A 48,981-nucleotide genomic window follows, 5' to 3' on the forward strand; every position below is an offset into this window, starting at 1 on the left:
TTCCCGCACGCCAACACGCCCGCGCCGTTCCGGGACGTCGCGGCGCTGATGCGGACCCTGCGCGCGCACGCGGCCGAGTGGCTGCCCGACTACATGGTCCCCTCGGCGTTCGTGCCGCTGGACCGCCTCCCGGTCACGCCGAGCGGCAAGCTCGACGCCGCGGCGCTCCCGGTGCCCGACCACGCGTCGCTCAGCTCCGGCCGCGCTCCCCGCGATCCCCGCGAAGAGCTGTTGTGCACCCTGTACGCCGAGGTGCTCGGACTGCGGTCGGTCTCGATCGACGACGACTTCTTCGCGCTGGGCGGGGACAGCATCGTCGCCATCCAGTTGCTCGGCCGCGCCCGGCAGTCCGGTTTGCGGCTCACTCCGCGGGACGTCTTCCGGTACCGCACGGTCGCCGCCCTCGCCGACAACCACGCCGCGCCGCCCGACCACCCGGACCCGATCGGCACAGGTGACGGCGGCGACGCACGCTCACCGGCCGTGCCGCTGGTACGGCTGGACGAGGCCGACCTGGCCGAACTCCAGCGCGAGCACCCGGTCACAGTGGAGGAGGCGCTGCCGCTCGGCCCCCTGCAGGAGGGCTTCTACTTCCACGCGCTCGTGGACGGCTCCGACCGCGACGCCTACGTCGTCCAGCAGGTGATCGAGCTGTCCGGCCCGGTCGACGGCCCCACCCTGCGCCGCGCGGCACAGCGTCTGCTCGACAGGCACGCGCCGCTGCGCGCCTGCTTCCGCCGGCTCGAGGACGGCCGGCCGGTGCAGATCATCGCGACGGGCCTCGACCTGCCCTGGCGCGAGGTCGACCTGTCGGCCCACGACCCTCAGGCGCGTCAGGAGGAGGCGGAGTCCGTCGCGGCCGCCGAACGCGCCGCCCGCTTCGACCTGGCCCGGCCGCCGCTGCTGAGGTGCGCGCTGGTGCGCCTCACCGGCGAGCGCAGCCACCTCGTGCTGACCTTCCACCACATCGTGGCCGACGGCTGGTCGCTGCCGGTGCTGCACCGGGAGCTGATGGCCTTCTACGGCGACGACCCCGCGCCGCTGCCCGGTCCCGCCCCGTACCGGGAATACCTCCGGCAGCTGTCCACGGCCGACCGCGACGCCGCCCGCGACGCGTGGCGCTTCGCGCTCGCCGGGCTCGACGAGCCGACGCGCCTGGTCGACGCCCCCGCGGCAGACGCTCCGCTGTTGCCGGGTCAGGTGCGCGTCGAGCTCCCCGAGCACGTGACCGCCCGGCTCTCCGCCCGGGCGAGGGAGCAGGGCGTCACGCTGAGCGCGGCCGTGCAGACCGCCTGGGGGCTGCTCCTCGGACGGCTGACCGGCCGCCAGGACGTGGTCTTCGGCACGACCGTCTCCGGACGCGACGTGCGGCTCGACGGCATCGAGTCGATGGCCGGGCTGTTCATCAACACGCTGCCGACGCGCTTCCAGTGGACCCCGTCGGACACCCTCGCCGGGCTCATGGGCCGGTTCCAGGACGAGCAGGCCCAGTTGCTCGGGCATCAGCACCTCGGCCTCGCGGAGATCCAGCGGATCGCCGGGCTCTCAGGCGTCGGCGAGCTCTTCGACACCCTGCTCGTCTTCGAGAACTATCCCGCGGGCGACGGCCTGACCGACCCCACCGGCACGGTGGAGATCGTCGGCCACGAGTTCCACGACGCCGTCCATTACCCGCTCGCCCTCATCGTGAAGCCGGGACGCCGGCTCGATCTGCGGCTGAAGCATCACGCGCAGCGGCTGGACGGCCAGGCCGTCCGGCGGATCGCCGCCAGGCTCACCCGGATCCTCGTCGCCATGGCCGACGACCCCGCCCTGCCCGCCGCCCGCATCGAACTGCTCTCCTCCGGCGAGCAGGCCCGCGCCCGGATCACGGGGGAGGTCAGGGACGTCCCCGCGACCACACTGGCCGCGGCCTTCGAGGCGCAGGCCGCCCGCACGCCCCAGGCGACCGCCGTCGTCTACGAAGGCGCGAGCCTCACCTACGAGGAGCTGGACGCGCGCGCCGGGGAGCTGGCCCGGCGTCTTCGCGCGCGCGGCGCGGGCCCGGAGAAGGTCGTCGCCGTCGCCGTCCCCCGCTCGGCCGAGCTGATGGTGGCGCTGCTCGGCGTGCTCAAGTCCGGCGCCGCCTACCTGCCGGTCGACGTCGACTACCCGGCCGACCGCGTCGCGTACATGCTCGCCGACTCGGGGGCCTCGACGGTGGTGACCACGGCCGCGACGGCTCCGCGCCTGCCCGCGGCCGATGGGCTCACCCCGCTGGTCCTCGACGCGCCGCCCGGCCGGGACGGCGACACGGGCGACCCGGGGGCCTTCGGTGAGGGCGTGGGCGCGGGGCCGGACGACGCGGCGTACCTGATCTACACCTCCGGCTCGACCGGGCGGCCGAAGGGCGTGGTCGTCACCCACCGGGCGATCGTCAACCGGCTGGCCTGGATGCAGGGCGCGTACGGCCTGCGGGCCGACGACCGGGTGCTGCAGAAGACGCCGTCCAGCTTCGACGTGAGCGTCTGGGAGTTCTTCTGGGCGTTGTGCGAGGGCGCGGCCGTCGTCCTCGCCCGGCCGGACGGGCACCGCGATCCCGCCTACCTCGCGGACCTCATCCGCGAGCAGCGGATCACCACGATGCACTTCGTCCCGTCGATGCTCGAGGCCTTCCTCCAGGCCGAGGAGATCACCGGCGACACCTCCTGGGCCGCCACCCTGCGCCGCGTCTTCAGCAGCGGCGAGGCGCTGTCCACTGCCGCGGCCGCGCGGTGGCGGGAGCTGACCGGCGCGCCGCTGCACAATCTGTACGGTCCCACCGAGGCCGCCGTCGACGTCACCTTCCACGCCTGCGACGAGTCCGCGCCCGGCGACGGCCCCGGCGTCCCGATCGGCCGCCCGGTGTGGAACACCGGACTGCTCGTGCTGGACGCGTGTCTGCGCCCGGTCCCCGCCGGAGTCCCCGGTGAGCTCTATCTGACCGGGGTGCAGCTCGCCCGGGGTTACCACGCCCGGTCCGGTCTCACGGCGGAGCGGTTCGTCGCCGACCCGTACGGGCCGCCCGGCACGCGGATGTACCGCACGGGAGACCTGGTGCGGCGGGACGAGGACGGTGTCGTCACCTATCTGGGCCGCACCGACCGGCAGGTGAAGCTGCGCGGCAACCGCATCGAGCTCGGCGAGATCGAGGCCGCGCTGGTCCGTCTGCCCGCCGTCGCCCAGGCGGCGGTGGCCGTCCTCGGCTCCCGGCTCGTCGCCTACGTCGTGGCCGCCCCGGGTTCTCCTGACGCGGCGTCCGCCGAGCCGGCCTCGTTGCGTGCGGCCCTCACGGGCGCGCTGCCCGCCCCGATGGTGCCCGAGGCGTACGTCGTGCTCGAGGCGCTTCCGCTGACGCCGAGCGGCAAGCTGGACCGCGCGGCCCTTCCCGCGCCGGAGACGGCGCGCGTGCCGTCGCGCGGCCCGCGCGACGAGCGCGAGCGGACCCTCACGGAGATCTTCGCCGCCGTCCTGCGGCTGGAGGCCGGCGCGGACGACGACTTCTTCCTGCTGGGCGGCGACAGCATCAGCTCGATCGGCGTCTCGAGCAGGGCACGCCGCGCGGGCCTCGACCTGAGCCCCCGCGACGTCTTCGAACACCGTACGCCCGCGGCGCTCGCGGCCGCGGCCCTGGAGTCCGCCTCCGCCACCGGTCCGGGTGTGGCGCCGGGCGGGCGGGTCCCGGCCCTGTCGCTCACGGACGAGGAGACGCGCCGCGTCCACCGGCTCAGTCCCGGCGGGGCCGAGGCCGTGTGGCCGCTCGCCCCGCTGCAGGAAGGCCTGTTCTTCCACTCGACATACGACGACGGCGCGCTCGACGTCTACACCGTCCACGAGTCCTTCGACTTCGCGCGCCGCGTCGACGCGGAACGGCTGCGCACCGCGACGCGGGCGCTGCTGGCCCGCAACCCCGGCCTGCGCGCCGGATTCACCAGCGACGGGCTACGCCAGCCGGTGCAGTTCATCGTCCGCGATCCGGAGATCCCGCTCGAGGAGGCCGACCTGACCGGTCTGCCGGCCGGCGAACAGGACGCGCGGCTGCGCGACCTCATGGACGCCGAGCGGACCCGCAGGTTCGACCTCGCCCGGCCGCTGTTGTTCCGCATGCTGCTCGTCCGCCTCGGCGACCGCGGCGACCGTCTCATCATCGGCAGGCACCTGCTGCTCTGGGACGGCTGGTCGGCCTGGGTGTTCCTCGACCAGCTCTTCCGGTTGTACGAGACGGGCGGCGACGACACCGGGCTGCCGGACCCCGGTTCGTACCGCGACTACCTGACGTGGCTGGACGACCAGGACACCGCGGTCGCCGCGCGGGCCTGGCGGGCCGCCCTGGCAGGCCTGGACGAGCCCACCCTGCTCGCCGCCGCCGACCAGGGGCTGGAACCGGTCGTCCCCGAGAGCCTCGACGTCGTCCTGCCCGCCGACGTCACCGGGCGCCTGCGGGACACCGCCCGCCGGCACGGCCTGACCATGAACACGGTCCTGACGACCGCCTGGGGACTGACCCTCGCGAGCGCCACCGGCCGCACGGACGTCGTCTTCGGCACGACCGTCGCCGGGCGGCCCAGCGAGGTGCCGTACGTCGAGAACGTCATCGGCATGTTCCTCAACACCGTCCCCGCCCGCATCGCGTACGACCCCGCGGAACGGGTGCCCGACCTGCTGCGACGCGTGCAGGACGAGCGCCTGGCCCTGATGCCGTACGAATACCTGGGCCTCGGCGTCGTGCAGGCGGAGACCGGGCGCCGGCGGCTGTTCGACACCCTCTTCGTGCTCCGCAACAGCGACACCGAGGAACGGCTCGCTGAGCTGTCCGAGCGCCACGGCGCCACCGCCGTCGCGAACGTCGACGCCACGCACTATCCGGTCAACCTCGTCGTCACGCCGGGGGAGCGCATCCGGGTCACCCTCGCGCACCGTCCCGACATCGTGGGCGGGCCCCGCGCGCAGGCGCTGCTCGACCGCTTCACGCTCCTGCTCGAGCGGCTCGCCGCCGGCCTGGACGCGCCCGCCGGCCGCCTCGACCCGCTGCTCCCCGCCGAGCACGCGGCCCTGGAGGAGGAACGCGCCTCCGGGCGCGTCGCCGCACCCGAGGAGACGATCGCCGACCTGCTCGCCGGGCAGGCGGCCCGCACGCCCGGGGCCACCGCGCTCGTCTTCGGCGAGCGGAGCGTCACCTACGCCGAACTCGACGCGCGCATCAACCGCATGACCCGGCTGCTGCTCGCACGCGGGGCCGGGCCGGAGCAGGTCGTCGCGCTCGGCCTGCCCCGTTCGATCGACATGGTCGTCGCGCTGTTCGCGGTGCTGCGCGCGGGGGCCGCCTACCTTCCGCTGGAGCTGGACCACCCCGACGACCGGCTCGCCGGAATGCTCGACGACGCACGTCCGCTGCTGCTGGTGTCCACCGCGGCCGTCTCCACGCGGTTCGCGGACGCCGTGCCCGGCGTGCCGCGCGTCCTGCTCGACGACGCGGCCCTGGCGGGCGAACTCGACGCCCTTCCCTCCGGCCCGGTGACCGAGGCGGACCGGCCGCGCTTCAGCCTGGAGCACCCCGCGTACGTCATCTACACGTCCGGGTCGACGGGACGGCCGAAGGGCGTCGTCACGCCCTACCGCGGCCTGACCAACATGCACCTCAACCATCAGAAGGAGATCTTCGCCCCGGCCGTCGCGTCGGCCGGCGGCCGCAGGCTGCGCATCGCGCACACGGTCTCCTTCGCGTTCGACATGTCGTGGGAGGAGCTGCTCTGGCTGGTCGAGGGGCACGAGGTGCACGTCTGCGACGAGGAACTGCGGCGTGACGCCGAAGCGCTGGTCGCCTACTGCGAGGCCAACCGCGTCGACGTCGTCAACGTCACCCCGACCTACGCCCACCTGCTGATCGAGGAGGGCCTGCTGGAGGGGCACCGCCCGCCGCTGGTGCTGCTCGGCGGCGAGGCGGTCTCCGAGACGGTCTGGAGCCGGCTCCGCGACACCGAGGGCACTTACGGCTACAACCTGTACGGCCCGACCGAGTACACCATCAACACGCTCGGCGGCGGCACCGGCGACAGCGAGACGCCCACGGTCGGCCGCGCCATCCGCGGCACCCGGGCGCACATCCTGGACGCGTGGCTGCGCCCGGTGCCCGAGGGGGTCCCCGGCGAGCTGTACATCGCGGGGATCGGCCTGGCCCGGGGCTACCTGCGCAGGCCCGCCCTGACGGCCGAGCGGTTCGTCGCCGACCCGTACGGCGAGCCGGGGGAGCGCATGTACCGCACCGGAGACCTGGTGCGGCGGCGTGCCGACGGCAACCTGGACTTCCTCGGCCGCACCGACGACCAGATGAAGATCCGCGGATACCGCGTCGAGCTGGGCGAGATCGAGACCGCGCTCTCCCAGCACCCCCAGGTCGCGCAGGCGGCCGTCATCGCCCGCCCCGACCCGTCCGTGCCCGGCACGCAGCGCCTCGTCGGCTACGTCGTGCCCGCCGAGGCGAGCGCGGAGGAGCGGTCGGCCGCCGAGCGGGACCAGATCGGGGAGTGGCGGGAGATCTACTCCGACGAGTACGAGCAGATCGGCACCGCGGTCTTCACCGAGGACTTCGCGGGCTGGGACAGCAGCTACGACGGGCGCCCGATCCCCGTCGAGCACATGCGGGAGTGGCGCGAGCAGACCGTCGCCCGCATCCAGGAGCTGCGCCCGCGCCGCATCCTCGAGATCGGAGTCGGCTCCGGGCTGCTGCTGTCCCGGCTGGCGCCCGGCGCGGAGGCGTACTGGGCGACGGACTTCGCAGAACCCGTCATCCGCAAGATCGGCGAGGACCTGCGCCGCGATCCCGAGCTGGCCGCCAAGGTCGAGTTGAGGTGCCTGCCCGCCCACGTGACGGACGGCCTGCCCGCGGGATGGTTCGACACGATCGTCATCAACTCCGTCATCCAGTACTTCCCGAGCGCCGACCACCTCACCGAGGTCGTCCGCGGCGCCATGGAACTGCTCGCGCCGGACGGTGTGCTCTTCGTCGGCGACGTGCGCGACCTGCGGCGGGCGCGGGCGTTCCACACCGCGGTCAGGCTCACACAGGACGGCGACCAGGCGGACGCGGCGGCCGTCCGCCGTGCCGTCGAGCGCGGCATGCGGCTGGACAAGGAGCTTCTCGTCGATCCCGGCTACTTCGCCTCCCTCGGGTTCGGCGTCGACCTGCGGACCAAGCGGGGGCGCCACCACAACGAGCTGACGCGGCACCGCTACGACGCCGTGCTGTACCGCGAGGACGCCCGGCCGCTCGACCTCGGCGGCGCGCCCGCGGTGGCCTGGCCGGACCTGCCGGACGGCGGTCATGCCGGGCAGCCGGGGCGGACCGGTGGGCTGGCCGACCGCCTCCGCCAGGAGCGGCCGGAGTCGCTGCGCGTGACCGGCGTCCCCGACGCGCGCGTCGCGGGCGAGTTCGCCGCCGTGCGCGCACTCGACGAGGGCGGCGTCCGCCGCGCCCGCGAGGTCCTCGGCGAGACCGTGTACGGCGACGCCGTGGAGCCCGAGGACCTGCACGCGCTCGGGGCGTCGCTCGGCTACCGCGTGCTGACCACGTGGTCGCGCGATCCCGGGGCCTACGACGCCGTGTTCGTGCGCGGCGACGTGCGGCCGGACGCACGTGTGTCGGCCGGGCTGTACGTCCCCGTCGACGGCGCGGCGCCGTACGCCAGCACGCCGTCGACGGCGCGCGGGGCGAGCGGGCTGGTGCGCAGGCTGCGGGAGGACCTGGGCAGGCGGCTGCCCGACTACATGGTCCCTGCCGCCTTCGTGACGCTCGACCGGCTGCCCATGAACGACAACGGCAAGCTGGACGTCAGGGCCCTGCCCGACGCGGAGCCCTCGGTGGCGCTCGGCGGCGGGCGAGGGCCGCGCACCCCGCAGGAGGAGGTGCTCTGCCGGCTGTTCGCCGAGGTGCTCGGCCTGCCGTCCGTCGGCGCGGAGGACGGCTTCTTCGCCCTCGGCGGCCACTCATTGCTTGCCACCCGGCTCGTCAGCCGGGCCAGGACCGAGCTCGGCGCCGAACTGGCGATCCGCGACCTCTTCGAGGCGCCCACGCCCGCCCTGCTGGCCGAGAGGGCGGGAGCGGGCAGGCCCGCCAGGGCCGCCGTCGTTCCGGTGCGGGATCGGCCGGAGCGCGTCCCGCTGTCTGCCGCGCAGCGCCGGTTGTGGCTGGCCGAGCGCATCAGCGGCGGCGACGCGTACCACTTCCCGCTGGTGTTCCGGCCGGCCGGCCCGCTCGACACCGCCGCCCTGCGTGCGGCGCTGCGCGACGTGGCGGCCCGCCACGAGGCGCTGCGCACGGTGTTCGCCGAGGACGACGGCGAGCCGTACCAGCGGATCGTGCCCGCGGACGAGGCGGAGCCCGGTTTCGCCGTCAGCGAGTGCGCGGAAGACGAGCTGGAGGCCCGGATCCGCGACGCGGTGCGGCGCCCGTTCGACCTGGGCGCCGAGCCGCCGCTGCGGGCCGACGTACTCAGGGTCGCGCCCGAGGACCACGTGGTGGCGATCACGCTGCACCACATCACCACCGACGAGTGGTCGGACCGGCCGTTCCTCGCCGACCTGACCGGTGCCTACCTGGCCAGGTCCGCCGGCCTGGCGCCGGAGTGGACGCCGCTGCCTGTGCAGTACGCCGACTACACCCTCTGGCAGCGCCGCCTGCTCAGCGGCCCTGAGGGCCCTGAGGACATGGAACAGCAGGGCGAGAGCGGTGAGGGTGGGCGGCAGCTGGCCTTCTGGACCGGCGCGCTGGACGGGCTGCCGGAGGAGATCCCGCTCCCGCTCGACCGGCCGCGCCCCGCCGAGCCCACCGGCCGGGGCGGGACCGTCCGCGCCGAACTGCCCCCCGAGACCGCCCGCGCGCTGCGCGCGATGTCGGCGGAGACGGGGACCAGCATGTTCATGCTGCTCCAGGCCGCGGTCGCCACGCTGCTGCACCGGATGGGGGCGGGCGACGACATCCCGATCGGCGCCCCCATCGCGGGGCGCACCGACAGCGCGCTCGACGACCTCGTCGGCTTCTTCGTGAACACCCTCGTCCTGCGAGCCGACCTGTCCGGCGGCCCGACGTTCAGGGAGCTGGCCGAACGGGTCAGGAACGCCGACCTCGCGGCCTTCGAGAACCAGGACCTGCCGTTCGAGCGGGTGGTGGAGGCGCTGGGCCCCGTGCGCGTCCCAGGACGCAACCCGTTGTTCCAGGTCATGCTGGGCTACCACTACCGGCCCGACGGAGACCCTGACATGCTCGGGCTGCCGACCGAGTGGCTGCCTGCGCGGATCGAGACCACCAAGTTCGACCTGGACTTCACCTTCGTCGACCACGTGCGGGGCGACCGGATCACCCTCCTGCTGGAGTACGCCGCCGACCGCGCCGACGAGGCGACGGCCCTCGCACTGGTGGAACGCACGATCGCCCTGCTCGGCTTCGTGACCGCCGACCCGGACCTTCCGGTCGGCCGTGTCCCGGTGCTGACGGACGCCGAACGGCGGGCGTCCCTCGGCGCCTGGAACGACACCGCGCGTCCCCTGGAGCGGCGCACGGTCCCCGAACTGTTCGCAGAGGCCGCCCGCGCCCGGCCAGATCAGGTCGCGCTGGTCACCGAGGCGGGCCGGACGACGTTCGCCGAACTGGCGGCGCGGGCCGACGGCCTCGCGCGCCTGCTGCTGCGGCGCGGGGTGACCGCGGAGAGCGTCGTGGGACTGGCCCTTCCCCGATCGGAGATGGTCCCGGCCATCCTCGGCGTGCTCGCGGCGGGCGCGGCCTACCTTCCGCTCGACCCGGCCCACCCGGCCGAGCGGCTCGGCCACATGCTGGCCGACGCCGCTCCGGCGTGCGTGCTCGCCACCGCCGCCACGGCCGCCGCGCTGCCGCACGGCCACGCGCCGATGGTGCTCCTCGACGACCCGTCGTACGCCGCGGAGACCGCGGCACGTCCGGGTGACCGCCCGGCCGCGCCCCCCGGGCCGGACGCCGCCGCCTACGTCATCTACACGTCCGGCTCGACAGGGAGGCCGAAGGGCGTGGTCGGCACCCACCGCGGGCTGAGCAACCTCTACGGCTCCCAGCTTGAGGACCTCATCGAGCCGGCCCGCCGGGCGGCGGGCCGCGACGTGCTGTGTGCCGTGCACTCGGCGTCGTTCAGCTTCGACGCCTCGTGGGAGCCGATGCTCTGGCTGCTGGCCGGGCACGAGCTGCACGTCCTCGGCGAGGCCACGATGACCGACCCGGCCGCGTTGCAGGCCCACCTGGCCGCCGAGCGGGTCGACTTCCTCGACCTCACCCCGACCTACCTGCAGGAGCTGGCCCACCACGGCTTCCTCGACCCGGACCGGTACCGCCCGGGCGTGATGACGATCGGCGGCGAGGCCATGCCGTCCGCCATGTGGCGCACGTTGTGCGAACTGCCCGGCGTCGCTGTCCACGACATGTACGGCCCGACGGAGTTCGCGGTCGACGCGTACGGCCGGCACGGCTCGGATGCGCAGGACGGGCCCGGCCGTCGGGGCGGGAGTGGGACCTGGGCCGCGCCGCTGGCCAACGTCCGCGTCCACGTGCTCGACTCCGCGCTGCGTCCGGTCCCGGCCGGCGTCCCCGGAGAGCTGTACCTGTCCGGCGCCGGCCTCGCCCGCGGCTACCTAGGCCGTCCCACGCTGACCGCCGAGCGGTTCGTCGCCGACCCGTACGGCGGGCCGGGCGAGCGCATGTACCGCACCGGAGACCTGGCACGGCGCCGCGCCGACGGCACCCTGGAATTCCTCGGCCGCGCCGACGACCAGGTCAAACTACGGGGATTCCGGATCGAGCCCGGCGAGATCGAGTCGGTCCTGCGGGCCCATCCCGCCGTGGCCCAGGCGGCCGTGGTGGTCCGTGAGGACACGCCGGGGGCGCAGCGGCTGGTGGCCTACGTCGTCCCGGCGGAGCCGGTGGACCCGGCGTCGCTGCGGGCGCACGCCGCGGCCGCGCTGCCGGAGTACATGGTTCCCGCGGCGTTCGTCGAGCTCGCGGCGCTGCCCCGGTCGATCGGCGGCAAGCTGGACCGCCGGGCCCTTCCCGCGCCGGACCCGGCGGGCGCGCGGGCCGGTCGGCGGCCCCGCGACGCCCGCGAGGAGATCCTGTGCGAGCTGTTCGCCGCCGTGCTCGGGGTGGAGCGCGTCGGGGTCGACGACGACTTCTTCGCGCTCGGCGGCCACTCGCTGCTCGCGATGCGGCTGGTCAGCCGCGTCCGCACGGCGCTGGACGCGGAGATCACCCTGCGCGCGGTGTTCGAGGCGCCCACCGCGGCCCGGCTCGCGGAGCGGCTGCGCGCCGGCGCCGTCCGGTCCGCGGGAGAGCAGACCGGCCCTCGCGCCGGCAGGCCGGCGCCGGCACGGAGGCCGGAGCTCGTGCCGTTGTCGTCCGCCCAGCGGCGGTTGTGGGTGCTGCACCGGCTGGAGGGCCCGGGCGCCACCTACAACATCCCGATGGCGTGGCGGCTGACCGGCCCGCTGGACGTGGACGCCCTGCGGGCCGCGCTCACCGACCTGGTGGCCAGGCACGAGAGCCTGCGGACGGTCATCCGCGAGCGGGACGGCCACGCCCACCAGCACATCCTGGACGCGGCCGAGGCCGGCGTCGTCCCCCTCGTCCGGCACGTGACTGACGAGGACCTCGGGGAGCTGCTGGCCGACGCCGCCGGTCAGGGCTTCGAGCTCGACCGGGAGGCGCCCCTGCGCGCCCACGTGTTCCGGCTCGCCCCGGACGAGCACGTCCTGCTCCTGGTGGTCCACCACATCGCGGGCGACGAGTGGTCGGACCGTCCCCTGTGGCACGACCTCACCACCGCCTACCGGGCCCGGCTCCGCGGCGGGGCGCCGGAATGGCCGCCGCTGCAGCTGCAGTACGCCGACTACGCCCTGTGGCACCGCGACCTGCTCGGAGACGGGGACGACCCGGCGAGCCCGACGGCCCGTCAGCTCTCCTACTGGCTGCGTCAGCTGGACGGCCTGCCGGAGGAGCTCGCGCTCCCCGCCGACCGGCCGCGTCCGCTGGAGGGCGGCCACCGGGGCGGCGCCGTCGCCGTGCCGCTCGGCCAGGAACTCGAGCGCGCCCTGCGCGGGCTGGCTCGCGACCGGGGCGTCAGCATGTTCATGGTCGCCCAGGCGGCCGTCGCGGCACTCCTGCACCGGCTGGGGGCGGGGGACGACGTCCCCCTCGGCTCACCGATCTCCGGGCGCGCCGACGAGAGCCTGGAGAACCTGGTCGGGTTCTTCGTCAACTCGCTGGTCCTCCGTACGGACCTGTCGGGGGCGCCGTCGTTCGGCGACCTGCTGCGGCGGGTGCGGGAGACCGACCTGGCCGCCTACGAGAACCAGGACCTGCCGTTCGAGCGGCTGGTCGAGGCGGTCAACCCGGCCCGTTCGCTGGCCAGGCACCCGCTTTTCCAGGTGATGGTCGTCTACATCGCCGGCGGGGCGCGGACCCCCGACTTCTCCGGGCTCGCCGCCGCTCCCGAACCGCTCGGCCAGGACACCGCGAAGTTCGACCTCAGCTTCGACTTCGTCGAGCGCGGCGACGGCGCGGGGATCGACGGCTGGATCGAATACAGCGCGGACCTGTTCGACCGGGACACGGCCGAGTCGCTCGCGCGGCGCCTCGTCCGCGTGCTGGAGCAGGTCGTGGACGACCCGGACCGCCCGGTGAGCCTGCTGGACGTCCTCGAGGAGGACGAGCGGCAGGCGGTCGTCGAGGAGTGGAACGACACGGCGAACCCGGTCGAGCCGGTCACCCTGCCGGAGCTGTTCCGCGCTCAGGCCGCGCGAACCCCCGGCGCGCTCGCGGTGGTCTTCGAGGACGACCGGCTGACCTACGCGGAGCTGGACGAACGCGTCGAGCGCCTCGCCCGGACCCTCGCGGGCATGGGCGCGGGGCCGGAAGGCGTCGTGGCCGTGGCGCTGCCGCGCTCGGCCGACCTGGTGACGGCCCTGCTCGCCGTGCACCGGGCCGGCGCGGCGTACCTGCCGCTCGACGCGGGCTACCCGCCGGAGCGGGTCGCGCTGATGCTCCAGGACGCCCGGCCGGTCCACGTGATCGACGGACAGCTGCCCGACGGACCGGCGGGCGACCTGCCGGACCGGTACGACCCCCGCCACCCGGCGTACGTGATCTACACCTCGGGCTCGACCGGCCGCCCGAAGGGTGTGGTCGTGCCGCACGAGGGCATCGTCAACCGGCTTGTGTGGATGCAGGAGGCGTACGGGCTGACCCCCGGCGACCGGGTGCTGCAGAAGACGCCGTCGAGCTTCGACGTGTCGGTCTGGGAGTTCTTCTGGCCGCTGATCACCGGAGCCGCGCTGGTGGTGGCCAGGCCCGAGGGGCACCGCGACCCGGCGTACCTGGCCGGGCTGATGCAGGACGAGGAGGTCACCACGGCCCACTTCGTGCCCTCGATGCTCCACGCGTTCCTCGACGAGCCGCGCGCGGCCGGATGCTCCTCGCTCCGGCAGGTCATGTGCAGCGGCGAGGCGCTGCCCGCGGAGCTCGCCGCCCGCTTCCACACGGTGCTCGGGGCCGAACTGCACAATCTGTACGGCCCGACCGAGGCATCCGTGGACGTCACGGCGGTCCGGGTCGAGCCGGGAGCGCGGACCGTGCCGATCGGGCGCCCGGTCTGGAACACCCGGGCCTACGTCCTGGACGCCGCGCTGCGCCCGGTGCCGCCGGGAACCCCCGGAGAGCTGTACCTGGCGGGCGTCCAGCTCGCACGGGGCTACCTGGACCGTCCCGGGCTGACCGCCGAGCGCTTCGTCGCCGACCCGCACGCCCGCGTGCCCGGCGCACGGATGTACCGGACGGGCGACCTCGCGCGGTGGACCCGTGACGGGTCGCTGGAGTTCCTCGGCCGCGCGGACGACCAGGTGAAGATCCGTGGATTCCGGATCGAGCCCGGGGAGATCGAGGCCGTGCTTTCCCGGCACGAGGCGGTGGGACAGGTGTCGGTGATCGCCCACGACCGGCGGCTGATCGCCTACGTGGTCCCCGCCCCCGGCCACGATGCCGCGGCCGTCCTGCGCGACCACGCCGCGGCGGCGCTGCCCGAGTACATGGTTCCCGCGGCCTTCGTCACGATCGGAGCCCTGCCGCTCACCCCGAACGGCAAGCTCGACCGCAAGGCACTGCCCGCGCCCGACTTCGCCGCCGAGGTGACGGAGACCCGCGCGCGCACTCCGCGAGAGGAAACGGTGTCCACGCTGTTCGCCGCCGTCCTGGGGCTCGAGAGGGTCGGCGTCGATGACGACTTCTTCACCCTCGGCGGGGACAGCATCGTGGCCATGCAGTTCGTCGGCCGCGTCCGCGCCGCCGGGCTGGACATCAGCCCGCGCGACGTGTTCCGGCACAAGACCGCCGCCGCGCTGGCGGCGGTCGCGGGCGACCTCTCCGCGGAATCCGGGCCGTCCGGCGCGGCCGTGCCCGGCCTGAGCGACGAGGAACGGGCGGAACTTCTGTCCACGGGCGTCGCCGAGATCCTTCCGGTGACCCCCCTGCAGGCGGGCCTGCTCTTCCACGCGTCCTTCGACCCCGCGGGCGCGTCGGCGGAGTCCGGCGCCCCACCCGCACCCGACGTCTACACCGTGCAGGTGTCCTACGACATCGAGGGCCCGCTCGACGCCGCCAGGCTGCGCGCGGCCGCGCAGGCGCTGCTCGACCGGCACGGTCACCTGCGCGCCGGCTTCAGGTACCTGTCGAGCGGACGGCCCGTCGCGGTCGTGCCGCGCACCGCGGAGCTGCCGTGGCGGCAGGTCGACCTGCCGGGGCCGGACGGGGCGGACAAGGAGGAGCGCTGGGCCGGCTACCTGGAGCAGGAGCGGCGGCGGTTCGACCCCGCCCGTCCTCCGCTGCTGCGGCTGCTGCTGGCGAGCGAAGGCCCCGGACGTCACCGGCTGCTCCTGTCGCACCAGCACCTCCTGCTGGACGGCTGGTCGGTGCCCCTGCTGATGGCGGAGCTTTCGGCGTTCTACGCCACGGGCGGCGACGCCTCCGGGCTGCCCGCGCCGGTGCCGTACGGCGCGTACCTGTCCTGGCTGGCACGGCAGGACGCCGACGCGTCCGCCGCGGCCTGGGACCGGGCGCTTGAGGGGCTGGGGGAGCCGACGCACCTCGTGCCCGCCGACCCCGACCGCGCCCCGGCCCTGCCGAGGACGCACACCGTCCGCCTGCCCGGCGGGCTCACCGGGGAGCTGACGGCGCTGGCCCGTTCGCGTGGCCTGACCGTCAACACCCTGGTGCAGGGCGCGTGGGGCATCCTGCTGTCGCGGCTCACCGGCCGCGGCGACGTGGTCTTCGGCGCCACCGTCTCCGGACGTCCTCCGGAGCTGGACGGCGTCGAGTCGATGATCGGCCTGTTCATCAACACGATCCCGGTCCGCGTGCGGATCGACGAGCGGGAGCCGCTGTCGGCGTTCCTCTCCCGGCTGCAGGCCGAGCAGGCCGAGCTCATCGCCCACCAGCACCGGGGTCTGGCCGACATCCAGCGCCGGGCCGGGATGGGCGACCTGTTCGACACCCTCGTCGTGTTCGAGTCGTACCCGGTGGCCGACGACGGGGGGCTCGGCGCGGGGGAGGGCCTGCGCACCGCCGTCCGGGACCATCAGGACTCCACCCACTACCCGTTCGCGTGGGCGGTCGAGCCCGACGGCGACCTCGTCCTCACCGCCGAGTACCGGCCCGACCTGTTCGACGACCGCGCGGCCGAGCGGATGGCCGCGTCGATGGTGCGCGTGCTCGCGACGATGGCCGCCGACCCCGGGCTGCCGGTCGGGCGGGTGGACGTGCTGTCCGAGCGGGACCGCCACGACGTCCTGCACGGATGGAACGACACCGCGCTCCCCGCGACCCCGGGCGAGCCGGACACCGTCACCGGCCTGTTCGAGGCTCAGGCCGCCGCCTCTCCGGACGTCGTCGCCGTGGTGTCGGGCGTGGTGTCGGGCGTGGTGTCGGGCGCGGTGTCCGGCACCGGGACCGGTGCGGTGAGCTGGACGTTCGCCGAGCTGAACGACCGGGTCAACCGGCTGGCCCGGCTGCTTGCCGCGAGCGGCGCGGGACCTGAGCGGATCGTCGCGCTCGCCCTCCCGAGGTCGGCCGACTTCCTGATGGCGATCCTCGCCGTGCAGAAGGCCGGCGCCGCGTACCTGCCCGTCGAGACCGGCCAGCCCGCCGAGCGGACGCGCGACATGCTCGAGGACGCCGGGCCCGTCCTGGTCGTGACCACCTCGGACCTCGCCGGCGACCTGCCGGACGGGGAGGCGCCGCGGCTCCTCCTCGACGATCCCGGGACCGTCGCGACCCTCGCCGTCCTTCCCGGAGGCGATCTGCGCACCGGCCCCCACCCCGACGACCCGGCGTACGTGATCTACACGTCGGGCTCGACCGGCCGGCCCAAGGGCGTGGTGGTCTGCCACCGCAGCGTGGTCAACCTCTTCCGCAGCCACCGGGCGACGTTGCACGACCCCGCGAAGCGGGCGGCGGGCCGGCGTCATCTGCGGGTCGGGCACGCGTGGTCGTTCGCCTTCGACGCCTCATGGCAGCCGCAGCTGTGGCTGCTCGACGGGCACACGCTGTACATCGCCGACGACGAGACGCGGCGCGACCCCGAGCTGCTCGGCGCGGCCATCCGCGCCGACGCGCTGGACTTCATCGAGGTCACGCCGTCGTTCCTGGCGCAGATGGCCGACGCCGGGCTGATCAGGGACGGTGAGTGCCCGCTGACGGTCGTCGGGGTCGGCGGCGAGGCCGTGCCCGACTCGCTCTGGGCCGAACTGGCCGCGCTGCGCTCCACCGAGGCGTACAACCTCTACGGGCCGACCGAGGCCACCGTGGACGCCCTCGTGGCCCGCGTGCGCGACAGCGACCGGCCGCTGGTCGGCCGCCCGGTCGGCAACTCCCGGGCGTACGTGCTGGACTCCGCGCTGTGCCCGGTGGCGCCCGGCGTCACGGGCGAGCTCTACCTCGCGGGCGCGGGACTGGCCAGGGGCTACCTCGGACGGCCCGGCCTGACGGCGGAGCGGTTCGTCGCCGATCCGTACGGCCACGCCTTCGGCGACGCGGGCGGCCGCATGTACCGCACCGGCGACCTGGCGCGCTGGACGGCCGACGGCAGGCTCGACTACGCCGGCCGGGCCGACGACCAGGTGAAGATCCGCGGTTACCGCGTGGAGCTCGCAGAGATCGAGGCGGTGCTGGCGCGTCACCCGGCGGTCGCGCAGGTCGTGGTCGCCGTCCGCGAGGACGGCCCGCGGGCCAGGCGGCTGGTCGGCTACGTGGTACCGGACGGGTCCGCCGTCTCCGCGCAGGATCCGGCGGTCGCCGTCACCGGCCCGGCCGAGCTGCGCGCCCACGTGGCGGCCGCGCTGCCGGAGTACATGGTCCCCGCCGCGGTCGTACTGCTCGACGAACTGCCGCTGCTGCCCAACGGCAAGCTGGACCGCAGGGCGCTGCCCGCGCCCGACTTCGCCCAGATGACGACCGGCGGGCGCCCGGCAGGCGCGGCCGAGGAGGCCCTCGGCGCGGTCGTCGCCGAAGTGCTCGGGCTGGCGGAGGTCGGCGCCGACGACGACTTCTTCACCCTGGGCGGGGACAGCATCCTCGCCATGCAGGTCGTCGGCCGGGCACGCGCGGCGGGCCTGCGGGTCACACCGCGGCAGGTGTTCCAGCACCGGACCGTCGCGGCCCTGGCATCCGTGGCCAGGCCGATCGGACAGGACGGGCGGCAGGCCGTCCACGACGACGACGGCAGGGGCATGGTCCCCCTGACGCCGATCATGCACGCGCTGCGCGAACGGGGCGGGCCGATCAACGCCTATCACCAGGCGGCCCTGCTCCAGACGCCCGCCGGGCTGGACGCGGCGGGACTCACCGCCGTGCTCCAGGCGGTCGCGGACCGGCACGACATGCTGCGCGCCCGGCTGGTCCGTGGCCGGGACCTTCCCGGCGCGGGGGAGCAGGCGCGGGACGCCCGGCAGTGGTCCCTCGAGGTTCCCCCACGGGGTGCGGCCGACGTGGCCCGCTGGCTGAAAACGGTCGACCTGACCGGCGCCGGCACAGGTGGGGCGGCAGCGGAAGGCGAGCGGCTCCGCGCGGCCATCGCCGAGCACGCGAGGCGGGCCCACGCGGGGCTCGACCCCGACGCGGGCGACATGGTGCGCGCCGTCTGGTTCGACCGCGGCGCCGAGCCGGGGCGGCTCCTGCTGCTGATCCACCACCTCGTCGTCGACGGCGTCTCCTGGCGGGTCCTCCTGCCGGATCTGGCCGCCGCCTGGCGGGACGTCGCGCGCGGCGCCCCGGTGGCGCTGCCCCCCGTGGACCTGTCGTTCCTGCGCTGGTCGCGGTTGCTCGCCGAACGGGCGCACGATCCGGCCCGCACGGACGAGCTGTCCCTGTGGAACAGGGTGCTCGCGGGCGCGGCGCCGTTGCCGGCGGCGCGGCCGCTCGACCCCGAGCGGGACGTCGTCGAGACCGAACGGCACCTGGCGTTCACGCTCCCGGCCGACCGGACCGGGCCGTTGCTCGGCCGGGTGCCCGCCGCCTTCGGCGCCACCGTCAACGACGTGCTGCTCACCGCGCTCGCGCTGGCCGTGGCCGACTGGCGCCGCCGCCGCGACGACCGCGGCGAGGGTGCCGCGGGCGACGCCGTGCTGGTCGACCTGGAGGGCCACGGCCGGGAGGAGGAGCTCGCGGGCGGAGCCGACCTGTCACGGACCGTCGGCTGGTTCACCAGCGTCATCCCGGTCCTGCTCGATCCGGGCGTCGCGGACGGCGTGGACCTCGCCGACGCGCTCGCCGGCGGTCCCGCGGTCGACGAGGCGGTGGCCCGGATCGGCACGGCCCTCGCGGCCCTGCCGCACGCCGGGATCGGGCACGGCCTGCTGCGCCACCTCAACCCGGAGACGGCGCCCGGCCTGGCGCGGCTTCCCGAGCCGCAGATCGAGTTCAACTACATGGGCCGGTTCGAGCACCCGGACGCCACCGACTGGTCCTACGCCGCCGAGAGCGACGCCGCGGACCTCGACGCCGACCCCGGCATGCCCCTGTCCCACGCGCTGACCGTCAACGCGCTGACCGAGGACCGCCCCGGCGGTCCCGAGCTGACCGCGCACTGGTCGTACGCGTCGCGGATCCTCACCGAGGAGGCCGTGGCCGACCTGGCGGAGACCTGGCTGCGTGCCCTGGCGGCGATCGTGGACCGCGCCGCGGAACTGGAGGCCGGCCGTCGCCAGAGCCGGCGTAACCCATGAGCCGACCCTCCGTCCGCAGACCCCCACCGTCCCGATGACCGTGAACGACCCGAATAGAACAAGGAGAACCACTCCCGTGAGCAGCAACCCCTTCGAGAACCCCGACGGCGTCTACTCGGTGCTGGTGAACGACGAGGGACAGCACAGCCTCTGGCCCGACTTCGTCGAGGTGCCCGCGGGCTGGACCGTCGCCCACGGGCCCGCCGGCCGGCAGGAGTGCCTGGACCACATCGAGGCCACCTGGACCGACATGCGCCCCACGAGCCTGATCGAGGAGCAGCGCGGCTGACCACGCCGATGCCGGCGAGCGGCCGGCGCACGCCAGGCAGACATGCAGAGGGGCCGGGCCGCGATCGCGGCCCGGCCCCTCTCGGTTTCCCTGCGCCGGAGGCGAGGCTCAGGGAGACCGGCTCATGGGGGTGGGTCAGGAGGCGGCCTGCTCCACCGGCGTCGCGGGGTCGCCGTCCACGGCCGCCGCGAGTTGCGGCACCAGCTTGTCGAGCGTGTACGGCAGGCTCAGCACCGACACGAACGAGATGGCGTTGCCGTAGTCACCGGTTTCCTGGATGTAGACCTCGCGGCCCTGCTTGACCACGTTCAGGTCGCCGTACAGCTTGTCCGCGTGGAGGGTGGCGGAGTCCTTGGCGGGGTCGGAGACGATCCACACGATCGCGCCGGTGTCGAGCAGGTCGGTGCGCTCCTTGCTGATGTTGGCGCCGAACTCGTCCCCGACGACGGCGTCCAGGTCGGAGGGCAGCGTGAAGCCGAGCGAGGTGAGCACCCGCGACCGGTTGTCCTGGCTGCCGTAGACGAAGATCCCCTCGTACGGCGTGGCCATCACGGCCGTGGCCTTCGCGAACTCGGGGTGCTCCTGCTGCGCGGCGCTGAAACGGGCCTCGACGTCGGCGACGAGCTTGCCCGCCTCGGCCTTCTTGCCGAGCGCGGTGCCGATGGTCTCGGTCTGCTGCTGCCACGGGACGCCGTAGTCGGCGAACTGCCCGGGCTGCGCCACCACCGGGGCGATCTTCGTGAGCAGGTCGTACTGGTCCTTCGTCAGCCCGGAGTAGAGGGCGAGGATCAGGTCGGGCCGCAGGGCGGCGATCTTCTCGACCTGGGGTCCGGTGCCGGTGTCCTTGAGCACGGTCGGGGCGGGCGACGTGCCCAGCTTGTCCGCGGCCCACGGCCCGACGGCGCCCTTGTAGCCGCCGATCCACTCGGTCGTCCCGACCGGGACCTTGCCGAGGGCCAGCACGGCGTCCTGGTCGGTCAGGCCCACGGTGACGATCCGCTGGGGCTCGGCCGGGATGGTGGTGGACCCGAACTTGTGCTGGATCGTCACCGGGAAGGCGCCGGTCTGCGGCGCGGACGCCGAGGGCTGCCCGGAGGCGGCGCCGGTGGTGCCGGTGCCCGAACCGCACGCGGCGGCGCCGAGCAGGAGCAGGCCGGAGGCGAGTGCCGCCACGAGCCGGGTGCCTCTCAGGGAGCGGAACATCACAAAGCCCTTCATGTCGGTTACGGATTGGTCGTGTTGTGCTGGGGGTCGTGGTTCGCGGGGCGGGAGGCGCCGGGCAGGTGGCGGGCGCGGGTGTCCGACCATGCCTCCCAGAGCGCGGCGTATCGTCCGCCCGCGGCCCGCAGTTCGTCGTGTGCGCCGATCTCGACGATCCGGCCGGCGTCCATGACGACGACGCGGTCGGCGGTCGCCGCCTGGGTCAGGCGGTGCGCGACGACCAGGGCGGTGCGGCCCTCGATCGCCCGTCCCGCGGCCGTCTCCAGGGCGCGCGCGCCCGTGCTGCCCGCCTCGGCCGTCGCCTCGTCGAGGACCGCGACCGGCGGGTCGGCCAGGATGAGGCGGGCGAGCGCGATCTGCTGGACCTGCGTGGGAGTGAGACGGTGACCGCCTTCGCCCACCACGGTCCCGATGCCGTCGGGCAGCGCCTCGGCCCAGTCGAGCGCGTCCACCCGGGTGAGCGCCGCACGCAGGTCGTCGTCGGTGGCGCCGGGCCTGGCCAGCCGCAGGTCGTCGGCGAGGGGGCCCGCGAAGACGTGCACCTCCTGGGTGACCAGGGCGACCGGGCGGCCGTCGTCGGAGGCGACCGCCAGCCGTACCGTTCCGGTGGCCGGGCGGTGCACTCCCGCGACGAGCTTGGCGAGCGTGGTCTTGCCCGCGCCGCTCGCCCCGACCAGGGCGACGCGTTCGCCGGCTCTCAGGACGAGGTCGACGTCGTGGAGCACGGGCCGGTCCGGTTCGTAGGCGTGCCCGAGGCCGGACACCGTCACGGCCGCCTCGCCGTCCGGGTGCGGAGCCGTGTCCTGTTCTGCGGACCCGTCCGCGCGGCCGGGCTCGTGCGCTTCGGCGGGCGCGGCGGTCACGCCGACCAGCCGCGCGAGGCTCGCACCCGCCGACTGGGCGTCGTCGATCAGGACGAGCGCGGAGTTGATCGGGCCGAAGAGACCGTGGAAGTACAGCGCGGCGGCCGTCGCCGTCCCGATGGACGCGGACCCGTCGCGGACCAGCAGGAAACCGGCGACCAGCACGGCCGCCAGGCCGATGTACTCGGCCACGTGCAGGCGGCTGTAGAACCGGAGCACCAGCCGCACGCCCCGCATCGTCAGCTCGACCGCCGACCAGGAGCGCCGGGTGACCTGCTCGACGTGCTCGGCCTCCAGCCGGAACGCCCGGACCGTGGCGGCGCCGCCGATGGTGTCCAGCAACTGCTGCTGCTGGGCGCCGGCGGCCACGCGCTGCCGGGCGTAGAGGGGGACGGCGTTGCGCACGTACCAGCGGGCCGTGTGCGCCTGGACCGGCACCGCGAGCAGCGCCGCGACGAGGAAGCGCCAGTCGAGCACGGCCAGGGCCACCAGCGTGAGGGCGATGGACAGCACCGAACGGGCCAGTTCGGGCAGCGCGGTCCGCACCGCATCGGCGACCTGCGAGACGTCGGCGGTCACCCGTGCGGTGAGGTCGCCGGAACCGGCCTTCTCGACCCGTTCGAGCGGCAGCCGCAGCGCCCGGTCGACGAAACGTTCACGCAGGCGCGCGAGCACGGTCTCGCCGAGTCTCGAGACCAGCGACAGTCCCAGTGCGGTGGTGACCCCCTGCGCGACCGCGACGAGAGCCAGGAGCACCACGGGAAGCGTCAGCGCGCCGGCGGGGTGCCGCTCCGCGACGAGGTCCACGATGCGCCCGAGCAGCGGCTGTGTGACCAGCCCCACGGCGGTCGCCCCGACCATCACGGCGAATCCGGCGGCGGCCAGCCTCCGGTGCGGGCGCAGCAGGTCGCGTACGGCGGCGCGCGTCTCGGCCGGGGTCGCGGTCGGCAGCAGTTCGCGGGACGGCTCGTCCGCCGGCTTGTCCGTCTGTTCGTCTGTCGGCTTGTCCGTCGGCGCCGTCATGCGAGCACCGCCGTCCGGTAGGCGGCGTGCCGTTCGACGAGGTCGGCGTGCGGGCCGGTGTCGGCGATCCTGCCGCCGTCGAGGAGCGCCACCCGGTCGGCGACCGCGAGCAGAGCGGGGCTGGTGGTGACGAGGATCGTGGTCCGCCCGCGCCGCAGCTCGCGGACCCCGGCCGCGATCCGCGCCTCCGTGACCGCGTCGACCGCGGTGGTCGGGTCGTGCACCACGAGCACCGGCCGGTCGGCGGCCAGGGCCCGGGCGAGGGCGACGCGCTGGCGCTGGCCGCCGGACAGGGACCGTCCCCGCTCGCTGACCGCCGCGTCAACGCCCCGTGGCACGGCCAGCGCGACCTCGTCGGCCCCGGCGGCGGCCATGGCCGCCAGGACGGCCTCAGGATCGGCAGCGGAGGCCGCGGAGGCGACGTTGCCGTGCAGGGTGCCCTCGAAGAGGTCGGCGTCGTGCTCGGCCACCAGCATCGCCGTACGGACGTCCGCCGGGTCGAGGTCGCGCAGCGGCACGCCGTCGAGCTCGATCACTCCCGTGTCGGGGTCGGTCTGCCTGCTCAGACAGCGAAGCAGGGCGGCGGCGTCCGCCGGGTCGGTCGCGGCCACGCCGAGCACCTCGCCGGGGGCGACGTCGAGGTCGAGGTCGCGCAGCGGGCCGTGGCCGACGCCGCGCAGGCGTAGCGCGCCGCGCAACCGCTCGGGCAGTCTCGCCCCGCCGGGCTCGACGCCTGGCGGCGCGGCGAGAACTCCGGCGATGCGCGCGGCGGACGCCCTGGCCTGCGCGAAGTCGGCGTTGACCCAGGAGAACACCTCCAGCGGGCCGAGCAGGAAGAGCGCGAGTCCCACCGCGGACACAAGCTGGCCCAGGCTGATGTCGCCGTCGACGGCGAGCCGGCCGCCCACCAGCGCGACCACGGCGATGAAGACGCCGGTCAGGGTGAGGACCATGCCGTTCTGCACGGCTTCCGCGCGGGCCGCCCGCAACGTCGCGACCAGCGAGTCGCGGCTGGTGCGCCGGTAGCGGGCGACGGCGGCGGACTCCGCGCCGATCCCCTTGAGCACGCGCAGGCCGGTCACCAGGTCGGCGGCGACGCCGGACGCGTGTGCGGCGCGCTCCTGCTCGGCCTCGCTGCGGCGTTCCAGGGGCTTGCTCAGCAGGTGCCCGGCCCACAGGAGGACGGGGGTGCCGAGGAGCACGACCAGGCCGAGCGGGATCGAGATCCGCAGCAGGACCACGGCTGCGACGAGCAGGCCCATGAGCGCCGAGAATCCGAACATCACGGCCATGGCCACCGTGCCGACCCGCTTGGCGTCCTCGGTCGCGATGCTGGTCAGGGCGCCGGGCAGCCGTCCCTCCTCCGCGCCGCCGCGCGGGTCGACGACCCGGGTCACGAGCCGCACGCGGAGGAGGTGCGCGGCCTGTTCCGCGGCGCGTTCCCCGGCCCGGGTGCCGAACCGGAAGCTGAACGACAGCCCCACGTAGACGACGGCGAGCACGGCCAGCCAGACGAGGAGCGACACCGCGTCGCCGCCGGCGACCGCCTGGTCGATCACGACGCCGATGAGGACGGGGACGAGCGCCTCGCCGGCCTGATGTCCGGCTCCCAGCAGCGATCCCAGGGCGACGTCGCGCCGTTGTCCCTTGATCGCCTGTCTCAGGACGTCACGTCCCGAGGGACCTGAACCACCCACCCGCACTCCTCCAGGTCCGGCAAAATTTAGGTAAGGCTATTCTAAGTAAGGGTTACCTGACCAGCCGGGTCTCGCCGCGTCTCGCCGTGGTCGGATCCCGCGTACGGCAGCGGCTTTGAGCGGAAATTGAGGATCGTCAGGTAGACCCTGAGACATGGATCGGGCCGCCAAGGTTCTCGTCGTCGACGACGAGCCGAACATCCGCACCCTGCTGTCCCAGACGCTCCGACTGGTGTCCTTCGAGGTGAGAACGGCCGAGAGTGGTTCGCAGGCGCTGACCGCTGTCAGGGAGTTCGAGCCCGACATCGTGGTCCTCGACGTGATGCTGCCCGACTTCGACGGGTTCGAGGTGGCGCGGCGGCTGGGCGAGGTCCCCGTGTTGTTCCTGACCGCGCGGGACACGGTGGAGGACCGGGTCCAGGGGCTGAGCATCGGCGCGGACGACTACGTCGCCAAGCCGTTCAGCCTGGAGGAGGTCGTCCTGCGGATCCGTGCGATCCTGCGCAGGAGCCGCGTGGCCGAGCCCGCCCGGGGCAACGTCCTGTCCTACGCCGACCTGGAGCTGGACCCGGACGCCCACGAGGTCCGGCGGGCCGGGACGCTCGTCGACCTGTCGCCCACCGAGTTCAACCTGCTGGCCTACCTGCTCGCCAACGCGGGACGCGTGGTGAGCAAGGCACAGATCCTCGACCGGGTCTGGCGCTACGACTTCGACGGCGACTCCAGCATCGTCGAGTCGTACGTCTACTACCTGCGCAAAAAGATTGACAAATGGGATCCGCCGCTGATCCAGACCGTGCGCGGGGTCGGCTACACGCTCAAGCTGCCGCGGAAGGGCGACTCGTGAGGGGCCCGGGCCGCTGGGCGGTGCGCACCCGGCTTGTGGTGGCCGCCGTGGCGCTGACCGGCGTCGCGCTCGTGCTGGCGAACACGGCGGGGCTGGCCCTGCTGCGCGGTTATCTCATGGACCGGCTGGACGACCAGCTGAGCGCCACCACGAACGTCGCCTCCTCGGGCATGGTCGCCCTGGCCAAGCGTCCGCCCGCCGGGTTCCCGGCTCCCGGAGACCCGGGGGAGATCGTCCTCCCGGTGGAGAAGAAGATCGTCGCGCGGATCGTCGGCGACCGGGCGATCTACTTTTTCTCCACGGACGGAAAGCTGACCGGCGGGTTCCCCTCCCAGCCGGTCAGCGGGCCGGACCTCGGCTCCTTCGCGGATCTCCGCAGGGGCGAGCCGTACACGGTGCCCGGCACGGACGGGCCGTCCTGGCGGGTGCTGGCGGTGGACGTCCCCGGCGGGGGGACCATGGTGACGGCCTCGTCGATGGCCGAGATCGAGGCCATCCAGAAGTGGCTGCTGGCCATCGACGCCGTGGTCATGGCGGTGGTGCTGCTCCTGCTCGGCCTGGCGGCGGCCGCGCTGGTACGGCTCGGCCTGCGCCCGCTGACCAGGATGGAGGAGACGGCCGGGCAGATCGCCGCGGGCGACTTCGGCCGGCGGGTCCCGGAGGACGACCCGCACACGGAGCCGGGCCGCCTCGGCATCGCGATGAACGTGATGCTGGACCGCGTCGAGAGGGAGATCGCCGCGCGGGCGCAGTCGGAGGCGCGCATGCGCAGATTCCTCGCCGACGCCTCGCACGAACTGCGCACGCCGCTGACCTCCGTGCGGGGCTTCGCCGAGCTGTACCGCAGGGGAGGCACCCCGCCGGGGCCGCCGCTCGACGAGGCCATGCGCAGGATCGAGGACGAGGCCGGCCGGATGGGCGTCCTGGTCGACGATCTGCTCACCCTGGCCCGCCTGGACGAGTTACGTCCCATGGACAGCCATCCCGTCGACCTGCTGGAGATCGCCGCCGACACGATCCGCGACGCTCGTGCCCGGGTGCCCGACCGGCAGGTACGGCTGGCCGGCCTCGGCTCGTCGCTGGCCCCGGTCGTGGTGGTGGGGGACGAGGCGCGGCTCAGGCAGGTGTCGGCCAACCTCGTGGTCAACGCCCTCGCACACACGCCGCCCGACGCGAAGATCACGGTCCGGGTGGGCGTCGCCGAGGCCGCGTCCGCTCCGGCGGTCGCCGTGGGCACGGTGCGACCGGGGCTGATGGGGGTCGTCGAGGTGTCGGACACCGGTCCGGGGATCCCGCCGGACCATGTGCCGCACATCTTCGAGCGCCTCTACCGCGTCAGCCAGAGCCGTTCCCGAGCCGAAGGCGGGGCCGGGCTCGGGCTCGCCATCGTGGCCGCGATCGTCCGGGCGCACGGCGGCCGCGTCGAACTGGCGGCACCCTCGGGCGCGAAGACAGGCGTGGCGGCAGGCGGGGGAACGGTCGCGGAGACGGGCTCGACGACGGGCGCGCCGGCGGGGCCGGGCGCGGTGTTCCGCGTCCTGCTGCCGCTCCACACCTCGCCGGGGGAGCGGGAAGAGCCGGTCTTTGATGATCCTCCGAGGTAGCTCCGGGCCGGCTCCGATGGGGGTCGCGCACCATCGGGCGCATGCGAAGAACACTTGTGGCGGCGGCGCTCCTCGCGTTCGCCGTCGGATGCGGACAGAACGGCGCCTCGCCCAGCGTCGCCTCGGTGAGGGGCACCGAACCGGCGGCGCAGGCGAGCGCCACCCCGACGGCCTCGGTCGATCCCGCTGAGCAGGGCAGGAAGTTCGCCCAGTGCATGCGCGACCACGGCGTGGACATGCCCGATCCGGAGGTTGACGGCAAGGGCGGCATGAGGATGCGCATCGACGCGAAGGGCGGCGGAGCGAAGGTCGAAAAGGCGATGGAGGCGTGCCGGAGCCTGAACCCGATGGGTGAGAAGGGCCGCGAGATCTCCCCCGAACAGCAGGAACAGGCCCTCGCGTTCACCAAATGCATGCGGGACCACGGCGTGGACATGCCCGATCCGGACTTCAGCGGCGGCGGCGTGAAGATCACCGGAAGAGGTCCCGGGTTCAGCCCCGACGACCCGAAGTTCCAGGAGGCCTCGGAGGCGTGCCGGGACAAGCTGGGCCCGATCGGAGGCCGGAAGTGACCGAAACACAGGAGGACGCCGCCCGGCACGCGGCGGACACGCCGCACGACGAGACCGGACCCCTGGGCCGCCAGGTCCGCCCGCGACGGCGCAGAGCGGTCAGGACCGCGGCGGCGACCGGCGGAGCCGCCCTGCTCGCGGCGGCCGTGGCCGCCACCGCGATCGGCGTGGGAGGCGAGGGCGGCACGGCCGTCGCCGAGCGGACGCCCCCCGCCACCGCCACGGTCGAGCGGACGACGCTGACCGAGACCAAGGAGGTCGACGGCACGCTCGGGTACGGTGACCCGGCCACGGTCGACGGCCGCGGGCAGGGCACGATCACCTGGCTTCCGGCTCCGGGCGCGACGATCACCAGGGGACGCGCGGTCTACAGCGCCGACGCCGACCGGGTCCCGCTCCTCTACGGCGTCACCCCTCTCTACCGCGTCCTCCAGAACGGGGTCGAGGGGCGGGACGTCAGGATGCTCGAGCAGAATCTGGCCAAGCTCGGATACGACGGCTTCACCGTTGACGACGAGTTCACCTGGGCTACCCGCGAGGCAGTCGAGGAGTGGCAGGACGACCTGGGCCTGAAGGTCACGGGGCAGATCGCGCCGGGCGACGTCGTCGTCCACGACGGCCCGCTGCGGATCGCCGAGCTCAAGGCCGCGCTCGGCGGCCAGGCGGCCGGGCCGGTCCTCACCTACACCGGCACCACGCGCGAGGTCACGGTGCCGCTCGACGTGGCCGACCGGCACCTGGTGCGCAAGGGGATCGAGGCGGCCGTCGAGTTGCCGGACGGAGCCACCGTGCAGGGCACCGTGACGAGCGTCGGCAAGGTGGCGACGGAGACGACGAGCCAGGACGAGACCACCACCACGGTCGACGTGGTCGTCTCGGTGCGCGACGGCGACGCGCTCAAGACCTACGACACCGCGCCCGTGGACGTCACCATCGTCTCGGAGGAGCGTGCGGACGTGCTCGTCGTCCCGGTCGGCGCCCTGGTCGCCCTGTCCGAGGGCGGATACGGCGTGCAGGTCGTGGAGGGCCCCGCCACCCGCTACGTGGCGGTCGAGACCGGGATGTTCGCCGACGGCAAGGTGGAGGTCACCGGGGTGGACGAGGCGGCGACCGTGGTGGTGCCGTCGTGAGCGGATCCGGGACCGGCACGGCCGGCGGGCCGTACATCGTGGAGCTGTCGGGAGTCGACAAGATCTACGCGGGCGGGGTCGCCGCGCTGAGCAGGGCCGGGATGAGCATCCGGTACGGCGAGCTCGTCGGGATCATCGGGCCGTCAGGCTCGGGGAAGTCGACCATGCTGAACATGATCGGCACTCTCGACCGGCCCACGGACGGTACGGTGCGGATCGCCGGCCACGACATCGCGGAACTGTCCGACCGGGAGCTGTCCGCCCTGCGCGCCGGCGTGATCGGCTTCGTCTTCCAGCACTTCCATCTCGCGGCGGGCGTCCCCTCCATCGACAACGTCGCCGACGGGCTGCTCTACTCGGGGGTCGCGCTCGGCGAACGGCGCCGGCGTGCCGCGGAGACCCTGCGCAGGGTCGGCCTCGGGCACCGGCTCGACCACCGGCCGCACGAGCTGTCCGGCGGCGAGCGGCAACGGGTGGCGATCGCCCGCGCCGTCGTCGGCGACCCCTTGCTGCTCCTCGCCGACGAGCCCACCGGCAACCTCGACTCCTCGTCGGGGGCGGGCGTGATGGAGCTGCTCCTGGAACTCCACCGGGGCGGCACCACCGTGCTGATCATCACGCATGACCGGGACATCGCCGCCGGGCTGCCCCGTCGCGTCGAGATGCTCGACGGCCGCGTGGTGGAGGACTCGCGGGTGGGGCGGGTGTCGGCATGCTGACCACGACGCCGAACACCGCGCGGCCGAATCCCGGAGGCCTGCCCGGCCGGCCGTCTCCTGCACGGCTCCGCCCCCGCGACGTGATCAGGGTCGGCGGCGCCGGACTGCGGGCCCGGCCGTTGCGGGTCTTCCTGTCGGCGCTCGGCATCGCGATCGGCATCGCCGCGATGATCGGCGTGGTCGGCATCTCGGCCTCCAGTCAGGAGAAGCTGAACCGGCAGCTCGCCGCGCTCGGCACCAACCTGCTCACGGTCTCGCCCGGTCAGACCTTCTTCGGGGAGGACTCCCACCTGCCGGCGGAGGCGGAGGGGATGATCGGCCAGATCGCCCCGGTCACCTCAGTGACCGCGACCGGCGCGACGGGCGCCCGGGTCTACCGGAACGACCACATCGGGGAGGGGCAGACCGGAGGCATCTCTGTTCTGGCGGCCAGGCTCGACCTGCCGGCGGAGGTCGGCGCGACGGTCGTCAGCGGCACCTGGCTCAACGGGGCCACCCAGGGCCTTCCGGCCGTGGTCCTCGGCGGCAAGGCGGCCGACCGGCTCGGGGTGGTCGCGGCGGGTCCCGACCAGAGGGTCTGGCTGGGCGGCCAGTGGTTCACCGTCGTCGGCGTGCTCGCGCCGGTGCCGCTCGCCCCCGAGCTGGACGCCTCCGCCCTCGTCGGCTGGCCGGTCGCCGAGGGGCGGCTCGACTTCGACGGTTACCCCACGACGGTCTACACCCGGGCGGAGGAAGAACACGTGGTCGCGGTCAGGGACGTGCTGGCGGCCACAGCCAACCCGGAGAACCCCAATGAGGTCGAGGTCTCCCGGCCATCCGACGCGCTGGCCGCCAAGCAGGCGACCGACGCGACGCTCAACGCGCTGCTGCTCGGGCTCGGCGGGGTCGCCCTGATCGTCGGCGGGGTCGGCGTGGCCAACACCATGGTCATCTCCGTGCTGGAGCGCCGCGCCGAGATCGGCCTGCGCCGCTCCCTGGGCGCCACCCGGGGACAGATCCGGTCGCAGTTCCTCGTCGAGTCACTGCTGCTTTCGCTGATCGGCGGGGTCGGGGGAGTGCTGCTCGGCATCGGGGTGACCGCGGCCTACGCCACGTCCCAGGGCTGGCCGTCCATCGTGCCCGTCTGGGCGATGGCGGGCGGCGTGGTGGCGACGCTGGCGATCGGCGGCGCCGCCGGGTTCTATCCCGCGGTCCGCGCGGCCCGGATGTCGCCGACGGAGGCGCTCGCGGCGCCCTGAGAGCCGCTCGACGCCTGGCACTCCCGCCCTCTCCCGGCAGGTGTGCCAGGCCCCGGACGCGGGGTGATCTCCCCGCAAATGACGCCGAATTCCCTTCTCTTTGCTTTTATATAAATAAAAATCTACTTTACTGCAGATTTTAAAATGGGTGAGATACACCCACCCTTAATTCGGCTTCCGGATTTAACGTGGTGTGGTGGACAGTGGAAAACTTCTTGGTGAGTTCCTACAGGCGCGGCGCAAGCTGGTGACGCCCGATGAGATCGGGTTGAAGCATTCCGGCCGCCGCAGGACCCCCGGTTTACGCCGGGAAGAGATGGCGTTTCTCGCCGGTGTCAGCACCGACTACTACAGCCGTCTGGAACAGGGCCGCGAGCGCAATCCTTCGGACCAGGTCCTCGCGGCGCTCGCCCGTGCGCTCGACCTCGACTCCGAGAGCGCGCAGCACCTCTACGCGCTCGCACACCCCCGTACCCGCCGCGACACCCCGGTCAGCAGGATGGAATCCGTGAGCCCGATGCTGCTGCGGCTGCTCCGGGGCTGGAATCACACACCGGCGATGGTGCTCGGCCGATGGATGGACGTCCTGGCGGCGAACCCGATAGCCGAGGCGCTCTATGACGGGCTGCAGCACAACGACAACCTGATCCGGATGGTCTTCCTGAATCCCGCATCCCAGGAGTTCTACGCGGACTGGGAGAAGATCGCGTATCACAAGGCGGCGCATCTGCGCGCGGTGGCGGGCACGGACCCGGACGATCCGTTCCTGCCCGAGCTCGTGGAGGAGTTGTCAGAGGCGAGCGAGGAGTTCCGGCGTCTGTGGGCGCGGCACGACGTGCATTTCAAGACGGCCGACTTCAAGCAGTTCCATCATCGCGGCGTCGGCGAGCTGCACCTCTTCTATGAGTCCTTCACCGTCAACAGCGCGCCGGGCCAGCAGCTCATGATCTTCCAGGCGGAGCCGGGCAGCCAGACGGAGAAGGCGCTGGCGGTGCTGGGCGGCCTCAGCTCGGTCACCGCCGTCGTGAGCGACGCGATCGTTCCGGCGCCGGCGTTGACGCCCGCGCCCGCCAGGACGCCCGTGAAGGCGTCCGTCACGGCGCGTGGATCCGGCGGACGTGATCTGGTCGAGTCCGAGGCGAAGGAGATCAGCGCCCGGCGCGCGATGTGGCAGAGCGCCTGGTGACGGACCCTCGTCACAGGCCGGATGACGGGCCGGCCCGTGACGCGGCCCCTGCTGATCACGCGGTGCCGGTGCGGCCCCGCGTGCGCTCCCCGGTTTCCGGGGCACGCCTCAGCAGGTAGGTGTCCATGATCCAGCCTTTGCGCGCACGTGCCTGCTCGCGTGCCTCGCGGATCCTTTCCGCGACGTCATGGACGCGGCCGGATATGAGGATCTCGTCGGGCGTGCCGAGGTAGGCGCCCCAGTAGATGTCCACGTCGTCGGCGTCGGGAAGGTCCGCGAAGGCGCAGTGCGCGTCCAGCATGACGACGACGTCCCCGAATTCGTCCGGCCCGCCCGCCGGGCCGGTGCCGGTGCCGATCGCCCGGGCGAGACGGCGTCCGGTGGTGACGTGCAGAGGACGGGCGACGCGGGTCAGGCTGATCCGGTGCCGCGCCGCCATGGCGGACACGCTGCTGACGCCGGGGATGACGACGTGGTGGAAGCGCGCCGAGCCCCGGGCGAGCACCTCCTCGACGACGGCGAGCGTGCTGTCGTACAGCGCGGGGTCTCCCCAGACGAGGATCGCCCCGGTCTGGTCGTCGCCGAGTTCGTCGAGGACGAGCCGTTCGCAGACGTCCGCGCGCCGTGACCTCCAGTCCACGACGGCCTCGGCGTAGGCGTCGCCGGTGCGGTCGCGTTCGGGGTCGCGGGCCTCGACGACGCGGTACGGCTCCCGCGCGTGCGCGCTGATGATGTCCCTTCGCAGCCGGACCAGGTCGTGCGCCGTCGTTTCGCCGGACCCGTCGGCGGGCCCCTTGCCGAGGACGAAGAACACGTCGGCCGCCGCGATGGCCTTGACCGCCTCCAGCGTGAGGTGGTCGGGATCGCCCGCGCCGATGCCGATGATGAGGACTTTCTTCATAGGCAGAGTCTGCGCCGCCCTCAGGGGAGGAGCCGGGCCCGGGGTCGTGTCAGCGGCGCGGAACGCAGGTCCCGCGCCCGGGCCGTGTCATGGCGCGGTCTGCACGTCCAGGCCTGGGGGCACAGCATCACGACAGCCCGCACGTGAAAAGGGGTTCAGGGCTCGTTGCGGGCGGCCGCCAGGAATCGTGCGACCAGGGGGTCCGGATCGTCGCGGCGCCAGGTCATCGCGACGGCGGTACGCGCGGCGTCCGGCTCGATCCGGCGGTAGGCGACGCCCTTGAGACGGATCCGGCGGATGCTCGCCGGGGCGAGCGACACTCCGAACCCCGCCTCGACGAGCGCGGAGACCGTCTGCCATTCCACCGCGCGCTGTCCGAGGCGGGGTTCGAACCCGGCGTCCCGGCACAGGCCGAGGATCTGGTCATGGAGCGCCGGCCCGGCATCGCGGGGCAGCAGCACGAACGGCTCGTCCACCAGCGCCGCGACGGAGACGGCACGTCGGCCCGCGAGGGGATGGGCGGCGGGCAGGACCGCCACGAACTTCTCGGACATGATCGTCTCGGTCGCCAGCCCCGGTTCGTTCGGCGGTTCCCGCAGCAGCCCGACGTCGATCACGTGTTCGTGCAGAGCGGCCACCTGCGGGGCTGTGGTCATCTCGCGGATTTCCACGTCCACTCCCGGATACCGGTCGCGGTAGCCGCCCAACAGGGCCGGCAGGAGCGTCAGTGCGAGCGACGCGGAGAAGCCGATCCGGATGCGACCGGCCTGGCCGTCGCCGATGCGCCGCGCCGCGTCGAGGCCGGTGGCGACCTCGTCGAGAGCGCGCCGTGCGGCGGGCAGGAGTTCGTGTCCTGACGGGGTGAGCGTGACGCGGCCGGGCCCTCGGGTGAACAGCGGGTGTCCGACCTTCCCCTCCAGGCGGCGGATCTGCTGGCTGAACGGCGGTTGCGCGATCCCCAGGCGCTCCGCTGCGCGTCCGAAGTGGAGTTCCTCGGCGAGCACCGCGAAAGCATGCAACTGCTGAAGCCCGAGTTCAGGACGATCCATATCTAAAGTGATATCACTTCATGGTCACGGAAGTATTGGACATATCGCTAGGGGGCTGCCTACGTTTCACCGCATGACAGAGCGACGCTCGATCATGAGCGGTTCCACCTTCGAGGAAGAGATCGGGTACGCGAGGGCGGTGGTCGACGGCGAGTGGGTGCACGTGTCCGGGACGACCGGGTTCGACTACGCGACCATGACCATCTCCGCCGATGTGGTCGAGCAGGTCGCGCAGAGCCTGCGCAACGTCGAGTCGGCGCTGGCGGAGGCCGGCTGCTCGTTCGCCGACGTCGTCCGGGTCAGGTACCTGCTCCCCGACCGTGCGGACTTCCCGCCGTGCTGGCCCGCTCTGCGCCGCTGCTTCGGCGACGTCCGCCCAGCCGCGACCATGCTCGTATGCGGGCTGTCCGATCCCCGCATGAAGTTCGAGATCGAGGTGTACGCACGACGGCCCGCGGAGCCGAGGTCCGTGCTCGCCATCGGCTGACCGGCGGTGCGAGCGGCCCCGCGGGCCGATCGGCAGACCCTCGTCCGTCCAGGGTGGACGCCGGCTCATGCCGTCCGTCCACCGGCACGGACGGCATTGAGCCGCGGGCAAAGCGGGGCCGGCTTGGCCGTGAACGACGCACGGGCAGGCCGGCCCTGCTCGCGCGTGGTCAGTACAGCAGGCGGACGGCCCCGCCGACGCGCCCGAGGTCGGCGGGACGGTCAGCCTGCGACTCCACGTCGTTCAGCGCGATGCGGGCCGCGACGGCCGAGTCCAGGAAGCCGTTGAGCCCCTTGACCACGAAGTCGTCCAGGACGCCTCCGGCCAGCCGCACCACCGCGGCCCCGCCCCGCGCGCCGGCCACTTCCAGCACGCCGTGCGGCGTCCGGACCCGCACCGGCCCGTCGTTGTCGCTCTGCACGAGGACCGTGAGGTACTGAACGTCGCGCGAGGGATGCACCCGCAGGAACACGTCCGCGTGACCCGACACCACGCGCGCCGCCGGGGCGCCGGACCCGGCGTCCTCCAGCACGTCACCCGGCACGGGACGCGAGCCGGTCTCCTCGGCCGAGGCCAGGGCGTCGGCGAGCACGGTGTACGGGCGCAGGTCCTCGTCCAGGTGCGGCGCGGGGCCGTCGAGCACCACCCGGCCGCCGCTCGCGGCGTATCCCGCCAGCAGGTCCTGCACGTGGCGGTGGAGGAACGGCCCGCCGGAGACGGTCACCGACGTGTGCGATGCGAGCCGCTCGGCCGTCACCGTCTCCAGGTCGAGGAGGGCGTAGTCGAGCCCCGCCTCACGCATGCGGTCGTGGAAGTCCCGCAGCGCGCCGCCGCACCGCGGGATCCCGTCCCGCCCGGGCCCCGCCCAGGCGGCGATCCCGGCGTACGGCGCGTAGACCCCGAAGGCCCCCGCGACGACCGGGCGGCATTCCAGGAACTCCTCGCCGTGGAGGGCCAGGAAGTCCGCCAGGACGCGGACGACCGGCGCCTTCTCCGTCGCGGTCCCGTCGGCCGAGATCGGGGAGCAGTCCGGGTACGGCGGAGTGTGCGCGGTGTCCAGGTCGGGCAGCCAGCCCGAGGTCCCGGCTCCCGTGTAGACGTTGAACCCGGTGGCTCCGGCGGCGAGGGCGAGCAGGGTCTGGTGGTAGCTGGTCGTCGCGTCCGCGTACGCCTCGTCGTACAGAACGGAGAAGCCCCAGTTCTCCTCCAAGTTGGGGCCGGGCGCCCGCTTGGCGGCGATGACGTAGCGCGCCTGGGAGTCGGGGTCGGTCGAGACCACGCCCATCCAGTTGGTGAACCCGTATTCGATGTCGTGCCAGATCTCCGGCCGCACGCGGGCGAGCCAGTCGTCGAGCCCCTCGACCGTCGGCGGGTTGAGGTTGACGACCGTGGGGACGGGGCAGCCGACCGCGTCGGCCCAGCGCCGGTAGACCTCCGCCGTGTACTCGGCGTGGAACCGGCCCCAGTCGGCGTAGGCCCGCATCCCCTCGGGCCCGTCCGCCCCGGTCCACGCGCGCGGCGGCTCGATGTCGCCCCAGCTCGTGGAGGTCGTCGAGTGCACCCGGTCGTACTCGTCCAGGGTGCCGTACCAGGTGCGGAGACGTTCGCGGAAGAACGCCAGGCCCGACGGGCTGTAGTCGTACGCGGAAAGGGCACGGGCGCCGTTGGTGTAGATGCCCTCGTTGGCGATCTGCATCAGGATGACCGGGCCGTCCGGGTGGGTGGCGCCGTCGAGCACCAGCTTGCCGACCGCGGACAGCCATTCGGTCACCTTGGCGGAGAACGCCGGACCGAACGGGGCGGGCAGCGGCCGGCCGGGCCTGCCCGCGCCGTCCGACCACAACGAGGGCGCGCCGTCCGCGTCGAGCAGCGGCTCGATCGACGGATCCGACGACGGGCAGACCCAGTCGGGCAGCCCGCCGTAGGTGACTTCGGCGTGGATGAACGGCCCCGGCTTGGCGACGAGCTTCAGCCCGAGCCGGTGGCACGACTCGATGAAGCCCACCACGTTCCGGCTGGGGTGGGTCCTGCCGGTGAAGTCCGGGGCCGATCCGGCCTCCGGCTGGTGGTGCCGCCACGGGATGTAGCTTGTGATCACCTCGATGCCCAGCTCGTCGCGCATCGCCCGGAGACGGTCCTCCCAGACGGCGGCGTCGTCCCTGTAGTACGGATAATCGGCGGTGACGAGCACCCGGGGCCGCCCGTCGATGACGGTGACTCCGTCGCGGACCTCGATGGTCACGCTCACACTCCCATTCGTTTTCTCTGGTGTCGGGGCCGTGGTTCAGCTCTTGAGGCCGCTGAACGCGATGCCCTGCAGGATCCGGCGCTGGAAGATCAGCAGGACGGCGATCACCGGGATGACCGCCACCGCCGCGCCGGCCATGATGTAGTACGAACGCCCGGCCTCCGCGGTGGCGAGCTGCTGCAACGCGAGGGGCAGAGTGTATTTCTCCGGATCATTGAGGACGACAAGGGGCCAGACCAGGTCGTTCCAGTGGAAGATGAAGCTCGTGATCGTGACGACGGACAACACCGGCTTGGACAGCGGCACGATGATCCGCCAGAAGATCTGCATCCGCCCGGCGCCGTCGATCCTGGCCGCCTCCTCGAGCTCGCCCGGCAGCGACATGAAGAACTGCCGCAGCAGGAAGATGTCCAGCACCGAGGCGATGTTGGGCACGATGAGGCCCCACTGCGAGTCGAACAGCCCGAGTTCCTGGGTCACGAACACGCGCGGCACCAGCAGCGTGATGGTCGGCACCATCATGCCGCCGAGCATCAGCACGAACAGCTTGTCGCGCCCGGGGAACGGGATGCGGGCGAACGAGTAGGCGGCGAGCGCGTCGATCAGCAGCTTTGCCGGGATCAGTATCAGGCAGACCCACACGCTGTTGACGAACGCCGTACCGAGCCCTCTCAGGTCGAAGACGTACTCGTAGTTCTCCAGCGTGGGCGCCCACTCGCCGGTCTTGCGGTCGAGCGGCAGCAGGCTCGGCACCTTCGTGTAGACGTCGTGGCCGTGCTTGAACGAGGTCGACAACATCCAGATGAACGGAACGACCGAGATCGCCGCGAGGACGATCAGGGCGATGTAGATGGGCGCCAGCCTGATGTTCTTCACGCCGCCTCCTGCTTGACGAACTTGAACTGCAGCGCCGTGATGATCATGATGAAGACGAGCAGGATGAAGGACATCGCGCAGGCGGCGCCCATCGCGTCGTAGCGGAACGCGAACAGGTACAGGTGCAGGACGTAGGTCAGGCCCGCCTGCTCGGGACCGCCCGTCACGCTCTTGTTGGCGGCCGAGAAGATCACGTACACCAGGCCGAACACCTGCAGCGCCGCGATCACCCCCGTCACCAGCAGGTAGAACGTGGTGGGCCTGAGCATCGGCAGGACGACCTTGCGGAACCGCTGCACCGGCCCGGCGCCGTCGATGACGGCCGCCTCCCTGAGCGAGTCGGGGATGCCCTTCAGCCCCGCGAGGTAGATGATCATCGAGATGCCGCACTGCCAGGCCGAGATGAAGGCCAGCGCGGGGATCACCAGGTCGGGGTTGTTGAGCCAGTTCTGCGGGGGCACGCCGAACCACCCCAGGATGATGTTGATCAGCCCGTACTGCGGGTCGTACAGCCAGCGCCAGATGGCGCCGACGGCGGCCTCCGCGGTGACCACGGGCAGGAACAACAACAGCCGGAAGAGGTTGGAGCCCTTGCGGATCGCGTTGATGAGCAGCGCCTGGCCGAGCGCGGCCACCAGGGTGAGCGGCACGGCCACCAGGGTGTACAGCAGCGAGACCTGCACCGACTTCCAGAAGTGCGGGTACTTCACGTCGTCGAACAGCAGGTCGGTGTAGTTGGCCAGGCCCACCCAACTCGGGCTGGACCGGAGGTTCCAGTCCGTGAAGCTGTAGTAGAGGGCGGCGATTGCGGGATAGAGCAGGAAGGCGACGAAGTAGACCAATGCGGGGGCGAGCAGCAGCCACCCGACGACGTGGTCGCGACGCCCGAAGCCTGGGCGGGGTCGCCGCCCAGGCTTGTCAGGCGTCGCGGTGGACCTGTCGGCCAGCACCGGATTTGCCACAGAGATTCCTCGCGCTCTCGGCTAGCTGTTCCAGCCGAGCAGGCTGCGGGTCTTGTCGGCCGCCTCGGTCAGCGCCTGCTGCGCGGTGGCCTTGCCGCTGAGCGCCTTCTCCAGGGCGGGAGCGATGATCTCGTCGTTGACCTGGATCCACTGCGGGACGGCGGGGCGGGCGTGCGCGACCTTGAGCTGCTCGAGGAACGCCGCCTGCTGGGGCTCGATGGTCGCGGCGGTCTGCTCCGCGGCCTTGATGTTGGTCGGGTAGCCGCCGAAGGCGTCGGCGAACTTCGCGTTGTTCGTGTCGCTGGTGATGTACTGCAGGAACTTCCACGCCAGTGCGGCGTTCTTGCTGGTGCTGAACACCACGCCGTTCTCACCGCCGATGTTGCCGGCGGGCTCGGTCTTGTACGGCAGGGGCGCGACGCTGAAGTCGAGGTCGGGGAACTGGTCCTTGATGGTGGAGACGTCCCACGGCCCCGAGATCATCATCGCGGCCAGGCCGTTGGCGAAGGCGTTGTCGGAGTCGGTGATCTGCCGCGGCGACGAGGGGAGCAGGTCCACCCACATCTGCAGTGTGTCGACCGCGGGCTGCTGGTCGAACAGGACCTTCTTGTTCGCGTCGTCGGTCAGCGCGCCGCCCGCGCCGGCCACGAAGCCGGGCCACATCCATGCGCCGTAGCCGTCGCCCTTCGGCACCACGATGCCGGCGATCTTCGAATCGGCCTGGTGGATCTGGTTGACCGTCGCCTTCAGCTCGTCCCAGGTCTTGGGCGGAGTGGGCACGAGCTTCTTGTTGTAGAACAGGCCGACCGTGGTCTGGTCGAGAGGGAGGCCGAAGAGCTTGCCCTCGGAGAGGTTGGTGTCGAGCGCGCCCTTGTAGTAGGCGCCTTCTTCGATAGTGCCGTCGGGGACCGCCACGATCGTCTTGTCCAGCGCGAAGCGGGACACCAGCGGCTGATCGAGGACGCCCGCGTCGGGAGCGGTGCCGCTCGCGATGGCGCTGCTCAGTTTGGTGTTGTAGTCGTCCTTGGCGATCTGGACGTATTTGACCTTGACGTTGTTCGCCTTCTCGAAGCCCTTGCGCAGGTCCTCGTATATCTGGCCGGCCTGCGGAGTGCGCGGCTGGTACATCCAGAAGGTCAGCGTGGGGGAGTCACCCGCGTCGGAACCACCGCCGCATGCGGTGAGCCCGGCGATCAGAGCTATGGCGGCAGCGGCTCCTGCGACTCTTCGGCTCATCTCACTTCTCCTATTTGGGGGGTGATCAGAAGATAATGTAAGTGTAAAAAAAAGTCATGACCTCACTTGGAAACGCTTCGGTAACGCGGGCGAGACGCGTCGTCACTCGTTGTTTTGCGGCGAATCCGGCTTAATTCGGTCGAATTCGGCCGTCACCACATGGCCTGCTGATGACTGGTTTCGGGCCCTGAACTAACATGTCCCGGCAGATAGGGGAGGCAGGGAAACAGCATGACGAGGCCCGTGCGCAGGACCGTCCGCGATCTTCGCCGGGGCAACCGGGCGGTGCTGCTGAGGTCGCTGTACTTCGGCGGCCCGGCGAGCCGCAACGAGCTGAGCGCCACCACCGGCCTGAGCGCCGCGACCGTCAGCAACATGACGGGCGATCTGCTGGGTGAGAACGTCATCGTCGAGGCCGGTCAGGTGGACTCCGACGGCGGGCGCCCCCGCATGCTGCTGCGCGTCAACCCGGAGTACGGCTTCGCCGTCGGAGTCGACGTGGGGGAGACGCACGTCCGCGTCGAGCTGTTCGACCTCGACATGAAGGAACGCGCCAAGGTCGAGTACGCCCTGCGTACGGCGAGACACGAGGTCGAGCTCGTGGTGCGGCACATCATCGCCGGCATCGACGTGGTGCTCGCTGAAGGCGGCGTCTCCGCCCGGCAGGTGCTCGGTGTCGGCGTCGGCGTGCCCGGCATCGTCGAGAGCGGTCCCGAGGGGCTCGTCCAGGCCAAGACCTTCGGCTGGGAGGGCGTGCCGCTGAAGGCCCTGCTGCGCGAGGGCACCTCGCTGCCGCTGTTCGTCGACAACGGAGCCAAGACGATGGGCCAGGCCGAGCTGTGGTTCGGGTCCGGCAGGGGCGCCGGGAACGCGGTGATCGTCTTCCTGGGCTCGGGCATCGGCGCCACGCTCGTCACCGACGGCACCACCTACCGGGGCGCCGCCAGCGCGGCGGGCGAGCTCGGGCACGTCAAGGTCACGATCGGCGGGCGGGCCTGCCGGTGCGGCGGGCGCGGCTGCCTCGAGGCGTACGCCGGCGCGGAGGGCATCCTCGACCGCGCCGGAATCCACGTCGACGCGGCCGACGAGGAGAGGGCACTGGCCGCCCTGGTGAAGCAGGGCTCGCCCGTGGTGGACGAGACCATCGCCTACCTCGGCATCGGGCTGGCGAACATGATTCACCTGTTCGATCCCGAGCGCGTCGTGATCGGCGGCTGGGCCGGGCTCATACTCGGCCGGGAGCGGCTCGACGACATCCGCGCGGTCGTCGCGGACAACTGCCACGTCCACCCGCTGCCGCCGGGCGCCATCGTGCTCGGCAGCCTCGGCCCCGACGCGGTGGCGCTCGGCGCCGCGGCCCTGGTGGTCGAGGACTTCCTGAGCGACAGCGGCGCCGCGCGCACCCCCGCGGCGGTCTGACGGCGCGATCACCGCGGCCCGTCATGCCGGGCGGCGGGCGTGACGTGCACGTCCACGCCCCGTGGGACCGCGCCTGGCCGGTCTCGGCGCACCATCCGGACACCGTGATCCGGCCGATCGAGCCGTGAGAGCGCGATCATGAACGTCCCGACTGCCCTCGGTCAAGCGCGCCGACGCCCCGGGCCGTCGCCGGGACGCCGCCTCCCGGTTCGCGGGGATCTGCGATCTTGCCTGGCCGTGTCGGTCTTCCATGACGTTTCGGAGATACGTCGACCCTATTGCCGAAGGGTTAAATTAAGTATTGACAGCCTTGACCGCACAAGTGCACGCTCCTCCCGTAGAGAGCGCTCTCCTAGCCCCGTCGCCGCGCATGCGACGGCACCCCCGCCCCGAGGAGAAGCAGTGCATCGATCCCGCAGGTCAGGCCGAACAGGTCTGCTCGCCACACTCGTCGCGGCCCTCGCCCTGGTCGCGTCGTCCCTCACGATCAGTCCGGCCGCGGCCGCGGACACGCTGCTGTCGCAGGGCAAGACGGCCACCGCCTCGTCGACCGAGAACGGCGGGACGCCGGCGTCCGCGGCGGTCGACGGAAACACGGGCTCCCGCTGGTCGAGTGCCTTCAGCGACCCGCAGTGGCTCCAGGTCGACCTGGGCGCGGCCGCCACCATCAGCAGCGTCGTGCTCAACTGGGAGACCGCGTCCGGCAAGGCGTTCAGGATCCAGGTCTCGAACGACGGGTCGGCCTGGACGGACGTCTACTCGACGACGACCGGCGCCGGAGGCACGCAGACGCTGGCCGTTTCGGGGACCGGCCGCTACGTGCGGATGTACGGAACCGTCCGCAACACGGGCTACGGCTACTCCCTCTGGGAGTTCCAGGTCTACGGCACGATCAACGGCGGGGGCGGCGGCGGTCCCATCCAGGGCGGCGGCTCCCTCGGCCCCAACGTGATCGTCTTCGACCCGTCCCAGTCGGCGGCCACCATCCAGAGTCAGCTCAACAGCGTGTTCGCCACCCAGGAGTCCAACCAGTTCGGCTCCCAGCGGTACGCGCTGATGTTCAAGCCGGGCACCTACAACAACCTCAACGCCCAGATCGGCTTCTACACCTCGATCGCCGGTCTCGGCCAGTCGCCCGACGACGTCACGATCAACGGTGACGTCACCGTCGACGCGGGCTGGTTCGGCGGCAACGCCACCCAGAACTTCTGGCGCTCCATCGAGAATCTGGCCATCGTCCCGTCGAACGGAACCGATCGGTGGGCCGTGTCGCAGGCCGCGCCGTTCCGGCGGGTCCACGTCCGCGGCGGGCTCAACCTGGCACCGGCGGGCTACGGCTGGGCCAGCGGCGGCTACATCGCCGACAGCAAGATCGACGGCACGGTCGGACCGTACTCACAGCAGCAGTGGTTCACCCGTAACAGCAACATCGGCGGATGGACCAACGCGGTGTGGAACATGGTGTTCTCCGGCGTGGTCGGCGCTCCCGCGCAGAGCTTCCCGAACCCGCCGTACACGACGCTGGCCCAGAGCCCGGTGACCAGGGAGAAGCCGTACCTCTACCTCGACGGGGGCGGCGCCTACCGGGTGTTCGTCCCGTCGCTGCGGCAGAACTCGAGCGGCGCCAGCTGGGCCAACGGGGCCACTCCCGGCACGTCCATCCCGCTCACCCAGTTCTTCGTCGCCAAGCCGTCCGACAGCGCGGCGACCATCAACGCGGCGCTCGCCCAGGGCCTGAACCTGCTGTTCACCCCCGGCATCTACCACGTCAACCAGACGATCAACGTGACCAGGGCCGACACCGTGGTCCTCGGGCTCGGCTACGCCACGATCATTCCCGACAACGGCGTCGTCCCGATGAGCGTCTCCGACGTCGACGGCGTGAAGATCGCCGGCCTGCTCTTCGACGCGGGCACGGTCAACTCGCCGGTGCTGCTCCGCCTCGGGCAGGACGGGTCGTCGGCCGCGCACACCGCCAACCCCAGCTCCATCCAGGACGTCTTCTTCCGGATCGGCGGCGCCGGCCCCGGCAGGGCGACGACCAGCCTGGTGGTGAACAGCAGCAACGCGATCATCGACCACATCTGGGCGTGGCGGGCCGACCACGGCGCGGGCGTCGGCTGGACCACCAACCCGGCCGACACCGGCCTGATCGTCAACGGCAACAACGTCACGGCCTACGGCCTGTTCGTCGAGCACTACCAGAAATACGAGGTGATCTGGAACGGCCAGGGCGGCCGGACGATCTTCTTCCAGAACGAGATGCCCTACGACCCGCCGAACGCGGGGTCCTGGATGAACGGGTCGACCGTCGGATACGCGGCCTACAAGGTCGCCAACAACGTCACCACCCATGAGGCCTGGGGACTCGGCAGCTACTGCTACTTCAACGTCGATCCCTCGATCGTGGCCGCGCGCGGCTTCGAGGCGCCGACCGCGTCGGGCGTGAAGTTCCACAACCTGCTCACCGTGTCCCTGGGCGGCAACGGCGTGATCGCCCACGTCATCAACAACACCGGAGGCCCGGCGCAGGGCACGGCGACGGTTCCCAGCTACCTGGTGAACTTCCCGTGACGCACTCGCGCCGGTGACCGACCCGGTACGGCGGGCCCACTCGGCGGGCCCGCCGTACCGTCATGTCGCGTCTCGTGCCGTGCCGTCCCCGGTCAGTGCGGCGGGGAGGCCGGGGTGCCCCCGTTCGCCGAAGGCGCGCAGGAGGGCGGCGACGGTCTCCCACGCCGGGGGCGCCGGCCACGCGCCGGCTCCCGAGGGTTCCGGCGAGCCGGTGTCGCCGACGAGCTCCGGAGCGTCGGCCGCGCCCAGGACGGCGCAGGCCAGCAGGTGCTCCCCGGGTTCGAGGTCGCCGGTGAGCGTGGGGATCACCGTGCGGCGGGCGAGGACGTTGGTGCCGGGCAGCGCCCGGACGAGGTCACCCGTCCGGCCGCCGCGCAGGTCCTCGATCACGCACAACCCGGCGGGGGAGTCGAACCTCGCGTGGCCCGGGCCGGTTCCCTTCCGGCGAGGCGCGGGATCGCGGTCCACCGCGAACGCCCCCTCGGCCGTCGCCAGGGCCCGGCCGGTCCGCACGCGGTGCACGCGGACGTGCCAGGGGGCGAGCGCGAGCAGCCAGGTCTCGACCTCGACGTCCGGCCAGGGTGTCCAGCGGGTGTGGAGCACGCCGTCCGAGGCCGATGGCCTCGCCGGGACCTCGCACGGCCGCCAGTGCTCGCCGTCCTCGCTGAGCGCCAGGGTGCTGTCGAATGCCCCCTGCTCGAGTCCCCACGACCCGGCAGGGACGCTGAAGCCGAAGATCGTCGAGTAGGCGAACTTGGCGTACTTGGCTGCGCCGTGCCGTACCCAGTTGTGGTGTTGCCTGGCGCTGAGCAGCACCACGTGCCGCCCGTCCCCGTCCCGCATCAGCGCCGCGCCCGCCTGCGGCTGGGTGCTGACCGCGGGAAGGGCAGGGGCGTCGAGCTCCTGCGCCGCCCAGAAGGGATGCCCGCCGGGCAGCGCGAGAGGCAGGAACGCCTTCATCGCCCAGTAGGGGGAGCCGGGCGCGTTGTACTGCTCGGCCAGCATGGGCTGGGCGTAGCCGTACCCGACGGTCAGCAGGCCGTCCCGGTCGCGGATCGGCCGGTCGAGCCACCAGCGCAGATGCCGCAGCAGATGGCCCTTGACCTCCGGCCAGGGCAGCGCCTCCACGCCGGCGAAGGCGAGCGCGCCCCAGAACGCGCCCTGCGCGAACCGGTACGTCAGGCTCCTGCCGTACGGCACGGCGGCGCCGTCCGAGGCGAACCAGTGCTGGAAGTCCGGCGCGAAGGCGGCGGCCCGCTCCCGGAAGCGCTCGGCGCGGGCGGGGTCGCGGTCCCCGGCGAGGCGCGCGTAGATCAGGCCGTAGTAGTGCATCGCGAACGGGACGTAGTAGTCGCGCTGCTCGTTCGGGCCGTCGCTGTACCAGCCGCCGCCGAGGTCGAACGACTCCAGCCGGTCGAGACGGGCGGCGTTCGGCGCGCGGTCGAAGGCGACGCCGACGCGATCCAGGCCCAGCCCCACCATCACGGGGAAGAACTGCCAGTTGTTGTCCACGGGCCGCGCGTCGAGGGCGGCCAGCAGCCAGGCGGCGAGGGCGTCCCGCTGACGGCCGGTCAGCGGATCCCAGAGCTCCTCGGGCGCGAGGGCCAGGGCGAGGCCGAGCGCGGCGGTCTCCACCAGCCGCTGGTCGGCGTCGCCCACCGGTCCCCAGAACTCGGGGTCCCCCGGGTCGGTGCCCGCGGCGAGCCCGTGCCGCCACAGGTCCCAGTGCGCGAACTCGCCGCCGCCCGCCGCGAGCGGCGCCAGCCCCCACAGCGGCCGGGCGAACGCCTCGAGCTCGGCGGCGACGTCGTCGTGGTGCGAGGTGTTGGGCCCGAGCCTGAGGCGGGCCCGGCCGGCGCTGAAGCGGGGGACCAGGGGGTCCGCGAGCTCGCGCACGAGCCGCAGCATGTCGTCCCGGTCGCGTATGGATTCGGTCGGTTTCCGGGGGCCCGGCGATGACGGGATCACGGCCTTCTCTCGGGGGTCGTCGACGACGGCGGCCGCCTGGACAAGTGCCGCAAATGAGCGGATTTCGGCCGCTGGTGCCTGGGAATCATAACGTCCTGGTATCGCCGTCCGGAGTGATCCGTCCGCCTGGGATGTGTGGCGGATCACCACCGTAGAGATCGCGTCAATACGCGAGCAGCGCCCGTATGGAACCCGTCAAGGAACACGGAAGGCCCCGTTTGTAGGGCTTTGCTTTGTCTGCGCCCACCTGTCCTGGGTGGTGCGGATCAATCCTTACGGATATGAGGAGTGGGGATGGCGGACGTCATCTTCGTCGCCCTGACGATCGCGATTTTCGTGATCTTCGGGCTGGTCGTCAAGGCGGTGGAGCGCCTGTGAGCGCCATCAATGCCATCGGCCTGGCGGTGTCGGCCGCACTTGTGATCTTCATGGTCGCGGCCCTGCTGTTCCCGGAGCGGTTCTGATGAGTCCTACCGCGGCCGGAATCCTTTTCATCGTCTCCCTCGTCGTCGCGCTGGCCGTCACCTACAAGCCGCTGGGTGACTACATGTACCGCGTTTACAGCGGTGCCAGGCACAACGCCGTCGAGCGCGTCGTCTACCGCCTCATGGGCGTGCGGCCCGACCAGGACCAGCGCTGGGGCGCGTACGCGCGCAGCCTGCTGGCCTTCTCGGCTATCTCGATCCTCTTCGTGTACGGCATGCAGCGGCTGCAGGACAAGCTGTTCCTGAGCCTCGGCTTCCCCGCCGTGACCGACCACGTCGCCTGGAACACCGCGATCAGCTTCGTGACCAACACGAACTGGCAGGCGTACTCCGGCGAGTCCACCATGGGCCACCTCGTCCAGATGGCCGCCCTCGCGGTGCAGAACTTCGTCTCCGCCGCCGTCGGCATGGCCGTGGCGATCGCCCTGGTCCGCGGGTTCGCCCGCAACCGGACCGACAACATCGGCAACTTCTGGGTGGACCTGGTCCGCGGCTCCCTGCGGATCCTGCTGCCCATCGCGGTCGTCGGCGCGTTGATCCTCGTGGCCGGCGGCGTGATCCAGAACTTCGCCTCGCCCCACGACGTGACGACCCTGGCGGGCGGCACGCAGTCGATCACCGGCGGCCCCGTGGCCAGCCAGGAGATCATCAAGGAGCTCGGCAACAACGGCGGCGGCTTCTACAACACCAACTCGGCCCACCCGTTCGAGAACGCCACGACCTGGACCAACTGGTTCGAGATCTTCATCATCTTCCTGATCCCGTTCGCACTGCCGCGCACCTTCGGCAGGCTCGTGGGCCAGAACCGGCAGGGCTACGCGATCCTCGCGGTCATGGGCATCCTCGCCCTGGCCAGCGTGACCCTGACCAACATCTTCGAGATCGGCGGGCACGCCACCGTCACCCAGGCGGTCGGCGCGGCGATGGAGGGCAAGGACGTGCGCTTCGGCGTGTCCAACTCCGCGACGTTCGGAGCCGCCACCACGCTGACCTCGACCGGAGCCGTGAACTCGTTCCACGACTCGTTCACCCCGCTCGGCGGCATGATGACGATGTTCAACATGATGCTGGGCGAGGTCGCGCCCGGAGGCGCCGGCGCCGGTCTGTACGGCATGCTCGTGCTCGCCGTGCTCACCGTCTTCGTGGCCGGGCTCATGGTCGGCCGGACGCCCGAGTACCTGGGCAAGAAGATCGGCTCGCGCGAGATCAAGCTCGCCTCGCTCTACTTCCTCACCACCCCCACGCTCGTGCTCATCGGCACGGCCGTGGCCATGGGCAACCAGGCCGGGCTCGCCGCCATGCTGAACAGCGGTCCCCACGGCATGTCGGAGATCCTCTACGCCTTCACGAGCGCCTCCAACAACAACGGGTCGGCGTTCGGCGGCGTCACCGTCAACACCCCCTGGTACGACGTGGCGCTCGGGCTGTGCATGGCGTTCGGCCGGTTCCTGCCCATCGTCTTCGTGCTCGGCCTGGCGGGTTCGCTGGCCAAGCAGGCCCCCGTGCCGGTGTCGGCGGGAACGTTGCCCACCTACCGGCCGCAGTTCGTCGGCATGGTGGTCGGCGTCACGATCATCGTGGTCGCCCTCACCTTCCTCCCCGCTCTGGCGCTGGGTCCGCTCGCAGAAGGACTTTCGTAAACATGTCAACCCAGGTGTCATCGCCCGTGGTCGAAAGCCCGGGCCGCGCTCCCGCACCGCACAAGAAGGACGAGAGGGTGGGAGGCGGGCTGCTCGATCCCAAGCAGCTCGTCGCCTCGCTGCCCGACGCCGTCAGGAAACTCAACCCGGTCACGCTCTGGCGTAACCCGGTCATGTTCATCGTCGAGGTCGGCGCCGTCTTCACGACCATCCTCGCGATCACCGATTCGTCGTTCTTCGCCTGGGCCATCGTGGTGTGGCTCTGGCTCACCGTCGTGTTCGCCAACCTGGCCGAAGCGGTGGCGGAGGGCCGGGGCAAGGCCCAGGCCGCGACGCTGCGCGCGGCCAAGCGCGACACGACCGCCCGCCGCCTCAAGGGCTGGAGGCCCGGCGCGGCCGTCTCCCAGTGGGACGTGGTCGGCGCTCCCGAACTCCAGCAGGGCGACCATGTGGTCGTCGAGGCCGGGGAGGTCATCCCCGGCGACGGCGACGTGGTCGAGGGCATCGCCTCGGTGGACGAGTCGGCCATCACCGGTGAATCCGCGCCGGTGATCCGCGAGTCCGGAGGCGACAGGTCCGCCGTCACCGGCGGCACCAAGGTGCTCTCGGACCAGATCATCGTCAAGATCACCCAGAAGCCGGGTGAGAGCTTCATCGACCGGATGATCGCACTGGTCGAGGGCGCGAACCGGCAGAAGACGCCGAACGAGATCGCGCTCAACATCCTGCTGGCCGCGCTCACGATCATCTTCCTGATCGCGACCATCACCATGCAGCCGCTGGCGATCTACTCCAAGGCGGTGAACCCCGGCGTCGCCGACTCCCTCGCGCTGAACGACAACGGTGTGACGGGCGTCGTGCTCGTCTCGCTGCTGGTGTGCCTCATCCCGACGACGATCGGCGCGCTGCTGAGCGCGATCGGCATCGCGGGAATGGACCGGCTGGTGCAGCGCAACGTGCTCGCGATGAGCGGGCGCGCCGTCGAGGCGGCGGGAGACGTCAACACGCTCCTGCTGGACAAGACCGGCACCATCACCCTGGGCAACCGGCAGGCGTCCGAGTTCGTCCCCGTCGCCGGGGTCAGCACGCAGGACCTCGCGGAGGCGGCGCAGCTCGCCAGCCTCGCCGACGAGACCCCCGAGGGCCGCTCGGTCGTGGTGCACGCGAAGCAGGCGCACAACCTGCGGGAACGGCAGCCCGGCGAGCTCGCGCACGCGGAATGGGTCGCGTTCACCGCGCAGACCCGCATGTCGGGCGTGAACGTGGACGGGCGGCAGGTCCGCAAGGGCGCCGCCACGTCGGTGATGAAGTGGGTCCGCGACAACGGCGGCCACCCGACCGAGGAGGTCGGCCCGCTGGTCGACGGCATCTCCGCCTCCGGCGGCACCCCGCTGGTGGTGGGCGAGGTCGCGAACGGCAGGGCCCGCGTGCTCGGCGTCATCCACCTC

At 72.5% G+C, this 48,981-nt stretch carries 25 protein-coding genes (1 of these 25 running past the window's edge); 15 read left to right on the forward strand and 10 right to left on the reverse strand.

The window, feature by feature from the left end:
* Positions 1–19,299 carry the 3' portion of a non-ribosomal peptide synthase/polyketide synthase gene (locus Pka01_RS28970; RefSeq protein WP_203886079.1) on the forward strand. It extends 3,375 nt beyond the left edge of the window, so only the last 19,299 of its 22,674 coding nucleotides appear in the window; its start codon lies beyond the left edge, outside the window; the stop codon is at positions 19,297–19,299.
* Between the two features lie 76 nt (positions 19,300–19,375).
* On the forward strand, positions 19,376–19,588 hold the full coding sequence (locus tag Pka01_RS28975) for an MbtH family protein (RefSeq protein WP_203886080.1): 213 nt from the start codon (positions 19,376–19,378) through the stop codon (positions 19,586–19,588).
* 135 nt (positions 19,589–19,723) lie between these two features.
* Here the strand turns inward: Pka01_RS28975 and Pka01_RS28980 are convergent, their stop codons facing one another.
* The 3 genes from Pka01_RS28980 to Pka01_RS28990 are packed head-to-tail and all read right to left on the reverse strand — an operon-like array spanning position 19,724 to position 24,392.
* Positions 19,724–20,791: an iron-siderophore ABC transporter substrate-binding protein gene (locus Pka01_RS28980; protein ID WP_203886081.1), complete on the reverse strand. Its 1,068-nt coding sequence runs from the start codon at positions 20,789–20,791 to the stop codon at positions 19,724–19,726.
* Between the two features lie 20 nt (positions 20,792–20,811).
* The gene (locus Pka01_RS28985; RefSeq protein WP_203886082.1) at positions 20,812–22,695 is read right to left on the reverse strand and encodes an ABC transporter ATP-binding protein; all 1,884 of its coding nucleotides are present in this window, start codon (positions 22,693–22,695) and stop codon (positions 20,812–20,814) included.
* The gene (locus Pka01_RS28990) at positions 22,692–24,392 is read right to left on the reverse strand and encodes an ABC transporter ATP-binding protein (RefSeq protein ID WP_203886083.1); all 1,701 of its coding nucleotides are present in this window, start codon (positions 24,390–24,392) and stop codon (positions 22,692–22,694) included. Before Pka01_RS28990 ends, Pka01_RS28985 begins: the two co-directional genes overlap by 4 nt.
* Before the next feature lie 154 nt (positions 24,393–24,546).
* On the opposite strand from Pka01_RS28990, the gene Pka01_RS28995 reads away from it, so the two are divergent.
* The 7 genes from Pka01_RS28995 to Pka01_RS29020 all read left to right on the forward strand — a co-directional run bounded on the left by Pka01_RS28995 (position 24,547) and on the right by Pka01_RS29020 (position 31,688).
* Positions 24,547–25,239, forward strand: coding sequence for a response regulator transcription factor (locus Pka01_RS28995; RefSeq protein ID WP_203886084.1), 693 nt, complete (start codon positions 24,547–24,549; stop codon positions 25,237–25,239).
* Positions 25,236–26,843, forward strand: coding sequence for a sensor histidine kinase (locus Pka01_RS29000; RefSeq protein ID WP_203886085.1), 1,608 nt, complete (start codon positions 25,236–25,238; stop codon positions 26,841–26,843). The genes Pka01_RS28995 and Pka01_RS29000 overlap by 4 nt, the downstream gene beginning before the upstream one ends.
* A gap of 41 nt (positions 26,844–26,884) precedes the next feature.
* Positions 26,885–27,415, forward strand: coding sequence for a hypothetical protein (locus tag Pka01_RS40935; protein ID WP_239115486.1), 531 nt, complete (start codon positions 26,885–26,887; stop codon positions 27,413–27,415).
* Positions 27,412–28,545, forward strand: a complete 1,134-nt coding sequence (locus tag Pka01_RS29005) for a peptidoglycan-binding domain-containing protein (protein ID WP_239115487.1) — start codon at positions 27,412–27,414, stop codon at positions 28,543–28,545. The genes Pka01_RS40935 and Pka01_RS29005 overlap by 4 nt, the downstream gene beginning before the upstream one ends.
* Positions 28,542–29,264 carry an ABC transporter ATP-binding protein gene (locus Pka01_RS29010; RefSeq protein WP_239115490.1) on the forward strand — a complete coding sequence of 241 codons (723 nt, stop codon included), beginning with the start codon at positions 28,542–28,544 and terminating at the stop codon, positions 29,262–29,264. The genes Pka01_RS29005 and Pka01_RS29010 overlap by 4 nt, the downstream gene beginning before the upstream one ends.
* Positions 29,258–30,502 (forward strand): ABC transporter permease, encoded by a 1,245-nt coding sequence (locus tag Pka01_RS29015; RefSeq protein ID WP_203886087.1) that lies wholly within the window; start codon positions 29,258–29,260, stop codon positions 30,500–30,502. The genes Pka01_RS29010 and Pka01_RS29015 overlap by 7 nt, the downstream gene beginning before the upstream one ends.
* Positions 30,503–30,698: 196 nt before the next feature.
* Entirely contained in the window at positions 30,699–31,688 is a 990-nt protein-coding gene (locus Pka01_RS29020) for a helix-turn-helix domain-containing protein (RefSeq protein WP_203886088.1), read from the forward strand.
* Positions 31,689–31,743: 55 nt separating this feature from the next.
* On the opposite strand, the gene cobF is transcribed toward Pka01_RS29020, so the two are convergent.
* On the reverse strand, positions 31,744–32,589 hold the full coding sequence (gene cobF / locus Pka01_RS29025; RefSeq protein ID WP_203886089.1) for a precorrin-6A synthase (deacetylating): 846 nt from the start codon (positions 32,587–32,589) through the stop codon (positions 31,744–31,746).
* A 155-nt stretch (positions 32,590–32,744) separates the two neighbouring features.
* A complete protein-coding gene (locus Pka01_RS29030) occupies positions 32,745–33,638 on the reverse strand; it encodes a LysR family transcriptional regulator (RefSeq protein ID WP_203886090.1) in 894 nt (297 codons plus the stop codon).
* A 73-nt stretch (positions 33,639–33,711) separates the two neighbouring features.
* Here Pka01_RS29030 and Pka01_RS29035 point away from each other — a divergent pair, with 73 nt between their 5' ends.
* Positions 33,712–34,125: a RidA family protein gene (locus Pka01_RS29035; RefSeq protein WP_203886091.1), complete on the forward strand. Its 414-nt coding sequence runs from the start codon at positions 33,712–33,714 to the stop codon at positions 34,123–34,125.
* A gap of 169 nt (positions 34,126–34,294) precedes the next feature.
* Here the strand turns inward: Pka01_RS29035 and Pka01_RS29040 are convergent, their stop codons facing one another.
* From Pka01_RS29040 to Pka01_RS29055, 4 genes are read right to left on the reverse strand one after another with little or no spacing between them, the layout of a single operon-like run.
* A complete protein-coding gene (locus Pka01_RS29040; RefSeq protein ID WP_203886092.1) occupies positions 34,295–36,367 on the reverse strand; it encodes a beta-galactosidase in 2,073 nt (690 codons plus the stop codon).
* A gap of 42 nt (positions 36,368–36,409) precedes the next feature.
* Positions 36,410–37,249 (reverse strand): carbohydrate ABC transporter permease, encoded by an 840-nt coding sequence (locus Pka01_RS29045; RefSeq protein ID WP_203886093.1) that lies wholly within the window; start codon positions 37,247–37,249, stop codon positions 36,410–36,412.
* Positions 37,246–38,211, reverse strand: a complete 966-nt coding sequence (locus Pka01_RS29050) for a carbohydrate ABC transporter permease (RefSeq protein ID WP_203886094.1) — start codon at positions 38,209–38,211, stop codon at positions 37,246–37,248. The genes Pka01_RS29045 and Pka01_RS29050 overlap by 4 nt, the downstream gene beginning before the upstream one ends.
* A gap of 21 nt (positions 38,212–38,232) precedes the next feature.
* Positions 38,233–39,447 (reverse strand): ABC transporter substrate-binding protein, encoded by a 1,215-nt coding sequence (locus Pka01_RS29055; RefSeq protein ID WP_203886095.1) that lies wholly within the window; start codon positions 39,445–39,447, stop codon positions 38,233–38,235.
* A 231-nt stretch (positions 39,448–39,678) separates the two neighbouring features.
* Here Pka01_RS29055 and Pka01_RS29060 point away from each other — a divergent pair, with 231 nt between their 5' ends.
* Both Pka01_RS29060 and Pka01_RS29065 read left to right on the forward strand, forming a co-directional pair.
* Complete coding sequence (locus Pka01_RS29060; protein ID WP_203886096.1) at positions 39,679–40,866, forward strand: ROK family protein; 1,188 nt, start codon at positions 39,679–39,681, stop codon at positions 40,864–40,866.
* Between the two features lie 402 nt (positions 40,867–41,268).
* Positions 41,269–43,440 (forward strand): discoidin domain-containing protein, encoded by a 2,172-nt coding sequence (locus Pka01_RS29065; protein WP_239115492.1) that lies wholly within the window; start codon positions 41,269–41,271, stop codon positions 43,438–43,440.
* Between the two features lie 60 nt (positions 43,441–43,500).
* Here the strand turns inward: Pka01_RS29065 and Pka01_RS29070 are convergent, their stop codons facing one another.
* A complete protein-coding gene (locus tag Pka01_RS29070; protein WP_203886098.1) occupies positions 43,501–45,348 on the reverse strand; it encodes a DUF2264 domain-containing protein in 1,848 nt (615 codons plus the stop codon).
* Between the two features lie 434 nt (positions 45,349–45,782).
* Between Pka01_RS29070 and kdpF the strand changes: the two genes are divergently transcribed.
* From kdpF to kdpB, 3 genes are all read left to right on the forward strand, one after another.
* Positions 45,783–45,872, forward strand: a complete 90-nt coding sequence (kdpF, locus tag Pka01_RS29075; protein WP_203886099.1) for a K(+)-transporting ATPase subunit F — start codon at positions 45,783–45,785, stop codon at positions 45,870–45,872.
* Positions 45,872–47,533 (forward strand): potassium-transporting ATPase subunit KdpA, encoded by a 1,662-nt coding sequence (kdpA, locus tag Pka01_RS29080; protein WP_203886100.1) that lies wholly within the window; start codon positions 45,872–45,874, stop codon positions 47,531–47,533. Before kdpF ends, kdpA begins: the two co-directional genes overlap by 1 nt.
* Positions 47,534–47,535: 2 nt before the next feature.
* Positions 47,536–48,981, forward strand: a 1,446-nt coding sequence (kdpB, locus tag Pka01_RS29085) for a potassium-transporting ATPase subunit KdpB (protein ID WP_203886101.1), incomplete at its 3' end; no start/stop codon positions are given.

Source organism: Planotetraspora kaengkrachanensis, from assembly GCF_016862895.1.
Lineage (GTDB): Bacteria > Actinomycetota > Actinomycetes > Streptosporangiales > Streptosporangiaceae > Planotetraspora > Planotetraspora kaengkrachanensis.

Bases quoted from the DNA above. Each gene is read 5' to 3' on its own strand.
- Pka01_RS28980 (WP_203886081.1), bottom strand. From the start codon at position 20,791: ATGTTCCGCTCCCTGAGAGGCACCCGGCTCGTGGCGGCACTCGCCTCC.
- Pka01_RS28985 (WP_203886082.1), bottom strand. From the start codon at position 22,695: ATGACGGCGCCGACGGACAAGCCGACAGACGAACAGACGGACAAGCCG.
- Pka01_RS28995 (WP_203886084.1), top strand. From the start codon at position 24,547: ATGGATCGGGCCGCCAAGGTTCTCGTCGTCGACGACGAGCCGAACATC.
- Pka01_RS40935 (WP_239115486.1), top strand. From the start codon at position 26,885: ATGCGAAGAACACTTGTGGCGGCGGCGCTCCTCGCGTTCGCCGTCGGA.
- Pka01_RS29015 (WP_203886087.1), top strand. From the start codon at position 29,258: ATGCTGACCACGACGCCGAACACCGCGCGGCCGAATCCCGGAGGCCTG.
- cobF (WP_203886089.1), bottom strand. From the start codon at position 32,589: ATGAAGAAAGTCCTCATCATCGGCATCGGCGCGGGCGATCCCGACCAC.
- Pka01_RS29030 (WP_203886090.1), bottom strand. From the start codon at position 33,638: ATGGATCGTCCTGAACTCGGGCTTCAGCAGTTGCATGCTTTCGCGGTG.
- Pka01_RS29035 (WP_203886091.1), top strand. From the start codon at position 33,712: ATGACAGAGCGACGCTCGATCATGAGCGGTTCCACCTTCGAGGAAGAG.
- Pka01_RS29055 (WP_203886095.1), bottom strand. From the start codon at position 39,447: ATGAGCCGAAGAGTCGCAGGAGCCGCTGCCGCCATAGCTCTGATCGCC.
- Pka01_RS29060 (WP_203886096.1), top strand. From the start codon at position 39,679: ATGACGAGGCCCGTGCGCAGGACCGTCCGCGATCTTCGCCGGGGCAAC.
- Pka01_RS29070 (WP_203886098.1), bottom strand. From the start codon at position 45,348: ATGCTGCGGCTCGTGCGCGAGCTCGCGGACCCCCTGGTCCCCCGCTTC.
- kdpA (WP_203886100.1), top strand. From the start codon at position 45,872: ATGAGTCCTACCGCGGCCGGAATCCTTTTCATCGTCTCCCTCGTCGTC.